At 42.2% G+C, this 40,916-nt stretch carries 31 protein-coding genes; 17 read left to right on the forward strand and 14 right to left on the reverse strand.

Annotated features, from left to right (window positions below):
* A partial coding sequence (locus QZT26_RS05235; RefSeq protein ID WP_295101097.1) for a DNA polymerase III subunit alpha occupies positions 1 to 3,122 on the reverse strand: 3,122 nt, incomplete at its 3' end.
* 383 nt (positions 3,123 to 3,505) lie between these two features.
* Here QZT26_RS05235 and QZT26_RS05240 point away from each other — a divergent pair.
* Both QZT26_RS05240 and QZT26_RS05245 read left to right on the forward strand, forming a co-directional pair.
* Entirely contained in the window at positions 3,506 to 4,315 is an 810-nt protein-coding gene (locus QZT26_RS05240) for a hypothetical protein (protein WP_157820447.1), read from the forward strand.
* Positions 4,316 to 4,445: 130 nt separating this feature from the next.
* Positions 4,446 to 5,438 (forward strand): sugar nucleotide-binding protein, encoded by a 993-nt coding sequence (locus QZT26_RS05245; protein ID WP_099324782.1) that lies wholly within the window; start codon positions 4,446 to 4,448, stop codon positions 5,436 to 5,438.
* A gap of 127 nt (positions 5,439 to 5,565) precedes the next feature.
* Here the strand turns inward: QZT26_RS05245 and QZT26_RS05250 are convergent, their stop codons facing one another.
* The 10 genes from QZT26_RS05250 to hyfB all read right to left on the reverse strand — a co-directional run bounded on the left by QZT26_RS05250 (position 5,566) and on the right by hyfB (position 17,237).
* Positions 5,566 to 7,359, reverse strand: coding sequence for an SLC13 family permease (locus QZT26_RS05250; protein WP_164994492.1), 1,794 nt, complete (start codon positions 7,357 to 7,359; stop codon positions 5,566 to 5,568).
* Positions 7,360 to 7,417: 58 nt separating this feature from the next.
* Positions 7,418 to 7,792, reverse strand: a complete 375-nt coding sequence (locus QZT26_RS05260) for a DUF202 domain-containing protein (RefSeq protein WP_099324781.1) — start codon at positions 7,790 to 7,792, stop codon at positions 7,418 to 7,420.
* A gap of 293 nt (positions 7,793 to 8,085) precedes the next feature.
* Positions 8,086 to 8,952, reverse strand: coding sequence for a UbiA-like polyprenyltransferase (locus QZT26_RS05265; protein ID WP_099324780.1), 867 nt, complete (start codon positions 8,950 to 8,952; stop codon positions 8,086 to 8,088).
* Between the two features lie 264 nt (positions 8,953 to 9,216).
* Complete coding sequence (gene nuoB / locus QZT26_RS05270; RefSeq protein WP_099327005.1) at positions 9,217 to 10,005, reverse strand: NADH-quinone oxidoreductase subunit NuoB; 789 nt, start codon at positions 10,003 to 10,005, stop codon at positions 9,217 to 9,219.
* A gap of 245 nt (positions 10,006 to 10,250) precedes the next feature.
* Positions 10,251 to 11,846: an NADH-quinone oxidoreductase subunit C gene (locus QZT26_RS05275; protein WP_295101100.1), complete on the reverse strand. Its 1,596-nt coding sequence runs from the start codon at positions 11,844 to 11,846 to the stop codon at positions 10,251 to 10,253.
* Positions 11,843 to 13,318 carry a hydrogenase 4 subunit F gene (locus QZT26_RS05280; protein ID WP_099324778.1) on the reverse strand — a complete coding sequence of 492 codons (1,476 nt, stop codon included), beginning with the start codon at positions 13,316 to 13,318 and terminating at the stop codon, positions 11,843 to 11,845. The genes QZT26_RS05275 and QZT26_RS05280 overlap by 4 nt, the downstream gene beginning before the upstream one ends.
* Position 13,319: 1 nt before the next feature.
* On the reverse strand, positions 13,320 to 13,985 hold the full coding sequence (locus tag QZT26_RS05285) for a hydrogenase (protein WP_099324777.1): 666 nt from the start codon (positions 13,983 to 13,985) through the stop codon (positions 13,320 to 13,322).
* A gap of 5 nt (positions 13,986 to 13,990) precedes the next feature.
* Positions 13,991 to 14,929 (reverse strand): NADH-quinone oxidoreductase subunit H, encoded by a 939-nt coding sequence (locus tag QZT26_RS05290; RefSeq protein WP_295101103.1) that lies wholly within the window; start codon positions 14,927 to 14,929, stop codon positions 13,991 to 13,993.
* 5 nt (positions 14,930 to 14,934) lie between these two features.
* Positions 14,935 to 15,162, reverse strand: coding sequence for a hypothetical protein (locus QZT26_RS05295; RefSeq protein WP_295101104.1), 228 nt, complete (start codon positions 15,160 to 15,162; stop codon positions 14,935 to 14,937).
* 38 nt (positions 15,163 to 15,200) lie between these two features.
* Positions 15,201 to 17,237, reverse strand: a complete 2,037-nt coding sequence (gene hyfB, locus QZT26_RS05300; protein WP_295101105.1) for a hydrogenase 4 subunit B — start codon at positions 17,235 to 17,237, stop codon at positions 15,201 to 15,203.
* A 628-nt stretch (positions 17,238 to 17,865) separates the two neighbouring features.
* Here hyfB and QZT26_RS05305 point away from each other — a divergent pair.
* The 13 genes from QZT26_RS05305 (at position 17,866) to QZT26_RS05365 (ending at position 31,631) form a co-directional block, all read left to right on the forward strand.
* On the forward strand, positions 17,866 to 18,270 hold the full coding sequence (locus QZT26_RS05305) for a response regulator (RefSeq protein WP_099324773.1): 405 nt from the start codon (positions 17,866 to 17,868) through the stop codon (positions 18,268 to 18,270).
* A 92-nt stretch (positions 18,271 to 18,362) separates the two neighbouring features.
* Positions 18,363 to 18,650: a co-chaperone GroES gene (gene groES / locus QZT26_RS05310; protein ID WP_099324772.1), complete on the forward strand. Its 288-nt coding sequence runs from the start codon at positions 18,363 to 18,365 to the stop codon at positions 18,648 to 18,650.
* Between the two features lie 16 nt (positions 18,651 to 18,666).
* Positions 18,667 to 20,280 carry a chaperonin GroEL gene (gene groL / locus QZT26_RS05315; protein ID WP_295101106.1) on the forward strand — a complete coding sequence of 538 codons (1,614 nt, stop codon included), beginning with the start codon at positions 18,667 to 18,669 and terminating at the stop codon, positions 20,278 to 20,280.
* Positions 20,281 to 20,635: 355 nt separating this feature from the next.
* Positions 20,636 to 22,090: an adenylosuccinate lyase gene (gene purB, locus QZT26_RS05320; protein WP_295101107.1), complete on the forward strand. Its 1,455-nt coding sequence runs from the start codon at positions 20,636 to 20,638 to the stop codon at positions 22,088 to 22,090.
* A gap of 22 nt (positions 22,091 to 22,112) precedes the next feature.
* On the forward strand, positions 22,113 to 22,772 hold the full coding sequence (gene thiE / locus QZT26_RS05325) for a thiamine phosphate synthase (protein WP_099324770.1): 660 nt from the start codon (positions 22,113 to 22,115) through the stop codon (positions 22,770 to 22,772).
* A 358-nt stretch (positions 22,773 to 23,130) separates the two neighbouring features.
* On the forward strand, positions 23,131 to 23,514 hold the full coding sequence (hisI, locus tag QZT26_RS05330) for a phosphoribosyl-AMP cyclohydrolase (RefSeq protein ID WP_099324769.1): 384 nt from the start codon (positions 23,131 to 23,133) through the stop codon (positions 23,512 to 23,514).
* 228 nt (positions 23,515 to 23,742) lie between these two features.
* Complete coding sequence (locus QZT26_RS05335) at positions 23,743 to 24,414, forward strand: flagellar motor protein MotB (RefSeq protein ID WP_295101110.1); 672 nt, start codon at positions 23,743 to 23,745, stop codon at positions 24,412 to 24,414.
* A 494-nt stretch (positions 24,415 to 24,908) separates the two neighbouring features.
* The gene (locus tag QZT26_RS05340) at positions 24,909 to 26,798 is read left to right on the forward strand and encodes a cytochrome c biogenesis protein ResB (RefSeq protein ID WP_099324766.1); all 1,890 of its coding nucleotides are present in this window, start codon (positions 24,909 to 24,911) and stop codon (positions 26,796 to 26,798) included.
* On the forward strand, positions 26,785 to 27,636 hold the full coding sequence (gene ccsB, locus QZT26_RS05345; RefSeq protein ID WP_157820446.1) for a c-type cytochrome biogenesis protein CcsB: 852 nt from the start codon (positions 26,785 to 26,787) through the stop codon (positions 27,634 to 27,636). Before QZT26_RS05340 ends, ccsB begins: the two co-directional genes overlap by 14 nt.
* Before the next feature lie 27 nt (positions 27,637 to 27,663).
* A complete protein-coding gene (locus QZT26_RS05350; protein ID WP_295101111.1) occupies positions 27,664 to 27,942 on the forward strand; it encodes an acylphosphatase in 279 nt (92 codons plus the stop codon).
* 1 nt (position 27,943) lies between these two features.
* The gene (locus QZT26_RS05355; RefSeq protein ID WP_099324763.1) at positions 27,944 to 28,237 is read left to right on the forward strand and encodes a DUF167 family protein; all 294 of its coding nucleotides are present in this window, start codon (positions 27,944 to 27,946) and stop codon (positions 28,235 to 28,237) included.
* Positions 28,238 to 28,300: 63 nt separating this feature from the next.
* Positions 28,301 to 31,072 carry an isoleucine--tRNA ligase gene (ileS, locus tag QZT26_RS05360; RefSeq protein ID WP_295101114.1) on the forward strand — a complete coding sequence of 924 codons (2,772 nt, stop codon included), beginning with the start codon at positions 28,301 to 28,303 and terminating at the stop codon, positions 31,070 to 31,072.
* 196 nt (positions 31,073 to 31,268) lie between these two features.
* Entirely contained in the window at positions 31,269 to 31,631 is a 363-nt protein-coding gene (locus QZT26_RS05365; RefSeq protein ID WP_295101115.1) for a hypothetical protein, read from the forward strand.
* Positions 31,632 to 31,767: 136 nt separating this feature from the next.
* Here the strand turns inward: QZT26_RS05365 and QZT26_RS05370 are convergent, their stop codons facing one another.
* Complete coding sequence (locus QZT26_RS05370; protein ID WP_295101117.1) at positions 31,768 to 33,723, reverse strand: ABC-F family ATP-binding cassette domain-containing protein; 1,956 nt, start codon at positions 33,721 to 33,723, stop codon at positions 31,768 to 31,770.
* A gap of 454 nt (positions 33,724 to 34,177) precedes the next feature.
* Between QZT26_RS05370 and QZT26_RS05375 the strand changes: the two genes are divergently transcribed.
* A complete protein-coding gene (locus QZT26_RS05375; protein WP_295101119.1) occupies positions 34,178 to 35,509 on the forward strand; it encodes an ArsB/NhaD family transporter in 1,332 nt (443 codons plus the stop codon).
* Positions 35,510 to 35,660: 151 nt separating this feature from the next.
* On the forward strand, positions 35,661 to 38,069 hold the full coding sequence (locus QZT26_RS05380; protein WP_099324757.1) for a heavy metal translocating P-type ATPase: 2,409 nt from the start codon (positions 35,661 to 35,663) through the stop codon (positions 38,067 to 38,069).
* Here QZT26_RS05380 and QZT26_RS05385 read toward each other — a convergent pair.
* Together QZT26_RS05385 and QZT26_RS05390 are read right to left on the reverse strand one after the other, a co-directional pair.
* Positions 38,038 to 39,351 carry a GTPase gene (locus QZT26_RS05385; RefSeq protein WP_295101120.1) on the reverse strand — a complete coding sequence of 438 codons (1,314 nt, stop codon included), beginning with the start codon at positions 39,349 to 39,351 and terminating at the stop codon, positions 38,038 to 38,040. The genes QZT26_RS05380 and QZT26_RS05385 overlap by 32 nt on opposite strands.
* Before the next feature lie 24 nt (positions 39,352 to 39,375).
* On the reverse strand, positions 39,376 to 40,770 hold the full coding sequence (locus QZT26_RS05390; protein WP_295101122.1) for a folylpolyglutamate synthase/dihydrofolate synthase family protein: 1,395 nt from the start codon (positions 40,768 to 40,770) through the stop codon (positions 39,376 to 39,378).
* Positions 40,771 to 40,916: the final 146 nt, after the last annotated feature.

Below are 40,916 nucleotides of genomic sequence, written 5' to 3' on the forward strand. Positions count from 1 at the left end.
ATAAAAACGACGGCGTCTATTTTTGCCAATGGCTCATATTCCTTCAGTTCTTTGCTAAAGGCGATACATTTGATCGCGCCTTCCATATCATCAAGTGTGATGTACATCATCGGGTCGCCTTTTTTGGTGGAGCTTTTTTTGATATCGGTGATAATACCGCCAACAATAACATCAGTCCCCTCCGGCAGTTCAGATATTTCCGAGGAAGAATTGGTGGCCAATAGCTTGATTTTTTCTTCATACTCGCTCAGCGGGCTTGAGCTGAAGTAAAATCCGAGGCTTTCCTTTTCCGCCTGGCGAATTTCATTTTCGTTCCATGGCGTAGTGTTGCTTATTGCGGTGTTTCCTGTTTCAATAACATCCATAGCGCTTCCGATATCGAATAATGCTCTTTGTCCCTTACGCTTCCCCTTGTTTACTGCGCTTCCCAGTTCCATTGCCGAGTCAAGAGAGGCGAGCAGTCTTGCCCTGTCGTCAGACAGAGAGTCGAAGCTTCCTGATTTAACAAGGCTCTCGATGACTTGTTTGTTTACGGTGCGCAGGTCAACTCTCTTGCAGAAATCCAGTATTGAAGAAAATTTACCGCCTTTTTCCCTTGCAGAAACAATAGATTCAATTGCCTTATCGCCGGCATTCTTGACAGAGCCAAGACCGAAACGTATTTTATTTCCTTCAGAGATGATGAAATCGCTGAGGCTCTCATTGACATCCGGTTTGAGTATTTCGATATTCATCCGGCGGCAGTCTTCAATATAATCAATGATTTTTTCTGTATTTTGTTTTTCACAGCTCAATTGGGCAGTCATATATTGTAGGGGATAATTGGTTTTTAAATAAGCGGTTTGGTAAGTAATTACGGCATATGCCGCTGAATGGGATTTGTTGAAGCCATATCCGGCGAAAAATTCCATGAGTTCAAATATTTTTATCGCTGTTTTTTTCGGGATGTCGTTTGAAATTGCTCCGTTTACAAACTGGTCCTTGAATTTTGCCATAATTTCAGGCTTTTTTTTCCCCATCGCCTTGCGCAAATTATCGGCTTCGTTCAGTGTGAATCCTGCCAGGCGATTGGCGATCCTCATTACCTGTTCCTGGTATAAAATGACGCCGTATGTTTCTTTCAGTATCAATTCGAGGGTTGGGTGGATATATTCAACAGCCTCTTTCCCGTGTTTTCTGTTGATGAATGAATCAACCATGCCGCTTTGTAATGGTCCGGGGCGGTAGAGTGCCACTAAAGGCAGGATGTCAGCGAATGTGTCCGGTTTCAGTTTTTTAAGTAACTCCTTAAACCCTTTGCTGGTTTCTACCTGAAAGACCCCTTTTACGTTGCCGCTGGAAAGCATCTGATAGGTTGCTTTGTCGTCTACGGGTATTTTTGCGAGATCAATAATCTCTCTTGTTGTTTCGTGAATCAATTGAAGAGCCCTTTTTATTACCGTTAATTTCCGGACACCCAGGAAGTCGGCCTTTAGCAACCCTATTTTATCTACCAGTATTTCATCGTAATATTGAGTGGTGACGGCATCCCCTTTTTTAGCAAGTGGAACATATTCTGTTAATGGTTCATCGGAAATAACGATGCCTGCCGCATGTACTGAGGCATGACGGCATAATCCTTCCAGTTTCTTTGAAATGTCGAATAATTCCTTAAACTGTTTTTCGGCCTGACAGATCGCTTTTAAAGCCGGTTCCTGTTCCAGGGCTTCTTCTAAGGTGATATTGAGGGTATTGGGAATCAGTTTTGCTATCTTGTCGACTTCAGAAAGAGGAATGTCAAGCACCCGCCCAACATCCCGGATGACAGCCTTTGCTTTCATCGTACCGAATGTAATGATCTGTGCAACGTTGCTATCGCCGCCATATTTTTCCCTTACGTACCGGATAATTTCTTCACGGCCTTCTGCGCAGAAGTCAATATCCAGATCAGGCATTGATATTCTTTCAGCATTCAAAAATCGTTCAAACAATAAATCGTTTTCTATAGGGTCTATGTTGGTGATGTTCAATACATAGGCGACAATACTGCCCGCCCCTGATCCTCTTCCCGTTGCGGGGATGTTGAGGGTATTTGCATAATGAATAAAATCCCATACAATTAAAAAATATTCGACAAAACCCGTTTTTTCTATAACTTTAAGTTCATGGTCCAGTCGTTCGCTGATATGGGGGAGTATGGCGCCGTATTTTCTTATCACCCCTTCTTCGCAGAGTTTTCTCAGATATGCCTTGTTGCTTATTCCTTCGGGAGGCGTAAATTTTGGGAGATGCAGCTTCCCGAAATCCATTTTTACATCGCAGCGTTCTGCAATGTGCAAGGTGTTTTCAAGAGCGTGAGGTATTTCCTTAAACAAGGCGTGCATTTCCTGGTAATTTTTAAAGTAGAATTCGTTCGTATCGAAACGAAGCCTTTGTCTGTCAGATACGCGCTTGCCGGTATTTATGCATAACAATGCGTCATGGGCAACTGCGTCGTCGATATTCATATAATGCACGTCGTTGGTTGCGACGAGGGGAATGTTTAGTGTTTTCCCTATTTTGAACGCCGCGGACACCAATTTTTCCTGTAGTGGGATTTTGTTGTTTTGTATTTCAAGGTAAAAATGGTTTTCGCCAAAGAGTTCCAGGTATTCTATGGCAAGATTCATGGCATCGTCATGGCGGTCAAAGGACAAGTGGCGATTGATTTCAGAAGCCATGCATCCGCTAAGGCAGATAATCCCGGCTGAATGGGATTTCAATAGTTCTTTATCGATTCTCGGTTTGTAGTAAAAGCCTTCCAGATATGCAGAGGTGGAAAGTTTTAGTAAATTTCGGTATCCTTCATAGTTTTCCGCCAGGAGTGTTATATGGCTAAGTGTTTCCTTCCCGTTTTTTGATTCCTTGTCAAGGCGACCGCCTTGCGCAACGTATGCTTCGTAACCTATAATAGGTTTTATTCCAGCGGATTGCGCGGCTTCGTAAAATTCGATTGCGCCGTACATATTACCATGGTCTGTAAGAGCAAGGGCAGGCATTTTAAAATGCAATGCCTTGCTAACGAGGTCTTTTATTTTGCAGGCGCCATCAAGAAGGCTGTATTCACTGTGGACATGGAGATGAACGAAGTTGTTTGTGTCCATAAATTACACCCGATTGAATTTGATGTGGAACGTTGGAAAAGCCTTATAATTCGAGCATGAATATTTCATTGTAAACGCAAGATGTTGTACCCTAACCGATATAAGGATTCAATTTATAGCCATACAACTGAAAAGTCAATATGAAATTCGATTAGTTAGCAACATCATTATGAAAACAGACATCCAAATTTTAATGACAAATTTACTTGAAACTTGTTTTATATTTTGCTAGCATAACCCTCGCCGCATTTTTCGTTTCGTGGAGAAGGGTAATTGGGCGATATTCATTAATATTTCTCTATATTTCTCTGGTAGATGTATCATTTTATATTTATATAACATCAAATGGGTTTTAGAATAAATGCAGAATAAGGGGGTTTTCTATGGCTAGTTGTAGTAAATCTAAGGCGATAATGGTTGTGCTTGTAGGGCTTTTCGGTTTATTGTGCGTTGGCTTTGCGGTTTCTGTCACTGAAAAGTACCGGCTGCAGAAGGAAAGAGTACACGGTCTTGAGAGACAGCTTCGGGCAGGGCGTACGGAGGTATTAAAAGTTCCCGATTTGATGCAAAAATTAGATAAGGTTGAGGCATCTAAGAAGGAAATAGAGGGTACTTTTGCGGAATGTTCAGAAGAAAAAGAAGAGTTGTCCGAAAAGCTTAGCGAACTAGAGGTTGAGGTGGGGTCTTTTGGTGCAGTGAAGGCCGCGGTTGGAATTCAGATTGCAGGACTAGAAACCGTAATAAAGGAGCAGCAACAAAAGGTATCTGAGGCGGAAAAGAACAGCGAGGATCTTGCGGGACAGATTGCCGCCCTTCAGGAAATGCACAGTGCCACCGAAGAGAAATTTAAGTTGCAGATAGACGATATAAAGCGCGGACAGGAAGAGGTAAAAAACCAGCTTATTTACTATACTGAAGCAAAGAAGATTTCTGATATAGAAGTTGAGGAAAAGAAGAAAATTATTCAGGAGTTGGAAGCGGAGTTGGCAAGGTTGAAAAGCGGTGAAGAAACATCTTCAGCGCCGGTAGAAACACGCACGGCAAGCCAAACACAGTGGGATCTGAATCTAACGGGAGAACTTGACAAGACGTTTACATTACTCCGCGAAAGGATATCTTCTCCGACCATGTCGCTCTCCGAAGTCAGCACATTGATTTCCAGAGCGGAACACACCTTAAAAAGGCTGAAGTAACGCTTTAATGTGTGTTTAGAGACAAAATATGATCTACATTAAAAGGGAAATGGATAATTGATTATCTGTTTCCCTTTTTTATTTAGACTTACTGAAAAAACAACACTCTTTCTTAAAGATAATTTAGGTTATGACATTACCAGCGTATCTTCCTATTTTAATTACCGGGGTAAATGGCGTTCCAGGTTACAATGCATTTCGGCATTTTCATTCTCAATATCCTGAGCATGTAGTTGCAATTCGTCCCACCCGATATTGGCCATTGCGCGGGGAGGGAATAATTCCGCTTGACATAGAAGATGTACAAGGACTTGCTGCCTTAATGAAGACGTGGAAGTTTAATTCTATACTGCATGCGGCTGGGTCATGTGCATTGAAATCCTGCGAGTTGAATCCTGAAATGGCGTACCGGGTGAATGTTCAATCGGCGAAGAACATACTAAAGATAATCGGAGACCGTACCATTCGTCTTCTATTTCTTTCCACCGATTTAGTATTTCCTGGGAAATCATCGGGCTGTTACACGGAAAGTGACGCCGTTTCTCCTGTCACGGTATATGGGAAAACCATGGTTATGGCAGAAGAAATTATAGCGCACGAATACCCTTCTGCGGTGATTTTCAGGATATCGCTCCCCATGGGAATTAGTGTTAATGGGCATGCTGGAGCAATAGACTGGATATTGTCACGTTTTAAAAAAAATAATCCGGCAACGTTATATTACGATGAAATCCGGTCTCCTTTTTATTGCGAAGATTTTAATAGCATTGCAGAAATTGCTTTAGAGAACAAAATATGCGGAATATACCACCTTGGCTCTCATCGTTACCTCAGCCTCTATCAAATTGGACAGATAGTCAATAAGGTGGGAGGCTATTCTCCCCGCTTGCTGAAAGGGTGTATGCGCATAGAAGCGGGACCTATGCCTCCCCGGGCAGGGAATGTCGCCATGAGTAATAAAAAACTTCTTGCTGCGTTAGGCTTTGATCCCTTTCGCAAATGGCCATATCATGAAAATCATGTTCCGGACAAACATGACTGGCATTATGACCGTCCAGACCATAAGGTTTTTTACCCGGAACAGATTCATAAATATCTTTATCGAATCCCCATTGCATGTTGAATTGAAATCATGAAAACCCTTCGGGTGATTCATCTGAGGGTAAGGTTGATGTCGGGGCGAAGCATTTGCCATAAATTGTTATAAATGTATTCATACCCAAGCTGGCGATTTCTCGGACAAATGACAACTACAGTGGCCATATCCAAAGGATCACAGGGACAGCGGTTGCCACGACCAGTACAGACAGGGGCAGCCCCATCCGCCAGTAGTCGCCAAACTTGTATCCTCCAGGCGCCATCACAAGAGTGTTAGATTGGTGTCCAATCGGGGTAAGAAATGCACAGGAAGACCCTATGGCTACTGCCATCAGGAAAGGGTCGACAGATAACTCCATACCCTTCGCAAGATTAATCGCTATCGGTGCTGCCAGAATTGCGGCAGCAGCATTGTTGACCAAATTAGACAGAAGCATCGTAGCCGTCATCAGGATAACGAGCGTCATTGCCGGCGATGCGGAACGGCCTACTGCCAGTAATTTGTAAGCAATTAACTGGGAACCGCCTGTACTTTCCAATGCATGGCCTATGGGCAGCATTGCCGCCAGCAACAGGATGATTGACATATCAATGCTTTTGTAGATTTCTCCAGGAGAAATGAGTCCGGCAAGCACCATGGCGGCTGCGCCTCCAGCCAGTGCGGTAGCCGCAGGAAGGAGTTTACAGGCGATCAATGCCAGCGAGACGGCAAAGATGCAGATTGCCAGGAGAACGTTACGCGGTTTGCCGATACGCAATCCACGCGATGCAAGTGGCAGGCATCCCAGGTCGTTCAGCGTGGACGGAAGAGATTCTTCGCGTCCCTGTATCAACAGGATATCTCCGGTGACAAAACGAATCTTGCCTAGCCGCTCCCTCAGGCGGCGCCCCTGACGTGCAACTGCAAGTACATTGATGCCATAACGCTCTCGCAAATCGAGACTCCTCGCCGTTTTTCCGGCGAGCATTGATCCGGGGGCAACCGTAGCCTCAACCAGATTAGGCCCACCCTCGCGGGCCTTTTCTTTATCCTCATTACCGCTGGCTTCAGCGAGCTTAAGTCCGGTAACATCAATCAACGTCTTGAGGCTGTCTGAATCGGCTTCGACCAGCAGTATGTCATTTTCCTTTATGACTTCATATGTTGATGGCATCTGCTGTCTTCGTCCTGTGCGAACCAGGCCTATTACCACAACATCGGCGTCATTCCTGACAGCCGCAATCAGATCGTATAGCGTCCGGCCTGCAAATTTGCAGCCTTCCGGAACAATAAGCTCGGTCAGGTAACTGCTGATCTCGAACAGATCCTCGGCAGAATCCTGTTCCTTGCGCTGTGGCGTCAGTCGCCAGCCGATGATTGAAATAAAGAAGAGGCCGCACATCGTTATGGCTGCACCTACCGGAATAAAGTCAAACATGCCGAATGGCAATGCGCCAGATTGTTCGCGATACGCGGCAATGATAATATTTGGAGGAGTACCGATCAATGTGAGCGTACCTCCAAACAACGACCCGAAGGCAAGTGGCATAAGCAGGAATGAAGGTGAACGACCGCCCCGGCGCGACATCCATATGGCAACTGGCATGAGTAGCGCCAAAGCGCCTACGTTGTTCATAAATCCGGAACACAGGGCTACAATCCCTGTAAGGGTTGCCACCTGGATCATGGGCTGGTTACCCACACGCGTCAATTGGCGTGCAAGTGAATCCACCACGCCGGCATTGAGCAAGCCGCGACTGAGCACCAGGACTGCTGCCACAGTAATGACTGCAGGGTGCCCAAAACCAGCAAACACCTGGCTAGGCGGTACGAGTCCTGCAACCGCAACAACCAGCAGGGCAACCAGCGCAACTATATCATAGCGCCATCGGTTCCATACGAACAAAACCAGCATTGCCACAAGAACAATAAATAAAATCAACAGTTTTGTATTTACACCAAGCATTTTAAATTCCACAAACTGAAAGATTTAACTTGAAAGAATTATTTGGCGTTCAGGAATTTTACGAAACATGTCCCACATAAACGGCGATGCCCAGACATATACCCAGAACTGCTACGATAGTGTTTATCGCAAGCCCGCATTTTGTCCCATAGCCCATTGGGTACTCTTCGGGTGTGAGCGTTTTAAGAACAACGATGTACTGACGGGAAGAGCAAAAAGCGGCAAACGTACCCAATGCAATAAAGGCAAGCCCCACCCAGAATACCACCCCGGTTTTATCGGCAGTCGTTCTTCCATGGGTAACCGCCTGTATAAGGACACTGGCTCGCTCTATCCCAAAACCAGATGCGATCATGACAATACTGGTTCTACTCCATGCTAACAATGTCCTTTCTGCCGCAAAAAAAACCCGTGGATCTTTGAGTTCAGACATAACCACTCCTTGTCGCTTAACGACCTATATCGGATTTATTCCCGATTTTTGCATAGGCAAAAACTATTTTGCCATTGTTTTGTTGTGCGCTTTGCTCAATAATCCACTTGGTACCAATGGGGCGGCAGGGGAAAACTCCTGCAGCAACGGAATATAAAAAATTAGCCGTTTCCTATCGTGGTCACGATATTAATTATGGGCTTAAAATTGAAAGCCTGAAGTTGCAAGCGTGCCGGATATCTCATTAAGCATGGACAAACATTATTTTTTGCCCGCGATACCCCGAAACCCTCTTAAGCAAAAATATCAATGAGCGTTACCCCCATAAGCCCCAGGCTTATAATGCCATTTACGGTAAAAAAGGCCGTGTTGATTTTTGAAAGGTCTTTTGGTTTTACCAGTAAATGTTCATAAAAAAGCAAAACAGCGGCGAGGCATACGCCTATCAAATAAATAATCCCCAGGTCTGAGTATCTGGGAACGATAAACAACAGTAAGACCATAAAAAAATGTAAAATACCGGAGAGTACCAGTGCCCATCGAAGCCCGATTTTTTTTGGCAGTGAATACAAGTCCAATTTTTTATCATGCTCAATATCCTGGCACGCGTAAATAATGTCGAAACCTGCCGTCCATAAAACCACGGCAAATGCCAGCAGGAAAGGTGTAATGCCGAATCTCCCCTGAATTCCTATCCATGCCCCTACAGGGGAAAGAGCTAATGCCAGACCAAGCACAAAATGCGATAGATTGGTAAACCGTTTGGTAAAAGAATAACCAAAAATAATAAGTATTGCCAGTGGAGACATGTAAAGGGCAAGACGACTAAGCAGCCCCGCAAATAGAATAAAAAGGCCCGTACATACCAGCGTAAATATCCATACGTTTTTTTTGCCAATTTTCTTCTGCAATTCAACACGATATGCCGTTCGGGGATTTTTGATATCGTAATCAACATCAACAATGCGGTTAAAAGACATTGCGGCGCTGCGCGCCATCGCCAACGCCCCGGCAATCAGAAGTAATTGCCTCAAAGTAGGCATCCCGCCGGCAGCAATAAATGCACTCATTATGGCAAAAGGGAAGGAAAAAATAGTGTGTGAAAATTTAATTAACTCCAGTAGAGAAGAAATTTTTTTGTAGGGAAGAGAAAAATTCATAGTGTTTAATATTTCCTGTATCTTTTGTTGTTATTTAAAAAGTGCCATCGAACCCGGAAGAAAACGGGTACACAGTATCATTAAGGGAGCGGGGAAATAATGCCTGGCCTTGTCCATATTTATCGGAGCAAATCTGTCTGTCTGGCCGTTTGTTCATAGGCTTTTGCGTTGCATTGCAAGATTTAGCACCTTATCAGTAATTTGTTTGGCTATATCTTTGACGTAGTCCCATGATTGACAAAAAAAGCCGTTAGCCTGAGATACTCACTTTTGTACCCTCTCTAACGCCAACAGAAATCCGTATATAATAGCCTGTGGTCTTGGAGGACAGCCAGGAATATAAACATCTACGGGAACGACTTTGTCGATCCCGTTTTTAGTGGCGTAGGAATTACTGAAAATACCGCCGCTACACGCACACGTACCCAAGGCTATGACCATCTTTGGTTCCGGGGTGGCATGATACCCCTTGATGAGGGCGGTTTCCAGATTCCTTGTCGGAGGTCCCGTCACAAGCAGGCAGTCTGCGTGGCGCGGAGAGGCAACAATGTCAATTCCGAACCTTTGGAGGTCATGCACAGGATTTAATAAAGCAACGACCTCCCATTCGCATCCGTTGCAAGAACCGGCATCAATCTCCCGTACATGCAATGAGCGTCTGAACATTTTAAATATGTTTTTTTTGAGTTTATTACCTAATGTTTCAACGGATTCTTCAGTATTAAACCCTGCCTTAACTAAAAGGTCTTCCTTATTTGTTGCCGCAAGCTCAAAATCATTCGTAATCCTGATAGCTTTGTAAGGGCATACTTCCTCGCACATGCCGCAAAATACGCATTTTGCGTGAGAGAGTTGCAGATATCGTTTTCCCTGTTCTTCTATCCATGTATAAGCATTTGTTGGACATGTCTCCACGCAGACGTTACATGCCTTACATTTTTCGCTATCTATCTCAATCCTGCCCCGGAAATGCAAAGGAGCAGGTTCTTTTTTCCATGGATATCCCGAGGTTGCTATACCAGTTTGAAAACTTTTCTGAAATTTTGTAAACATTTTATGTTCGCCCACGAAATGCTTGGCGCGGCCTTTGGCCGCAACCAAATTCAAAATACGAATATCGAAATACGAAACAAATTCAAATGACAAAAAACCCAATGCTCCAAACTTTACGTAATCCTCATCTAATCAATGCCTTACGGTTATGCATTTTGAAAAACTAGCATAAAAAACAAGAAGTTGATGGATAGTAGTACAAAAAAGTGAGAAAATGGATTTGAGTCTTTGTAACAAATAATTCTTTACAAATCAGTACAGGAATAACATAACTCGAAACTCTTGTTAATCAATGGAAAATCAGGCACAATGTTGCCAGGGACTGCAAAAGGAATTGCCGGCCAGTTACAGAAAGAAGGCGACCTTACTTTATACCTGAACAATTTATTGCCAGGAGCCGTCATGATCCAGTAAATATTCTCACCCCGAGGTGATTCCACATAACTCAAGGCTTGTTTGTAAGGCGGTAGTTCCTTAATCGGGGTTTTCAGAGGGCCTGGCCTCATCTTTTCAAAACATTGCTCGATAATATAGATCGACTGATACACCTCATCGACCCTGACGCGTATCCTTGCAAGTACATCGCCTTCGTAATGGAAAACAGGGATATCAAAATCCACCTCTTCGTAAGCAGCGTAAGGGTGATTAACCCTGGTGTCCTGAACAATGCCGGATGCCCTTGCCGCAACGCCAACGACCCCCAACCCCCGTGCAATCTCCTCGGAAAGTCTTCCTGTAGTTTCAAGCCTGTCTAATAAAGAGGAGGATTTAAACATCATTTTGGTAAGATCTTTGAAGTCCTTTTTAACATGATTGAGTAATGATAAAATATGTTTTTCCAGATCGTCGTTGATATCAAACCGTACCCCGCCGATGGCGAGCATACCTCTTAAATATCGATTCCCCGTAATGGTTTCATTGAGTTGCTGTAAATACTCGCGTATCCTGAATCCATGCGCAATCCCCAGAAGAAAGGCAGTGCCTGCGCATATATTTCCCACATCGCCGATATGATTATAGATCCTTTCCAATTCCATGATAATGGTTCGAATAAATCTTGCGCGTGGCGGTATTTCGATCTCTGCCACCTTCTCTATAGCCTGGCAATAGCCTGTTGCGTGCGAAGCGGCACAAACGCCGCAAATCCTCTCCGCAAGAAATAATGCCTTCGTATATGGCATTGTTTCGAAAATTTTCTCTGTGCCCTTGTGTGTGAAAAATAATTTTGCATCAAGATAAAATATACTATCACCTACAGCGCTAAACCTGAAATGCCCAGGTTCAATGACACCCGCGTGAATGGGTCCTACGGGTATTTCAAAAACACCTTCTCCTTCTACCCTGAAAAACGGCAGCTTTGATTCGAGGTGAGGTATTCGGGTTTGAATATCAAAGTCCTTCCGCAATGGATAAGTATTTTCAGGGAAATTGCCGTGTAATACCAGTGTCTCGGGTCTTGGGTGTCCTACGGGGATAAGACCAAACATGTCCTTAATCTCCCGTTCATACCAATGAGCGGCAGGTATTTGGGGTGTAATCGACGGAAATTCCGGCTGCTGTTCACTGACCGGTATAGTGACAATTAAGAATGTGTCTTCTCTCTGAAGAGAAAAGACGTAGTAAATTTTAAAGTGCTTATCCAGAGTTCTCTCATCGTTACAAATCATGGAAGAAAGCACGGCATTGAAAATATCTTTAATATACAGACATACATTTAAAAGATTTTCCTTTTTCGTTGAGACATATATCTCGTTTTCAAGGAAACTTCTGCTAATAGTAATATTCCCTTTAAATTGACCGGACAGTTTATCAATATGAAGTTGCCTGTTGGTACTCATCATACATTCCTTACAATATTATAAATATTAGTCAGTATTTCGCGCAGGAATGGCGGTACATAGAAGCTGACAACCAGTACGAAAATCAAAAGAAAGCCCATGGACGCAATGGTAAGCTTACTCACCTCACCCTTGGGAACAGATGTTGTGGGTTCACCCAAAACCATCTTGAATATATTGTTTATGAATCCAATAAAAATGAGGGTAATGCATACAACAAGCAATGAACTGAATATAATGATAAATACATTTCCACTTGAAAAGCCGTCTGCAAGCACCAGGAACTCGCTAACAAATATACCAAACGGCGGTGTGCCTGTGATGGCAAAGACAGCAATTATCAAAAAGACACCGGTAACCGGCGTAGTCTTAATAACCCCTTTAATACTGTCCATATCCCTTGTCTTGTATTTCAAAAACAGATTGCCAGCACAAAAAAACAATAGGGATTTTGCTACGGCGTGGTTGAAGGTATGCAGCTCTGCGCCGTAAACACTATACATTCCACCAAAACCTATTCCAAGCGTAATAAAACCAATATGCTCTATACTGCTATAGGCGAACAGGCGTTTATAATCCCTTTGCACCAGGATAAAAGGTATTGAAGCAATGACGGAAATAAGGCCAAACACCATGAGGAGTGTACATGAATAATGCGGGCCTACACATTTAGAGGTAATGATGTGGTATCGGATGATGCCATACAGGGAACAATTTAGCAGTACACCGGAAAACAGGGCGCTAATAGGCGAAGGCGCCTGGCTATGTGCATCAGGCAGCCATGTGTGCATTGGGGCAAGACCAGCCTTTGTACCATATCCGATTAGGATAAAAATGAATGCCAGTTTTATGAGATGAGGATCAAACCTGTCCGCTACGGTAAGCAGGCTCGTCCAGTTCAGCATATGCCCAATTTCTCCAAATACGCTTTTTGATGAATAATAGGTGAGTATAACGCCAAACAATGCCAACGTAATCCCCACAGTACAAATGACGATATACTTCCATGCCGCTTCCTGATGCTGTTTTTTATTATAAAAGCCTACCAAAAATGTAGTAGACAACGTAGTCGCTTCAATTGCTACCCACATGATCCCCAGGTTATTTGTTACGCATACCAATAACATGGAGAAGATAAACATATGAAAAAGGAAGTAATACAAGCGTAGCTTCTTTTCCGTAACCACACCTTCGCGAACTTCTTCTTCCATATAGCCAACCGAGTATAATGCCGCTGCAAAACCAACAATGGTAATAATCTGGGTGGTAAGGATACTCAGGGCATCCATATAAAAGAATTCATTTAGCCCATAGAGCGACTGATGCAGATAAATATTGTAGTTAAGAAATATGCTATAGAGTAAAACGAGAAAACTGCCTGCAATGCTGACATATTTTGATATGCTGTGTGTCTTTATAAAAACGCACGCAATGGCGGTTATTACGGGGATGATTAAAAGTAAGAGTATTATCATATTATTCCCGGAGTTCCCTGAAGAAGCCTACATCAATGGAATCGAAGGATTCTTTGATTCTGTAAACATAAACTCCCATAATGATAACACTCACGAGGATATCGAAAAACACCCCCAATTCTACGATGAGTGGCATGCCGTAAGAGGTAGATAAGGCAGCAAAAAAAAGACCATCTTCCATGGTAATAAGTCCAAGTATCTGGGTAATGGCCTTCTTCCTCGTTATCATTGCAAAGAATCCCAAAAGGGTAATAGCGAGTGAAACGGGCAGGCAATGCCGCATAAAGACATTTTCAAATTGGATGATAGGTAAGGTTGCATAGTATGCAATAAGAATGATACCGCAAGAGATCAGCAGCGATAGCGTATAACTAATATAAGACTCTACTTCTTTTTTAATCCTGACCTTGTCAACGATGTAAAAAAGAAATCCAGGGATGACAAAAACCTTAAGTACCAGTGAGATACCCGTAGTAATATAAATGTGATGGATACCGGACAAATAGGCTATAAGACCGCTGGTCAATGTCAGGAGAAAAGACCGAATGGCACTTGCCCATATACAGGTCTTTAAACGACTCGTGCCGATGAGTATAATTGTTGTCATGAGCATTAAAACTGCCAGTACATCAATAATCTGGGAATTTACGATGATGTGTTGTTTCATGATAATTAACTCACCACATAAAATGAAATAATCGCCAAGACAGACAAAACAAATGATGTTCCCAACAGGTTCGGTATGCGGAATAATCGGAGCTTCGAAAATGACAATTCCAGGATAACGATTGCAAAGGCAAAAAATCCGATCTTAACAAGATACCATGCAAAAGAAATAATCATTCCCGGGAAGGTAAGGTCAGTAGCAATCCCCCAGGGTAAGAAGGTATTCACTAAGATAGTCAGTAACAACAGTAGTTTCATAGAAGACGCCCATTCTATCAGGGCCAGATAACGCCCTGAGAATTCAAGTATCATGCCCTCATGAATCATTGTCAATTCCAGATGGGTAAACGGATTATCGACCGGAATCCTTCCTGTTTCTGAAACAATAACGATGGCAAGTGCTGCAAATGCCAAAAGGAGAGACGGATTCAATGATTTGTAATTAAGCAACGTACCGGTGATACTGCTGAGATTCGTGGAGCCAGCCGTTAAGGAAACCGTAAATATAGAAAGCATCATGGCCGGTTCTGCCATGGAAGATATTGTCATCTCCCTGCTCCCGCCCATTCCCCCAAAGGCGCTCCCGGTATCAAGGGAAGATAATGCCAGGAAAAATCTCCCCAGGGCAAACAGGTATACAATCAGGATAATGTCGCCAGTGAAATCCAGCGGAACCTGTGCGGACAAAACAGGTATTAACAATGCTATTACCAGGATCGAAACAAACACTACATAAGGAGTCGCGCTGAAAATCCACGAGGCCGTTTCTGAAACCACGACATCCTTTTGGAGCAGTTTGATGAGGTTATAATAAGGCTGAAACATGCTGGGACCCCTCCTGCACTGCCAATATCCCTCCATCTTATTGATAAACCCTTTAACGAGTGGCGCTAGTCCTGCAATAACGAGAATTTGCAGGGTGGTAAGTATAATGTTTGTAATCATTGTTACTATATATCTTTGTTAAGACCGAATGTCACATTTAATGCCCTATCCGCGGTATCCAACCGGGCAATCTCCCCGATAGCTTTTTCAATCTCTATGAATCTCACAGTTGCAAGATTATCAGTCATTATTATGGAATCTGTAAGGATACATGCTGTTTTACCATCTTCTGAATCCTTGTTTATCCGAATACGGCTTGGATGTCCTTCTTTGGACAGATTGCTTGTAATCATGGCGACAATTATCTATTATCTGTTCTATTGCTTTTATATCAGTATATAACAGACAATATGGCAATCAACAATGTTACAAATATATAGGCAAGGTACACATGAATACTCCCGGTATGCACCCACCGTATCTTATTTGATATATTTAAAACATAGCTGGAAACAGGATTATAAAAATATTTTTCGAATATAGGCGTTATCTCGCCAAGATAGGTTATAGATTTAGCGAAATATTTAGGGACTGAATATGTTGTGCTAATCTCAAACCGGGGTCTGTACAGATTACCAAAGATGACCTTGAACGGTTTTGTGAAGGCCGTTGCCGTATAACCAAACCTGGGCTCCGGTGTTATGCCACAAGTCCATGTCTCATAGATCCTCTTTGTGAAGCCCGGCCTTAACATGGTCAAAAACCCGAAGGTGATCACTAAAAGGATTAAGCCAAATATCGGCGCGCTTTTTGGAGATAAATCTGTAAAATTAGTATGGATTGACTTTGTTTGCAACCAATCATATGAAGTAATAATATTTATAATATTTGTGCCCAGCAGATGTGTATTTACCTGATTAATGGTTGCCATAATCGTTGCCGGGAAAAGACCCATAAACACACACATCGAGGCCAAAATGCCCATACTTACAAGCATAACCAGGGGAACCTCCTTTGCCTTTCGCGTATGCTCAGAACGTGGCAGGGCAAGAAATGAAACCCCAAAGGCCTTGACAAAACACATAGCCACTAGTGCCCCGGTCAAGGCAACAATTGCCCCACAAATAACCGTCATTACTTTGAAAAACACCGATGGGATGTAAAAGCCATTCAGTAGGGATTGGAATATAAGCCACTCACTCATAAATCCATTCAGCGGCGGGATAGCAGAAATGGACAAGGCGCCCACAAGAAATAATGGGGCAGTAACCCGCAGCCGTTTAATCAGGCCGCCTAATTCTTCAATGTTTTTTGTGTGGGTTGAATAATAGATATTTCCCGCACAACCAAAGAGCAGACACTTAAATACTGCATGATTAATCAGGTGATAAAGTCCTGCCATCATAGCAAGGGCAGACAATGTCATGAGATTGTAGGACTTAAAAATCATCGACAATCCGATCCCTATAAGGATGATGCCGATATTTTCCACACTGCTGTAAGCAAGCAACGTTTTGATGTCCCTTTCCATAAGGGCGTAGAGTATTCCCAAAATAGCAGAAGAAGCGCCCGCGACAAGAACGATAAACCCCCACCAGGGCGGACAAGGCGTTAGAAATTCGAAATAAAATCGTATAAAGCCATAGATAGCCGTTTTGATCATCACGCCCGACATGACCATCGAGACGTTACTCGGCGCTGCAGGATGTGCCATAGGAAGCCAAAGATGGAGGGGGAAGATGCCTGCCTTTATTCCAAAACCAATAATTATTAAAAAGAATACAATATTTTTGTATATAGGGGGCATATGCGCACCAATATGCCTGAAATCGTCAAAGCTGAATGTAAATGTCTCACCTGCATAGGCAAACATGATAAAAAAGGCTACAGCTATAAGCCCTGCGCCAATGTGAGACATCACGAGATAGACATAACCTGCTTTTCTGTTGGTAGGATTCTCATGTTCAAAGATGACGAGGAAAAAGGAGACCAATGTCATAAGCTCCCACACTATCATAAATACTAATGCGTTATTGGCAGTTACCACCAGAAGCATAGATACAAGAAGGAGATTATAGGCAAATCCCAGAAACCGGGTATCGCGTTTATTTACGTATAATTTGGTATATCCCATCGAATAGATCGAGGCTACAAAACCAATGACAGATATGACAAGCATAAAAAATGAGGATAGAGGGTCTAATAAAAAATTGTATCTTATAATGGCATGGTATATTAAGAAATCAAAATGTATTATTAGGCCGTTAATCAACACAGAGATAGACAGGACAATGCTAAAGCAGGAAGCAATAGCTGCACAAATAAGCGAAATATAATTCCCCACCGCTTGCCACTTGAAAAAACATAAGGCAAACAGGGCGCCTATCGCATACAAGATTATCGATATTACAAATAAATGCTCAGCCATGGTTTATTGTATCTGCATCTAAAAATGCATTAAATGCAGCGTGAATCATATGAGTAATAGTAAAATTACAACCTAAAATTCTACAAAAATAATTTTCGCACAGTGAAAAATTGACCTTCTACCATGCTCTTGCTTTACAAAATACATCAATAACATTCGTTTGTTTAAAAATCTACACAAAAATACTTTTAAGTCGTAAATTCACAATGATACAATTTGTGATTTGTCAATGCGTTGAGGCCAATTATTTTCCAGAACATTTCTCTTTACGCCTAAACAAAAAAGATCTTTACCGAGAGTCCGGAAAATACCACTGCCATAGTGACAGCAATAATAATTTCTCATCAGTAAAAATGTCAAAATGACAATAATGAAAATTATTGACGAGTTTAATCATTTTTTTATAAAATATTACCAACTCTAAAATAACAACATACGTATAAGTGCCCTATCTAATAAATGATATGATTATGCTGCACCATAGTTAATCAAACAAATAAACCCAAAACACGCAACATTTCAGCCTGTGAAAACAGCGAACAACCTTATTCCGAGATTGAGGCATAATATTTGCGTAACCGTCTTGCTATCTATTCTTTAAAAAATATTTTAAGAGGATAATAGGGTCATGGTGGCATTATATCATCCTGATGCAGATAGTTTTTCGCTTCTTATTACGGACGATGATAAATCGTGCCGCGATAGTTTGCGGGAAATACTGGAACTAAAAGGCTACACCACTTACCTTGCAAGTTGTGGCAGAGAAGCGATAAAAATAGCCCGGTCTGAAGAATTGCATGTGTTGATTTTAGACGCACATCTTCCCGACTATAGCGGCCTGGAGACATTTAATATCATTAAGAAGGAAATAAGCATTTCCATTCCCTGTATATTTATCTCGGGAGATATATCAAAAGAACTGCAGATAAATCTTATTAACGCTAACGCTTATACACTGATACCGAAGCCCATCAATGTTAATATCTTCAGGGACTCCGTAGAACAGGTTATAGAGAAATACTACTGGAAATAATTTTTTAGTAGCACCATTTCACGCATTAAAACAGACAAAAAGCACTATTCTATTTTTTTAGGGATAATTTTAAGCGAGAGGAGATCTAAGTTATGAATGTAAAACCTTTGGGAGAAAAAATCTTATTAAAACGCCTTGAAGCGGAAGGAAAGACCGCCGGAGGAATCTTACTGCCGGAAACGGCAAAAGAAAAACCGAAGCAGGGAACAGTAATCGCTTTGGGAGACGGTAAACTGCTAGAAAATGGTGAACGGGCACGCTTCCAGGTGAAAAATGGCGATAAGGTGTTGTTTAATTCATATGGCAGCACGGAAGTAAAGATTGATGGCGATGAATATTTATTAATGTCAGAGGATGATATCCTTGCAGTGATTGATTAATTTTAGGGAGGAAGAAATGGCAGCAAAAAAGATTATTTACGGGCATGAAGCCATGGAATCGGTGAGACAAGGAGTCAGAAAACTGGCGCATGCCGTCAAGGTTACGTTGGGTCCTAAAGGCAGGAATGTTATTATTGAAAAAAGTTTCGGGTCGCCAGTGGTAATCAACGATGGCGTTACCGTTGCAAAAGAAGTAGAGCTGGAAGACCCATACGAAGACATGGGTGCAAAACTGGTAAGAGAAGCTGCTTCAAAAACAAATGACATGGTAGGAGATGGCACTTCTACCGCCACTATTCTGGCGGAAGCTATTTTTGAAGAAGGTTTAAAAAATATCACTGCGGGCGCAAATCCTGTTGACGTTAAACATGGCATTGAAAAATCTGTTGACGCCCTGTGTAATGAACTTTCCCGGATGAGTATCAAGATTTCAGGAAGGAAAGAGATATCTCAAATAGCGACAATTGCCGCAAATAATGACAGCGAAATTGGCAATCAAATAGCCGATGCCATGGAAAAGGTGGGGAAAGATGGCGTTATAACCGTCGAGGAAGGTAAAAGCCTGGAAACAACGGTAAAGCTTGTCGAGGGCATGCAATTCGACAGGGGATATCTCTCCCCCTATTTTGTCACATCGCCCGACACAATGGAGGTAGTATTTGAAAACCCTTATATCTTAATACACGAAAAGAAGATATCGAATATAAAAGAACTGGTGCCATTATTAGAAAAGATTGCCAAGTCCGGTAAGCCGTTATTAGTAATAGCAGAAGACGTTGAAGGAGAAGCGCTTAGTACGCTCGTAGTAAACAAGCTCCGCGGAACCTTTCATTCTGCTGCAGTGAAAGCGCCCGGCTTTGGCGATAGAAGAAAGGCGATGATGGGAGACATTGCGGCACTTGTCGGCGCAAGGGCAATTTTTGAAGATTTGGGAATACCGCTTTCCAGCATAGAACTTGCCGATCTAGGCACTGCAAAAAAAGTGGTTATTGACAAGGAAAATACCACCATCACAGAGGGCGGGGGAGATACAAAAGAGATACAGAGCAGAATTTCTCAGATAAAGGCAGAAATAGAAACAACAACCTCCGATTACGACAAGGAAAAACTGCAGGAAAGACTGGCAAAACTCTCCGGCGGTATCGCACAAATCAATGTAGGCGCCGCAACGGAAGCAGAAATGAAGGAGAAAAAATCGAGGGTAGAAGATGCAATGCATGCCACCAGAGCCGCAGCGGAAGAAGGTATTTTGCCCGGGGGTGGCGTAGGGTTAATAAGGGCGTCCAGCGTTTTAGATGGGCTCTCTGTGAAAGGTGACGAACAGATTGGAGTAAACATCGTTCGCGCTGCTATTGAAGCGCCTATCAAACAAATTGCAAAAAATGCCGGACTGGAAGGAGAGGTTATACTGCAAAAGGTAAAGGAAGGTACGGGGAACTTTGGATACGATGCCTTTCAGGGTAAATTTGCAGACATGGTCGAAATAGGCGTTGTTGATGCAACAAAGGTTATAAAAGTTGCTCTAAAAAATGGAGCAAGTATCGCCGCCTTACTGCTTACTACAAATGCGATAATTGGAGAAGTACCGGAAGAGAAAGAAGGTGCCGGAGCATCAACTCATAAGCATTAATTGACATAGTTAACATGAAGGAAAAGGCGTTGCGTGCAAACATGCAACGCCTTTTTTTATTTTAATAAATTGCATTTTCATAATCATTCATTATCATGGACGCTAAAATAACGTCCTATTGATAGCGCATGTAATCCACGTAAGCCCACAACCAAAGATAACCTCTCCTTTTTTCTCCCTGACAAGGAAGAGGGATAAAGAGGTGGCAAATACTTGCAGGAAAATACGTTTTTACCAGGTAATACGATAGCTACTAAACTTCGGAGCAACTGCCTGCCGGGTAACTTTCGGGAAATGATATCAATGAAGAAAAAATACTCACACTTCTCAAATAACTAATTTGCGTGACATTTTTATGACAACAGATAGCCGCTATAAGCAATATCAATCTCCTCTTTCTGAAAGGTATGCAAGTAAAGAGATGTGCTATATCTTCTCAGACCATTACAAGTTCAGCACGTGGAGAAAACTCTGGATAGCGCTCGCCGAAGCACAGCATGAACTAGGATTGCAGACTGTTACAGAAGCGCAAATCAGTGAAATGAAACGTTTTCAGGATACCATTAATTTTGAGATGGCAAGAGAATACGAAAAGACCCTGCGACACGACGTAATGTCTCACATTCACGCATACGGAGAACAGTGTCCTGCGGCAAAGCCCATTATCCACCTTGGTGCGACGAGTGCTTATGTACAGGACAACACAGACCTGATCCAAATGAGGGACGCACTAAACCTTCTCCTTGCAAAACTAATTAATATAATAAAAATCCTCTCTGACCAGGCAATAGCCTATAAAGAAGTTGCGGCTTTAAGTTTTACCCATTTCCAATCTGCACAGCCAACAACTCTGGGAAAACGTTTTTGCCTGTGGCTGCAGGATTACCTTTTCGATATCGAAGAGATTGAAACCAGGGTTGAGAAACTGCGTTTTCTTGGCGCAAAGGGAACGACCGGTACGCAAGCAAGTTTTATGTTGCTTTTTAATAATGATACCGAAAAGGTCAGGAAACTAGACGAACTTGTAACAAAAAAAATGGGATTCGACCGCTTTTACCCGGTGACGGGGCAAACTTACCCGCGCAAAATTGATAGTCAGATAATGTTTTGCCTGGCAGGCATTGCACAATCATCATACAAATTTTCCAATGATATCCGGTTGTTGCAGCATATGAAGGAAGCGGAAGAACCGTTTGAGAAAGACCAGGTTGGGTCTTCCGCAATGGCGTACAAAAGAAATCCCATGCGCTGTGAACGAATAGCGGCTCTTGCTCGTTATGTTCTTTGTAACTGCTTAAACCCGGCATTTACCGCGGCTTCACAATGGTTTGAAAGGACATTGGACGATTCTGCCAATAAGCGAATTTCAATCCCGGAGGCATTTCTTGCAGTTGACGGCATCTTAAATATTGTGCTAAACGTTGCTGCAGGATTGAACATCTATCCACAGGTTATTGCCGGCAATCTTCAAAATGAATTGCCTTTTATGATCACGGAAAATATACTTATGGAAATAGTAAACGCCGGAGGTGACCGACAGGAGTATCACGAAAGGATTCGAAAACACGCAATAGCATCCGCAGAGAGGATGAAAAAAGAGGGCGTCGAAAACGACCTGCTGGAAAGAATCGCAGAAGACCCTGCCTTTTTCAGAATACGGGCAAAGATGGGGGAGATTTCTGACCCTCACAGGCTTACCGGAAGATCCGTACAGCAAGTGGAAGAGTTTATAACACAGGTAGTTTCACCCATTTTAAAACAAAATAGCCAGCGTATTGATAAAAAATTGATACCAACGCTGCACGTATAAAACAATACCGCTATTACAAAACATGCCTCTTCAGAGAAAACAATCGGCATACTCGCCCGCTTTCGTGTTGATCACGGACAGAAAGCAGAGCCGGCTGCCATTAATCAACGCTGTAAAACTAGCGCTAAAAGGTGGCGTTAACACAATACAACTGAGAGAAAAAGACTTGCCAACCAAAGATATTTATTCCCTGGCATGCGAACTAAGAACGATAACGCATGGTCTTAATGCAAGTTTGATTATTAATGACAGGGTTGATATTGTTCTTGCGGCAAATGCGGATGGTGTTCATTTGGGATGGCAGTCCATGCCGGTTAGCAGAGTAAGAAATCTCATTGGTTTTGAAAGAATAATTGGCATATCCGCACATAATATGCAGGAGGCCCTGCAGGCGCGGGATTCCGGTGCGGATTATATAACCTACGGCCCTATATTCAAGACGCCTTCTAAAGAAGGGGTAGTAGAACCAACAGGCACAGAATCGCTCAGGAAATTAAAAGAAAAAATCAGAATCCCCGTAATTGCGCTGGGCGGCATTACTGTAGATAATGCAGAAAGTGTTATGGAAAGCGGGGCAAACGGCATTGCCGTTGTATCAAGCATACTGAAATCGGATAATCCGGAAAATACCGCACTGAGACTGTACTCCATAATACAGCATCATAGTAAAATGTCGGGCTGAAATTAAAAAATAACCCAAGCTGGCATAGCCATAATCAAACAAGCAAAAGGCACGAAACACGAAATACGAAACAAATTCTAATGACAACTGGAAATTGCCATTTGTAGCGCGACGAGGTTAGTCGCACTACATTGTTGGAAATTTTCAAAATACTAAATTATTACAACCTCTTTCGTATTTCGTGCGTCGTGTTGTTAGGTGTGTTTTGAATTTTATGCTTTATCATTAGGATTTGTTTCGTATTTCGTATTTTACCATTAAATATTTTGCCAAAAAGCACGCACTGACGAATGGAAGTGTGCAAAGAAATTACTGATAAGGTATTATATTCCAAAAAGAAGGAGGTGTTAAAAACATTATGCAATTGCTGGAAAAATTACACTTTAATGAAAAGGGACTTATCCCCGCAGTCATAGCAGATGCTACTGACGGAAAAGCGCTTACGCTATGTTATATGAATAAAGACGCCGTGGTAAAAACCATTGAAACTGGGAAGATCCACGTGTTTCGCCGTTCTCAAAATCGGTTAATGCTGAAAGGAGAAACATCCGGGCATATTCAGTCCGTTAAAAGAATATACTTCGACTGCGAAGGCAACTCTCTGGTTTTTATGGTGGAGCAACATGTAGCGGCATGCCATGCAGGCTATAAGAGTTGTTATTACAGGGAATATATTCCACAGACAAATAGTATTCAGGTTGTGGAAGAAAAGGTATTTGATCCTGAAAATGTTTATAAATAGCCTGTGAATGCACTCTGCGCGTATTCGTAAAAAAACGAACCTGCCGCAACGTATCCTGTTTTCACAGCGTGTTTATAAGGCTTGTAGATGCTTTGGCGTTGCCATGACTCGCGGAAAAAACCCTTGAAAACAATAATATCTGATGTTATAGTCTACCTTTATTGTTTTTGGCAGTTACGTACTTGCTATCCTTAATTTTGCTCAAACTAAACCCGGGGGAGAAAAAATATGTCTAAATACAGGAAGTTTGTAAAGTTTTTCCTTTTAGCGGTATTTGTTGGAATGGCGGGTTGTGCCGAATTGGACGAACTGAGGGTTTTGAACAGGCGGCAAGCAATTACAATAAGGGATCAGTCAGATGAAATCGCCAGATACAGGAATCAGCTTACATCAATGTCAGAGAAAATCAAAGCCAGCGAAGAAGAAATGGAAAAGCTCCGAAAACTGGCAGAATCAATTGGCGGTGGTGTTTCTGTTCGGGATACCTTTGAAGGGCCTGTAATCCTTTTCCCGGAAATGATTCTGTTTGATTCCGGAATGGCAACCATTAAGGCGCATGGAGAGGATGCCTTAAGAAAAATGGCAAGGTTTTTAGAGGAAAATCCTGCCAGTTCCCTGCGAATAGACGGGCACACCGACAGCGACCCCATTATAAAAACAAAACACTTGTGGGATTCTAACCATCATTTATCCGCTGCTCGCGCGTTAAGTGTCTTTCATTTTTTAACAAAAAAAGGAAACATTCCGGAGCAAAGGATACATATTGCTGGTTTCGGACCTAACCGTCCTATAGCACCAAACACTACTCCGGCTGGAAAAAAGGAAAACAGGAGAGTTGAATTTTTAATCTTGCCTACAGTGGCATCCTTACCGCCAAAAGAAGCCTTGTTTCGTGAGTAACTAGCCGGCAATAATTGAGAACGAAAGAACCTATAATGCGTATTCGCAGAAACCGGGTATTTTTAACTATGCTGAGAATATTTTGCGGATATTTTTAAAGGAAAAGCTGTTTTTGCGGGATTATTTTTTCCACCATCGCTATCGTCGAAACCTTTCCGCTTTTCATTAAAACATTTGGCTGCATTATCTCCAATCCGCAATGCAAAGTATCGAACACATGGTTCTGGCCCTAAAGAATTTTCCATTTCTTTGATTTTTTTGGAACTCTGAGTGCTGGATTTTGGTTTGTTGTTTTTATGTAAATTATTTACATAAAGGGCAGTAAGTTTTTACGTATTGAGTTTGAGGGTAAAAAAAACTGCTGATCACGCATTTTTTTAAGAAACAGCCAAAATTGCATTCGTAATATCAAGGATAACATTCGTTAATGCATCATACTGTTTTGTTGTTTGGTTTAATTTGTTAAAAAAATTTATTTATAGGTTCTTATAATAATGGAAAGTAGTAAAGGGAAATCGACGCGTGTTAAAAACGGAACCATAGTTGATGAAAAGAAAATAGGCGTAAACAAGTCTGAAGAAAAGAAAAGAAAAGATACAAACAAGGTCTGGGATTTTTTCTGCTCGGTCAAACTAGCCGTAATAATTATCCTGTTAATGGCCGTTGCATGTGTGCTGGGAACATTCATTGTTCAGGGAAGGTCATTTGAAGAATATACGGCACGGTATGGATATGGACTTGCTACGGTTGTTCGAATAACACAATTAAATAATGTTTTTTATTCACATTGGTTTTCGTTACTTTTGGTAATGCTGTGCGCAAATCTCATATGTTGTACTATAAGGAGATGGCGGAACACCTTTCTGCAAACTGGTTTTGTGCTTACGCATCTCAGTTTGATCTTGATATTGTTGGGTGGGGTGATTAAGTTTCAAATGGGGGTTAAGGGAGGTGTAAATGTTTATATCGGGAAATCGGTTGATTACTTTTTAACGCAAAAAATAGACAGTATGGGCCGGACGGATTATATTAAAAAACCTCTGCCCTTTACAATTGCGCTCGACAACTTCATCCTCGAAAAAAATGAACCAAAATTTCAACTTACAACGTATGTTAAAGATAAAGATAAACAGAAGATATTAGAGGTAAAGGTTGGTAAAAGACAGCGGATACCCGGCTCAGAGTATAATGTGGTCATTAATGACTATGTTCCGGACGCAGAGTTACGACAGGAACCTGTTAATGAATCAGACAGGCCGGATAACCCGGCTGTCTTTATTAAACTCCTCGGGTCGGAAAGAGCCCTTGCGGAAGGTTGGCTACTGGCGCACGCAAATAATTATCATGATGAAAAGAAGCAAGACTTGCGGCTGGAATATATCTGGTTGCCTTCTAAGCAGGAATTTGATAACGCAGTAACTACGGTACAAAATGTTGATGCAAAAATAACGGCTTCTGTTCCTGATCTCGGAATTCTTCAGGATTATTCGCTGGAATTGAATAAGACATTTAAACTAGGTGCATCGGAGTACTCACTGCGAATATTGGAATATGTGCTTAATTACGGAGACAAAAGGCCTGTTAGCGAACAGCCGGCAAACAATCCTGCCGTACACGTTGAAATAGAAGGGCCTGACGGCTTAGAAAAACGCTGGATATTTGAAAGTTTTCCTGATTGGGATAAGATGCATCCCTTAAAATATGAGAACATAAAGATTTCCTGTAGCGGTATTGCAAAAGCGCATATGACAAGAAACGTAATCAGGGTCTGTCAGGCTCCCGACGGAAACCAAAAACTCGTTTACATAAAGGATAAACAGATATTAGAAACCATGCCGTGGGAATTGAACAAACAGTATTCGTTTGCGAATAATGATCTTCAGCTAATAATTACCAGATATTTCCCTTCTTTCAACATAAAACAAGATGTAGTCAAAAAATCTGACCAGGTGGGTACTCCAGCCATACACGTGAGAATCAATGGACCACGCGGGAAAAAAGAAGAGTGGTTGTTTGCAAACAGTAAATACGCTACATGGTATAAAGATAATAACTTTGCAGTTCTTTACGAATCTACCGGGGAATCTATTAAACATTACGTTAGTGATTTGAGGATAGTAAAAAACAACCAGACTATAATAGAAAAATCAATCAAGGTAAACGACCCTTTAAAATACGATGGTTACGCAATTTATCAATCCAGTTATGATCCTGAAAAGTTGAGTTATTCTGGTTTGCAAATAGTAAAAGACCCCGGTATTCCTGTGGCTTATGCCGGTTTTGCAGCATTATGTGTTGGCGTTGTATTTATATTTTACGTAAAACCTTTTTTGCGTAAAAAACTAAAAAAAGAAAATGAGGTGGCGGAAAATGAGTATAGTTAATCTTACTTTAATTGTATATGTATTAGCGGCAATCGCTTATATTGTAAGAGAAATATGGATGTCTGTTCCTGCTAAATGGACATCACTAGGGCTTCTTATCCTGGCATTTTGTTTTAACTTAACGCTCGTATTAAAACGTTCCATAGAAGCGGGGCATCCGCCGTTTTCCAATCTATACGAATCTCTTATATTTTATGCGTGTTGCACCGCCTTTGTATATATAATCTTTGAATTTATTTATGATTTCAGGGTGGTAGGCGCATTATCCTCTGTTCTTGCAATGCTTATTTTGCTTTATGCGACCCTTCAGGACGACACAATAAGACCAATCATGCCCGCATTAAAAAGCAATTGGATGTTAGTACACGTTATAACCTATATGCTCGGATATGCCGCTTTTGGCATTGCGTTTGTTACCAGCATAATATATCTGGTTGTAAAACCCTTTTCTAAGAAACAAGTCGATATTAAGTCCGGCGGATCCGGCAAGGAAATGTCGGTTAGGAATTTTGATAAGCTGAGTTACAAAATCGTTGCTTTCGGATTTCCCTTTCTTACCTTGGGAATGGTTACCGGCGCAGTATGGGCGAAAAAGGCTTGGGGAGACTACTGGTCGTGGGATCCAAAGGAGACATGGTCTTTGATTACATGGCTTGCGTATTTGGCCTATCTGCATACCCCCCTTGTTTTGCCCAAAATGAAAGTAAGCAAATCAAAGATGGCCGTTATCTTATCGTTCTGGTTGTTGGTTTGTTTTGGTATTGTAAACTTCACCTTCGTTGGTTTAAATTATTTACCTTCGGCGGAAGATAGCGCACATGTTTACGGTGCAAAGTGATTCTTTAACTGTTTGATTTTTTCACCTATGTCAAATGTTAGAGCGCACGTATATATCCTGGGCCATGTTCAGGGAGTGTTTTTCCGTGCCACCACAAAAGAGAAGGCCTCAGAGTATGGAATACATGGTTGGGTGAAGAATTGTACCGATGGTCGGGTAGAGGCGGTCTTTGAAGGTAAAAAAGAGGCGGTTGATAAAATAATCGATTGGTGCCGAAAAGGCCCTGCGGGCGCTTTTGTTGAAGAAATGCAAGTTCATAAGGAAGAATATTCCGACGCATTTGACGGATTTTCTATAATATTTTAGCGTGCTTGATATCATAGCAACAAATACGGGTATCATTGTTTTCGTCAAAGTGCAAGCCGGTTCAGGCAAGGATCGTATCGTGGGGAATCTGGGAGGACGTCTGAAGTTAGCGGTATCTGCAGCACCTGAAAAGGGCAAGGCCAACAAGGCAGTAGTTGAATTGCTGGCAGAAACATTTCATATTAATTCGTCTTCTATACACATCATTTCTGGAAAGACTTCCCGGGACAAAAAAATAATGATAGAGGGCGTGACTCCTGAAAGCATAAATACTTTATTGAATTTTAATTTATAGAAAACCCCGCCAACCATCATGGATTATAAAAAAACACTTAACCTGCCTGCTACCAAGTTTTCAATGAAAGCAAATTTACTCGAAAAAGAGCCTCTTATTCAGAAAAAATGGGAAAAGGATGTGCTCTATGAACAAATTCGCGCAGCACGAACAAATAAGAAAAAATATATACTGCACGACGGCCCTCCCTATCCTACTGGTGAATTACACATTGGAACGGGGTTGAATAAAATATTAAAAGACTTTATTGTGCGTTTTTTCACGATGGAGGGATACGATGCCCCTTACGTTCCAGGGTGGGATTGCCATGGGCTTCCTATTGAACATCGAGTTATGCAAGAGGTTGGAAGTGAAGTTAAACATCTCACAAAGACGGAAATACGCAAAAAATGTAAAAAATATGCGGAGAAATTCGTCACTATTCAAAAAAAACAATTCAAGGCGCTAGGTGTACTCGGAGACTGGGAACATCCATATCTTACCTTCACCCCCGCGTACGAAGCGGGCGTTATTGAGGTATTTGCAAAACTCGTTGAAAACGGTTACGTATACAGGAGCAGAAAACCTATCCATTGGTGTACACGTTGCGCTACTGCCCTCGCAGAGGCGGAACTTGAATACCATGACAAAACAAGCCCTTCCGTCTACGTACATTTTAAGATAAAGGACACGCTTAAAAACTTTTTCCCTGATGACGGGAACGAAGGTGTTTCTTTAATGATCTGGACAACTACACCGTGGACACTACCGGCAAATCTGGCAATAGCACTACACCCTGGTTACGATTACACGGCAATCCGTTATTTTCACCCCAAAACAAATAAAAAAGAGGTTTCCTTACTGGCTGATGGCCGTATCGATGAAGTACTGCAATCATTGGGCATAAAAGACTTTAAAAAACTTGGTACAGTAAAGGGGATCGAGCTGGAGGGGGTAAAATATCAACATGCTTTCATGGATAGAACGGGTTTTGTCGTCATGGCAGATTATGTTACTTTATCTGACGGCACGGGTTGTGTTCATATAGCGCCGGGGCACGGTCAGGAAGATTTTATTACGGGCATTAAATACCATTTGCCTGTTCTGAGTCCCGTTAATGCTGAAGGCGTCTTCACGGGTGAAGCAGGTGAATTTGCCGGTCAAAACATTATAGAAGGCAATACCTCTATAATTAATAAACTTGATGCAGTCGGAGCGCTTCTTCAGAAAACAAATATAACCCACTCATACCCCCATTGCTGGCGTTGCAAAAACCCCGTAATATTCAGGGCCACGGAGCAGTGGTTTGTTAATCTCGACCACAATAATTTACGCAGCACTGTTTTAAAGGAAATTAAAAACGTAAAATGGATACCTTCGTGGGGTGAAAACAGAATGGAAAAAATGGTATCCGACCGACCCGATTGGTGCATTTCGCGGCAGCGTTCGTGGGGTGTGCCGATACCGGCCTTTTTTTGTAAAAATTGCGGACAAGAACACATTGACGCAAAGACTATTTTCTTTGTGCGGGACAAATTTGAAGCGGAAGGAGCGGATGCATGGTTTTTTAAGGATGCATCTCATTTCCTGTCCCAGGATGCTCAATGTAAAAAATGCGGAAGCGTTCATTTTGAAAAAGAAATGGATATCTTTGACGTATGGTTTGAATCCGGCTCAAGCCACAATTCCGTATTAAGAAAACGATCAGAATTAGAATATCCTGCCGACCTTTACCTGGAGGGAACCGACCAGCATCGCGGATGGTTTCAGCTTTCACTTATTCCTTCAGTCGGTGCATGGGGAAAGGCGCCCTTTAAATCCGTTTTGACACATGGATTTGTCGTTGATGAAATGGGCGAAAAGATGTCAAAATCTATCGGGAATTTTATTTCCGTAGAGGATATTTTAAAGGAATTTGGAGCGGATATACTGAGATTATGGACATCTTCCATGGATTATCAGCACGACATGGGGGTATCCCGCAATTTGATCAACAGATGTTCAGATGCGTACCGACGCATTCGCAATACCTTCAGATATTTACTCAGTAATCTTTACGATTTTAATCCACACGAAAACGCCATACCTCACGATGCTTTGCTGGAGATTGACCGCTGGGCAATACATAAAACACAGGAATTGATAAAACAGATTACTGTTAATTACGAAACCTTACAGTTTCACAAGGTATTTCATAGCATCCACAACTTTTGCGCGGTAGAAATGAGTTCGTTTTATCTCGATATTTTAAAAGATCGTCTCTATACCTTTGCGAAAGACTCGAGGGAACGACGTGCGGCACAAACTGCCCTCCACACCATTTTACTTACCCTGGTAAAACTCTCCGCTCCCATCATCGTTCACACGGCTGAAGAAGTCTGGTCAAATATTGAATTTAAGGATGAAGACCTTTGGAGTATTCATTTAACAACATTTCCAAAATGTAATCCTGCATGGACTGATGCTTCGTTAGATCAAAATTGGGAAAATCTGATAAATATCCGTACCGATGTGGCGAAAGAACTGGAAAAAATGCGTGCGGCAAAAGCCATTGGTAATTCATTAGAGGCATCGGTGTCCCTTTTTACCGAAAATGAAGACCGTTACAAATTTCTCATAAAATATGAAAACGACCTGCCGGCATTATTTATCGTATCGGAAGTAAAGGTACGCCGCAATGGCATTGGCAAAAATGCGGTAAAAGGGGAGTTAACACAAGATATTTGGATTGAATGTGGCGTATCACAACATAAAAAATGTGAACGATGCTGGAATTACAGGGAAAGCGTTGGAACGGTCGAAGAGTTTCAAACCCTCTGTGGTAGGTGCGCTGATGTTCTGACGGACTTCCGCTGAACAAGGAGCGTCAAAGATTCAAAAACCCCTTCCATAATAACAGCATCGCTAATAATAATTCCCAAATTTTAAAAAAGTGAGCCGCCTTTCGTAAAAACATAAAGTGGTGACTTCAATTGCATCGGAGTTTCAAATGGTAGGATGGGCTATGTGCTAAGGCGTTGTCATAAAATTCTTCAGTATAAAGGAGATGTAAATGGAATTCATTTTTAAATTAATCACGTTTACAGCAGCTATTGTTGCCCTTATATTACTTGCAAAGGCAAGGCATGGCAAGACGGTTACGCCTGTTATTGTATCACTGCTCGTATGCCTTGGTTTTGACCTTCTGGAAGAAATATCCTTATTTTATAAAAAGAAGCTCACCATCGAAGTGGCCACTCTTGAAACATTTACTGCAATTCTTGTAATTATAGCCCTGATATATGCCTTTCTTCTTAGAAGGGAAGAAAGATTCCTTGGATATGCAATACTGTGTACTGCCTTGACAGCAACCCTCTGTGGTCTTGAACTCATCTTCTTCCTTTTCATAAAAAATTTAGGCATAGGTATTGTGTAATCTGAAAAAGAACCAGAGAATCTTTACGGGCAAGGCAGCATAACGCCCGGAGAGGCATTACTACAGAGTTCCCTCTACCGGCGAGGGAAGTTTGAAAGCGGAAAGGCAACATGGGCAGCTTGCGGCCAAACCATTATTACACGGCTATCCCTGCATCTACAGCTCCCAATTCGGTGTGTAAGACCTCCCATTTCTTATAAAGGTCGTTTAACTCTGCGGAAACTGATTTATGTTGTTTATTGATGATAATATGCCTTTCCTTGTCATTATATAATTCGGTATCTAAAAGGGTTTGGTCAAGTTCTTTTTTTTGCGTTTCAAGGTAGGAGATTCTTTCCTCGATTTTTTGAAGTTCTTTTGTGAACTTTCTTCTTTTAGCGTTTTGTTCCTTTTTTTGTAAAAATATCTGCTTTTGAGTGGTTATCCCTGAAGATTTTAATTCCGGCGCTTCCTGTCCCGCCGTTTTATGTGTTCCCGACCGTAATTCCGCCTCTCTTTTTTCTAAGAAATCCTTAAAACTGCCCAGATGAATGAAAAGATTTCCATCTTTCAGTTCATAAACCTTTGAAACGAGTCCGTCCAGAAAGTCTCTGTCGTGGGAAACAATTAAAAGACTTCCCGGGTAATTCAGCAACGCCTCTTTGAGTACTTTTTTGGTAGTGATATCAATATGATTTGTGGGTTCATCCAGCACGAGGAAATTCGTTGGTTTTAAAAGAGTTTTTGCAAGGCACAGACGCGATTTTTCTCCGCCGCTTAAAACGTTTACCGTTTTAAACACGTCATCTCCGGAGAAGAGAAATGCCCCCAGAAGGTGTCTTACGTGCGGCATCATAGAAAACGGAGCAATGGATTCGACTTCCTCCAATACCGTATTGTCACCCTGGAGGCTTTCCGCGGTTTCCTGTGCAAAATAGTCAGCGAGCACATTGTGTCCGAAAGTGGCAGTACCGCTTTGGGGCGTATGCAAACGGTTTATAATGCGTAATAATGAGGATTTTCCAGAGCCGTTTTGCCCTACGAGCGCAACCTTTTCTCCCCGTTCTATGGAAAGGCAAACTCCCTGAAATACCCATTGATCTGCATATTTGCAGGAAACGTCTTTCACTTCAAGGACGCTTGCACCGCTTTGTTTTGCAGGAGGGAACCTGAAGGTAACCCTGTGAACCGTGTTTTCAGGCAAGGTCTCTTTTTCCATTTTTCCAAGCATTTTGATTCGGCTCTGTACCTGTGACGCCTTTGTATTTTTTGACCGAAATCGCTCGATAAATCTTTCTACTTCTTTAATTTTCTTCTGTTGATTGACATAGCGTGAAGTTTGCAGCCCACTCCTTTTTTCTTTTTCGGTTTCATAAAAAGAATAATTGCCGTGATATTCAGTGATATTCCCCTTCTCAAGCTCCCAGATACCAGAAACATTCCGGTCTAAAAAAGCCCTGTCATGGGAAATAATAATCAACCCCCCGTTTAATTCCTTAAGGTACTGCTCAAGCCAGAGAATAGAATCAACGTCAAGATGGTTTGTGGGTTCGTCCAGAAGCAGGATATCCGGTTCTTGCAGCAACAGCCTGGCTAAGGCAACACGCATCCGCCACCCACCGCTCAGGGCGTCAATATCTTTCCTGAAATCGGCGTCCTTAAAACCGATGCCTTTTAATACCTTTTCAATTTCAGCATTCATTTTGTTTGCGTTCACCACCGATAACTGATGTAGCAGGTGTGTGTGCCGTTCAAGGAGTAGCTGGCGGTCTTCATCGGTAAGGGAAGGGCTGTCAAGGTCTTTATGTACCGCATCTATTTGCCGGTTCAAATGGTGAATGTCTTCAAAGGCGGAACCCGCCTCCTCAAAAACAGTTTTTTTGCTGAACGCAAAACATTCCTGAGGCAGGTATCCTGTTTTCACTCCTTTCGCATAAATAATACTCCCGGAAGAGGGTTCAATATATTTGCAGATGAGCTTGAAAAATGTGGATTTGCCCGCGCCATTGGGTCCGATTAATCCAATGCGGTCGTTCAATCGAATTTGCAGAGAAAGCTCGTCAAAAATGACGGTAGAGCCAAAATTCAGACAAACGTTATGAAAACGAATCATTTTTTATCACCATAGTTATTAAAAGATACATTTTTACCTTTGCCGCACAGGGCAAACCTAAACAGACGGTCAGAAGACGGACTTCATTGCGTTGCCGGAAATTTACCGGTATTACAAGAATACGAAATCACAAAGTATGTATCAATGCCGTTTTTAAAAAAAGGTGTTGCCAAAAGGCTTCGCAGGCACGGATTGTCATGATTGATGGGTAACAGAGTGCACATGCGGGATCTGCTATGTTTTTTTATGTTGGAAGTATGCCCCCCCAACGCCTGTCGGGGATATGTGTTATAACCATAAAAGTTGAAGCTTTTTTTCAAAAAACTAACGTACTGTTTAAAAACTGAATTTTTGTCAGGTTTTACTGTTTTTAAATCAGGATTTTTATGATATCCTATTTTACGTTTTTGAGTTTAATAATCAATTACTTTGATAAATAATGGAGAAATAAAATATGGTATTTTGGATTGCGACGCTCATATTCCTTGTATCTTTCGGGTTAATTGTCTCTGAAAAGATCGACAAAACTAAAGTGGCGCTCATTGGCGCAGGTTTGATGATCCTCCTTAAGATTGTCAGCCAACATGAAGCCTTTTATGAGGAACATTATGCTATAGATTATAATGTAATATTTTTGCTAATAAGCATGATGATTATTGTCAATATCCTTAAGAAAACAGGGATATTTCAATTTGTTGCTATTAAATCAGCAAAACTTGCGCGCGGGAAACCGTTTCTGATCCTCATTTTCTTTGCTTGTATAACGGCAGTTGCTTCCGCGTTTCTTGATAATGTTACCAGTGTTTTGCTTCTTATTCCCGTAACGTTGTTCATTGCGGAGGAGTTGGAATTGGATCCCTTTCCTTTTTTGATTACCGAGGTTATGGCATGCAATATTGGCGGTACTGCAACGCTTATTGGCGACCCCCCCAACATTATGATTGCCAGTAAGGTACATCTGACTTTTATGGATTTTATTTATCATTTAACACCTGCTGTATTCTTCATATTCGGGGGATTTCTCCTGACTGTCCGGTTTCTTTTTGCGAAAAAGATGCATGTAAGGGAAGAAGTAAGACAGAAGATACTTGCAATGGACGAATATGCCTTAATTAAAGATGTTGGTTTATTAAAAAAATCACTTGGCGTGCTGGGCATGGTTATCCTTGGATTTATTTTTCATGGGGTATTTCATTACGAGCCGGCGACAATAGCACTGGTCGGCGCTGCTGTGCTGCTGATCATTTCTAAGGAAGATGTGCACCATGTGTTTCGGGATTTAGAGTGGTCTACGCTTTTCTTTTTTATGGGACTTTTTATTATTGTGGGGGGCGTTGTAAAGGTAGGTCTTATTTCAAAGCTTTCTGAAGGATTGATTGCACTGACGCAGCCAGGTGTGGAAAGCATGTTCACGTTATCGATTGTCCTGTTGTGGTTTTCCGCGATAGGCTCGGCGATTGTTGATAATATCCCTTTTGTTGCAAGTATGATTCCACTTGTAAAGGACACGGCAGAGGTGGTATTGCCGCAAGGATGGGATATTACGCCGGTGCTTCAGCATCCAACCCTTATGCCCGTATGGTGGTCGTTAGCGTTGGGCGCTTGCCTTGGTGGGAACGGTACCCCCATTGGCGCCTCCGCAAATGTTATTACCATAGGTCTTTCTGAAAAAGCAGGGTACCCGATAACCTTCAGAAAATTTCTCATCTATTCAATACCAATTACTTTAGAAACATTGGTATTGGCGACTATTTATGTTGTAGTCAGATATTATGTGTTCATCTAAACCCTAAGCTGGCTGTACCAGCTTAGATAGTTTAATGGAAGTGGCGGAACTATTACCTGTGATTCAGATACTGTTTGCAAATCTGTTGAATATGGTTCACGATATTACCTAACGGATAAAATTCTAACAATCCCTGCCCCAAGGTGTAGATGTGCCTCCATATTCCTATTCTGACTGCGTACATTGCGGCAAGACCATTGCAAAAAAAGAAGACGCCATTATAAATGCCAACGGCGTTATTTTTTGCTGCTGGGGATGCGAAACCGTTTATTCAATTCTTAAAAAAGAACATTTCTCACTCATAAACAAACCTCACGCTGGCAGTTCCGAATATGATATTCTGGATAATGAATCTTTTTTAAGAGACTATTCAGTGTTGCAGGATGGCAGGCAAGGCATGAGATTTTTTGTCGAAGGGGTGCAATGCACCTCCTGCCTATGGATCATCGATCAGATTCCCTATTGGATTCCAGAGGTTGAAACTGTTCATTTGAACATGAGCCAAAATACCTTATTTGTGTCGCTAAAGAGCCCGGGGTTTTTCGGAAAAGTGGTATCCACCCTTGCGGCGTTAGGCTATAAAACATATCCGATCAGGAATACCGGCGAAGCAAGGCATTTCCAGAAAAAGGAAAACCACAGGCAGTTAATGAGGCTAGGCGTTGCAGGCGCCTGCGCGGGCAGTATTATGCTCTACTCGTTCGCCATTTATTCCGGGCTGACGGGCCCTATGGCTCAGGTGTTTCAGTATATAAACCTGGCATTTTTTCTTCCTGTGCTCTTTTACTGCGCCAGGCCGTTTTACGTAAATTTATGGAGGTCTTTCCGGGCGTGGCGGCCAAGCATCGATTTGCCCATTGTGCTTGCGGTGGTCATAGGTTTTGTTTTAAGCCTGCTTCATCTGATTCAGGGGCGTCAGGATCTTTATTTCGATTCGCTTTCCGTATTAATTTTTCTGTTATTGGCAAGCAGATATCTTCTGAACAGGACACAACAGAAATTTTTAAATAGTTCCTGTTTATTATCATTTTTTGAAGCACAAATATGCCGGAGATGGAACGAGGGCCGCCATGCCTATGAAAAGGTGTCTGCCAGCCATTTAAATGCCGGCGATAAAATCCTTGTTAACGAAGGAGAACGTATCCCGGCAGATGGGGAAATGATAAATGATTGGGTTAATATAAATCCCTCTGTTTTGACAGGCGAAAGCCTTCCGCAAAAACTTTTCAAAGGGGCAAAAATCTATGCCGGAACACAGGTGGTTTCCGGATACGCAGAAATTCTTATAGAACATACAACCGGTGGCAGCCGCATCGGAAGGATATTAAAAAAGGTTGAGGAGCAAATCTACAACAAAACACCCTTAATTTCACTGACGGACAAGGCTGCCCACTATTTTACGATCTTCATCCTCTCGTTGGGAATGCTGTTCTTCTTATTTTACAGCGTTATTGACATTGCCGAAGCGGTAAGACGAACGCTTGCCCTCATCATACTTGCATGTCCCTGCGCCTTAGCATTTGCAACGCCGCTGACGCAAAGCCTATCCTTAAAAAAAGCCTCAAAAAAGGGGTATCTGATAAAAAATGCCGAATCACTTGAAAAACTAAGCAGGGTCAAAAACGTTTTTTTTGACAAAACAGGAACCATTACACAAGGGCAATTTGAGTTCTTAAAATGGAAATCTCCTCAGTCTGGCGAGTTTGTTAATTTTATGCCCGATACCATAACCCTTAATGCTATATATTCAATCGAAACACATTCTCCGCATCCCATTGCAAGGGCGTTGGTAAAGCAACTTGAAAAAGTCTGTGATGTGAAATTGCCTGTTTGTTCTTTAAAGGAAATTCCAGGGAAGGGTATTTCAGGAACAGTTGAAGATAATCATTATAAATTAATTTCCGCATTACCTGATGACGGCAATGACGATTCCGGCATTATAGCCAGTACCGTTGCTATATACCGGAATGAATTGCTTGTTGCCTATGCCTGTTTAGGGGACAAACTTCGCAAAGATGCAAAAGAAACAATAACTGCATTAAAAAAATCAGGCATAAAACCACATATAGTTTCAGGGGACAACGACTCCACGGTGCGGAATGTTGCAAAAAAACTAGGGCTGGCAGATGACTCTCTCTATGCAGGGGTTTCACCGGAAGAGAAAAGCACGATCGTCAATAAAGTTTCAAATGCTCTTATGGTAGGCGATGGAGTAAACGACGCCCTTGCCATGTCATCCTGCTCCATTGGCATTGCCGTTCAGGGCAGCGTAGCGGCGAGTTTGGTCGCTGCGGACATCTATTCAGCGAAGGAGGGGGTTTCTCCTGTTTTAGACCTGATTTTATTAAGCAAAAACACTATCTCTATTATCAAGAGAAACCTTGTCATTTCCTTTCTTTATAACTTTGCCGGTGGAATAGCCGCTCTTTTCGGCGTTATCTCGCCCCTTGTTGCGGCAATACTTATGCCTGTAAGTTCTCTCGTTATACTGCTTTCTACGGTAGCAGGCACAAAATTTACCAGAAAATTCAATAAATGGCTCCCCGCAAACATTCGTTAAAAATATTCCTTAATTCCTGTATTGTTGCAGCGCTGAATGCGGCTGTTTCCAGCATCCGGCGTGCTCCCGAGAGTAAATGAAACTGTCTTTTGTTAAACACGACGGGCGTTCCGGGATGATAGCAGGTGTTAAACTCCTCCACAAGTTTTTCATAGACAACGTCCAGGCCTTCCTTTTTTTGGGCGGAAATGTAATATACCGGAGATGCGATTTCCGATTCAATGATCTTTGTGTCTAATTGAGCGGGAAGGTCGGTTTTATTTATCAATGGAATGATGGTGTGCGCACGCTGCCTTTCGTATGCTTTTGCCATTTTCCACGATTTCAATGCATCTAATATCTCCCTATCCTCATGATCGAGGGGCTTTGAATTATCAAATATAGCAAGCACCTTGTCCGCGCGTCCAAGCTGTTCCCGCGTCATTTCAATACTCATGGATTCCACGGTATCTTCTGTCTTTCTTATGCCTGCGGTATCTACAATTTCAAAGGGGATATCTTCGATAGAGATATATTCGCTTGCGTAATCACGCGTTGTTCCGGGTTCATGGTGCACAATCATTTGTTCTTCGCCGAGTACAGCGTTCATCAGTGTTGATTTTCCGACATTGGGCTTGCCAAGGATTACAATAGCCTGCGGGGATATTAATGCCATGCCGAACGGGGCGGTATTGAGCAGGGCGTCAATGCTGTGCGTCAGTTCTTTTAAAGGGAAAATGACTTCTTCCTCTGTATTGTGCCCTTCTGCGGAGGCGCATTCCATTTGTTTTGTAATGTCCATGCATTTGTGAAGCGTTTTTGACAATGCGCCGTTGTATTGGTCTAAAAGCACTTTTGCGCATAGTTTTGTGCGTGCCGCAACAAGTTCCGGCAACGCCTCCTTTTGAATAGCATCTATTTGGTCGTTTTCGAGCGCCTGTGCTGCCAGCCCTTCCCATGTTTCTTTTTTTGCCCCATGTGAAACAATCAGCTCATATACCCGCATGAGAATCCGAATGCCGCCGTGGCAATTTATTTCAACCACGTCTTCGCCGGTGAAACTGCTCCCTTGTTTTTCTACATTTAAAATAACCTCGTCGATCCTTTGATTGTTATTGACGATATGGCCGTAGTAAAGTTTGCTGTTTTCCGCATTGCAAAGGTCTTTTATGTGTTTCCCTTCAAAGACGTCATTCGCCATATTTAAAGCCTTAGGCCCGGAAACAACTATCTTGCCAATGCCCCCTTCGCCAATGGGAGTCACAATTGCGGCAATTGTTTCATGAGATAACTGGATATTCATTATTTGCTGACTATATTTTTATTGTTATGCTCTGGCAATATTTTGATGGGCCAATTCCTGCCTCACTTCGCCTGCGATGTATGCCGATCCGGTAATACAGAGTAAATCGTCAGGGGAGGCGGCATGTTGCGCTGCAATTACCGCATCTCTGGCGCTATTGCATATCTCCGCCCTTTTTCCATAGACGGCCTTTATCTTTTTGGCTAATTCTTCGGGCGGCACGGCGCGGGAGTTCGTGCTCTTTGTAACGAAAATATCATTTGCGCAAGGCACAATCTCCCGGAGAATGTTGTCTATGTCCTTATCCTGTGAAAATCCTAATATGACAACCAGTTTATTGAACGTGAAATGTTCAAATAGGGTCTCCCGCAATGCCGCCATTGATTCCACGGTATGGGCAAAATCCAGTACGATCAATGGTGTTTCCCCAAGAACCTCTATTCTCCCGGGACAACGTACGTGGGTAAACGCCTCACGTATGGTTTCGTTGTCGATTGAGATTTTGCCATGCTCACGCAGGACATCCAATGCCCCCAATGCCATCGCGCAGTTTTTTGCCTGATGTATTCCCATGAGTGGAATAAACAGATTCCCGTATACGCCTTGCCATGTTTTTATATTACACAGCAAACCCCTTGAGTTCTTATTTGTATAGGGCTGTGCGTCGTCTATCCTGATATCTTTGCCCAGTAGATAGAGTGGTGCTCCTTTTTCCATACAGACCTCTTTTATCACAGAAAGGGCTTCCGGTTTTTCTGCAGCAGAGATTACCGGTATGCCTTTTTTAATAATTCCAGCTTTTTCGTAGGCTATGCGGGGGATAGTGTTTCCCAGAATATTGACATGGTCGAGACCGATGTTGGTAATAACCGATACGAGCGGTAGTACTACATTGGTAGCATCTAAGCGCCCCCCCATTCCCACCTCCAGAACGGCCATCTCCGCCTGTTTTTCTTTAAAATAAAGGAAGCATATCGCCGTAAGCGTTTCAAAAAACGTAGGCGATTCTGCAGGAGTATTATTTCTCAATCGCTGAATATCTGGCACGAGGACATTTAATGCTGCGGTAAAATCCTCTTCGGGTATCTTCGTATGATTTAACTGAATTCGTTCTTTAAGGTTTGTTAAATGGGGGGAAGTGAAAAGTCCGGTTTTATAACCGGCACGCTGAAGGACGGTTGACAACATAATTGCCGTAGACCCTTTTCCTTTTGTGCCTGTTATATGGAGGGAGGAAAATTCCCTGTGCGGATTACCAACTTGTTCAAGCAGGCGAACCATCCTGTCCAGATTGAAGGTCGAAGTATTATATTGGTAACTGATTAACTTTTCATAGTCGAGAGACGTATTGAGAAAAGCACACGCCTCTTCGTATGATCGTAAGCATAGGGTATTTCGGGCAATCATATTAACCGACATTCAGGAAATATCGTATAGGTAGTGTCTGAACGAAAACTATCTTTTTTATGCAAGATTCTTTCTCTGAGCAAATTTAAATTTTTTTAAATTGCCCCTTTTTCAACTTTTTCTTCTACGCTTTAATCTATGATACGGTTGTTTTATTC

The sequence above is a fragment of the uncultured Candidatus Kuenenia sp. genome (assembly GCF_900696675.1).
Lineage (GTDB): Bacteria > Planctomycetota > Brocadiia > Brocadiales > Brocadiaceae > Kuenenia > Kuenenia stuttgartiensis_A.

Excerpts from the sequence above, each read along its gene's own strand:
- QZT26_RS05240 (WP_157820447.1), top strand. The coding sequence starts at position 3,506 with ATGGCTAGTTGTAGTAAATCTAAGGCGATAATGGTTGTGCTTGTAGGG.
- QZT26_RS05245 (WP_099324782.1), top strand. The coding sequence starts at position 4,446 with ATGACATTACCAGCGTATCTTCCTATTTTAATTACCGGGGTAAATGGC.
- QZT26_RS05250 (WP_164994492.1), bottom strand. The coding sequence starts at position 7,359 with ATGCTTGGTGTAAATACAAAACTGTTGATTTTATTTATTGTTCTTGTG.
- QZT26_RS05260 (WP_099324781.1), bottom strand. The coding sequence starts at position 7,792 with ATGTCTGAACTCAAAGATCCACGGGTTTTTTTTGCGGCAGAAAGGACA.
- QZT26_RS05265 (WP_099324780.1), bottom strand. The coding sequence starts at position 8,952 with ATGAATTTTTCTCTTCCCTACAAAAAAATTTCTTCTCTACTGGAGTTA.
- nuoB (WP_099327005.1), bottom strand. The coding sequence starts at position 10,005 with ATGTTTACAAAATTTCAGAAAAGTTTTCAAACTGGTATAGCAACCTCG.
- QZT26_RS05275 (WP_295101100.1), bottom strand. The coding sequence starts at position 11,846 with ATGATGAGTACCAACAGGCAACTTCATATTGATAAACTGTCCGGTCAA.
- QZT26_RS05280 (WP_099324778.1), bottom strand. The coding sequence starts at position 13,318 with ATGATAATACTCTTACTTTTAATCATCCCCGTAATAACCGCCATTGCG.
- QZT26_RS05285 (WP_099324777.1), bottom strand. The coding sequence starts at position 13,985 with ATGAAACAACACATCATCGTAAATTCCCAGATTATTGATGTACTGGCA.
- QZT26_RS05290 (WP_295101103.1), bottom strand. The coding sequence starts at position 14,929 with ATGATTACAAACATTATACTTACCACCCTGCAAATTCTCGTTATTGCA.
- QZT26_RS05295 (WP_295101104.1), bottom strand. The coding sequence starts at position 15,162 with ATGATTACAAGCAATCTGTCCAAAGAAGGACATCCAAGCCGTATTCGG.
- hyfB (WP_295101105.1), bottom strand. The coding sequence starts at position 17,237 with ATGGCTGAGCATTTATTTGTAATATCGATAATCTTGTATGCGATAGGC.
- QZT26_RS05305 (WP_099324773.1), top strand. The coding sequence starts at position 17,866 with ATGGTGGCATTATATCATCCTGATGCAGATAGTTTTTCGCTTCTTATT.
- groES (WP_099324772.1), top strand. The coding sequence starts at position 18,363 with ATGAATGTAAAACCTTTGGGAGAAAAAATCTTATTAAAACGCCTTGAA.
- groL (WP_295101106.1), top strand. The coding sequence starts at position 18,667 with ATGGCAGCAAAAAAGATTATTTACGGGCATGAAGCCATGGAATCGGTG.
- purB (WP_295101107.1), top strand. The coding sequence starts at position 20,636 with ATGACAACAGATAGCCGCTATAAGCAATATCAATCTCCTCTTTCTGAA.
- thiE (WP_099324770.1), top strand. The coding sequence starts at position 22,113 with ATGCCTCTTCAGAGAAAACAATCGGCATACTCGCCCGCTTTCGTGTTG.
- hisI (WP_099324769.1), top strand. The coding sequence starts at position 23,131 with ATGCAATTGCTGGAAAAATTACACTTTAATGAAAAGGGACTTATCCCC.
- QZT26_RS05335 (WP_295101110.1), top strand. The coding sequence starts at position 23,743 with ATGTCTAAATACAGGAAGTTTGTAAAGTTTTTCCTTTTAGCGGTATTT.
- QZT26_RS05340 (WP_099324766.1), top strand. The coding sequence starts at position 24,909 with ATGGAAAGTAGTAAAGGGAAATCGACGCGTGTTAAAAACGGAACCATA.
- ccsB (WP_157820446.1), top strand. The coding sequence starts at position 26,785 with ATGAGTATAGTTAATCTTACTTTAATTGTATATGTATTAGCGGCAATC.
- QZT26_RS05350 (WP_295101111.1), top strand. The coding sequence starts at position 27,664 with ATGTCAAATGTTAGAGCGCACGTATATATCCTGGGCCATGTTCAGGGA.
- ileS (WP_295101114.1), top strand. The coding sequence starts at position 28,301 with ATGAAAGCAAATTTACTCGAAAAAGAGCCTCTTATTCAGAAAAAATGG.
- QZT26_RS05365 (WP_295101115.1), top strand. The coding sequence starts at position 31,269 with ATGGAATTCATTTTTAAATTAATCACGTTTACAGCAGCTATTGTTGCC.
- QZT26_RS05370 (WP_295101117.1), bottom strand. The coding sequence starts at position 33,723 with ATGATTCGTTTTCATAACGTTTGTCTGAATTTTGGCTCTACCGTCATT.
- QZT26_RS05375 (WP_295101119.1), top strand. The coding sequence starts at position 34,178 with ATGGTATTTTGGATTGCGACGCTCATATTCCTTGTATCTTTCGGGTTA.
- QZT26_RS05385 (WP_295101120.1), bottom strand. The coding sequence starts at position 39,351 with ATGAATATCCAGTTATCTCATGAAACAATTGCCGCAATTGTGACTCCC.
- QZT26_RS05390 (WP_295101122.1), bottom strand. The coding sequence starts at position 40,770 with ATGTCGGTTAATATGATTGCCCGAAATACCCTATGCTTACGATCATAC.